We start from the raw sequence: 55,102 nt of genomic DNA, 5'->3' as shown, positions 1-55,102 counted from the left end.
TATACGCAATTGCACCACGCCGGGCACGCGCACAGCGTCGAAACCTGGATCGACGGCGAGTTGGCGGGCGGGCTCTACTGCGTGGCGCTGGGCCGCGCCGTGTTCGGCGAGTCGATGTTCACGCGCCGCCCCGACGCCTCGAAGATCGCGCTGGCCGGACTGGTCGCGCTGTGCCGGCGCGCCGGCATCGCGATGATCGACTGCCAGCAGAACACCGCGCACCTGGCCAGCCTCGGCGCCCGCGAAATGCCGCGCGCGCGCTTCGTCGCGCACGTGGCCCAGGCCCGAAAACAGGAGGGCCCGCAGTGGCAATTCGACCCCGTATACTGGTCCGAACTCCTTTCCGAGCGACCTCTTCTTTCGACGTGACGTGACGTGACGCACCTCAAGGATCTTCCGCTTCACACGCTGCAGTTCTACGCGACGGCGCCCTACCCCTGCAGCTACCTGCCGGATCGCCAGGCCCGCTCGCAGGTGGCCACGCCCAGCCATCTGATCCACAACGACGCGTATTCCGACCTGGTGCTCAGCGGCTTCCGGCGCAGCGGCATGTTCACCTACCGGCCGTATTGCGACGGCTGCCGCGCCTGCATCCCGCTGCGCGTGCTGGCGCACAGCTTCAAGCCGAACCGCAGCCAGCGCCGCACCGCCAAACAGCACGCCGACCTGCAGGCGCGCGTGCTCAAGCTGTGCTTCGTGCCCGAGCACTACCAGCTCTATCTGCGCTACCAGACCGGCCGCCACTCGGGCGGCGGCATGGACCACGACAGCATCGACCAGTACACGCAGTTCCTGCTGCAAAGCCGCGTCAACTCGCGGCTGGTCGAGTTCCGCGAGACCCTGCCCGACGGCAGCCCGGGCGCGCTGAAGATGGTGTCGATCCTCGACGTGCTGAGCGACGGCATCTCGGCCGTCTACACCTTCTACGAGCCCGAGGACGGCGCCGGCTACGGCACCTACAGCGTGCTGTGGCAGATCGAGCAGGCCCGCAAGCTGGGGCTGCCGCACGTCTACCTGGGCTACTGGATCGAGCGCAGCCCCAAGATGCACTACAAGGCGCGCTTTTCCCCGCACGAAGTGTTGGTGGACGGCCACTGGCAGGCACCGAGCGATTTCACAAGGTAAAATGGCGCACGGTCATCACCGCATTGCGCCATGAGAAAAAACCTATCCGACGTTCCCGCCACTCCCGTCATCCAGGTCATCGAGCGCATGTTCTCGCTGATCGATGTCCTGGCCTCGCGCGAAGAAGCGATCTCGCTGAAGGAAATCAGCGAAAAGACGGGGCTGCACCCGTCGACCACGCACCGCATCCTCAATGACCTCGCGGTCGGCCGCTTCGTCGACCGCCCGGAAGCCGGCAGCTACCGCCTCGGCATGCGTCTGCTCGAGCTTGGCAACTTGGTCAAGGGCCGGCTGAACGTGCGCGACGCGGCCCTGGGGCCGATGCGCGAGCTGCACAAGCTCACGCAGCAGCCGGTCAACCTCAGCATGCGCCAGGGCGACGAGATCGTGTACATCGAGCGCGCCTACAGCGAACGCTCGGGCATGCAGGTGGTGCGCGCGATCGGCGGCCGTGCCGCCCTGCACCTGACCTCGACCGGCAAGCTGTTCCTGGCCGCCGACGACCCACAGCGCGTGCGCAGCTACGCCACGCGCACCGGCCTGGCCGGCCACACCCGCAACAGCATCACCCAGCTGCCCGCGCTCGAGCGCGAGCTGTCGAAGGCGCGCCAGTACGGCATCGCCCGCGACAACGAAGAGCTGGAGCTGGGCGTGCGCTGCATGGCCGCCGGCATCTACGACGACCAGGGCAAACTGGTGGCAGGCCTGTCGATCTCGGCCCCGGCCGATCGCCTCGACGAAGGCTGGCTGCCCAAGCTGCAGGCGACCGCCAACGAAATCTCGGGCGCGCTGGGCTTCAAGGACGGCATGGCTGCAACGCCTGCGTCGGGTGCGAACGTGACAACGGGCGCCTGAGCGCCCGTTTGCTTTCGACTCCTTCTTCTCTCTTCCTCCCGGCGAGTCAGCCGGTTGGCCCTGTACAAGGGCAGCAGGCAGGCCGTTGAACGGCCTCCCCGCTCAGGTTAGCCAGCGACCTGGAAGCCGCGCGGACCCGACACGGCATGCGTGGCCTCGACCCAGCGGCGAACCCGCTCGGCGTCGGCGATGCGGCTGAACTTGCCGGCCGAATCCAGGAACACCATGATCAGCTTGCGCCCAGCCACCTTGGCCTGCATCACGAGGCACTGGCCGGCTTCGGAGATGTAACCCGTCTTCTGCAGGCCGATGTCCCATTCCGGGCTCTTCACGAGGCGGTTGGTGGTGTTGAACTGCAGCACGCGGTTGCCGACTTCGACCTGGTACTCCGGCGACGTGGACAGCGAACGCACCGTGGCGTCCGAATAGGCTGCGTTGACCAGCAGCGCCAGGTCTTGCGCGCTCGACTGGTTGCGGCTCGACAGGCCGGTGGGCTCCACGTAGCGCGTGTCCTTCATGCCGAGCATGCGGGCCTTGGCATTCATGATGCTCACGAAGGTCGTGAGACCGCCCGGGTAGGTGCGGCCCAGCGCGTGCGCCGCGCGGTTCTCACTCGACATCAGCGCCAGGTGCAGCAGCTCGCCGCGCGACAGCGTGGTGCCGACGGTCAGGCGCGAACGGCTGCCCTTTTCGGTATCGACGTCGTCCTGCGTGATGGTGATGAGCTCGTCGTTCGGCAGGTGGGCTTCGCTGATCAGCAGGCCGGTCATGAGCTTGGTGAGCGAGGCGATGGGCAGCACGGCGTGGTCGTTCTTGCTGAACAGCACCTCGTGGGTGTCCTGGTCGATCACCAGGGCGACGCTCGACTTCAGGTCGAGTGCGTCGTCGGTGCTGTGCAGGCCGGCCATCTGGCCGAAGGACTGGCGGGCTGGCGTCTCGACGCGCACCACCGAGCGGCGCTGCACGGCGACGACCGTCTTGCCGTTCTTCTTGTGGATGGTGGCCACGACGTTGCGGCCGCCACGCACGACCTTGTCGGCCTGCTCGGCGCGACCGCCGCGCGCCACCTTGGAAGCGGACGCATTGCGTTGCTTGGCCTCGGCAGGTGCCTTCGCCTTCTTGGCGACGGCGGACTTGGCGGCAGCGGGTTTTTCCTTCTTCGCGGCCTGGGCGCCAGGCAGCAAAAACGCCGAGGCGCACAGCGCCACGGCGAGGAACTTGAAGGCGGGTAGGAACCGCTGGATGGAAACTCGACGTAGACGGGTTTCAGGCATCAATAAATCTCCAGCGGCAACAAACGAGGACCGCAGTGTATCGAAATCAAAAAAGACACGCAATATCAGTTACTTGCATCCTCTTCTTCATTCGAATACCAAGGAACGCCTGAAAACCTAACCTTGTGCCGCCACTCTCTCAGCTTGGCTCTGTAACTTGTTGAGCGCACTCAAATAAGCCTTTGCCGAAGCGACCACGATGTCGGGGTCTGCCCCCACACCGTTGACCACCCGCCCTGCGTTTTGTAACCGGACTGTAACTTCTCCCTGGCTTTCCGTCGAGCCACTGATGGCGTTTACAGAGTAAAGAACCATCTCGGCGCCGCTCTTGACGTGGGCCTCGATGGCCTTGAGGGACGCGTCGACCGGCCCGTTGCCGTCGGATTCGCTGGTGACTTCCTTGCCCTGGACCGTGAACACGATCTTGGCTTGAGGCCGTTCGCCGGTTTCGCTGTGCTGGGAGAGAGAGACGAAAGCAAACTGTTCACCAACGTGCGACAGCTCTTCCGCGCTGACCAGCGCGAGGATGTCCTCGTCGAAAATTTCGGACTTGCGGTCGGCCAGCTCCTTGAAACGCGCGAACGCGGCGTTGACCTCGGTTTCGCTTTCCATCGTCACGCCCAAGTCCTGCAGGCGCTGCTTGAAGGCGTTGCGGCCGCTGAGCTTGCCCAGCACGATCTTGTTGGCGGTCCAGCCCACGTCTTCGGCGCGCATGATCTCGTAGGTGTCGCGCGCCTTGAGCACGCCGTCCTGGTGGATGCCCGAGGCATGTGCGAACGCGTTGGCGCCCACCACCGCCTTGTTGGGCTGCACTACGAAGCCCGTGGTCTGGCTGACCATGCGGCTGGCGGCCACGATGTGCTGGGTGTCGATGTTCAGGTCGAGCCCGAAGTAGTCCCTGCGCGTCTTCACGGCCATGACCACTTCTTCGAGCGAGCAGTTGCCCGCGCGCTCGCCCAGACCATTGATCGTGCACTCGACCTGGCGCGCGCCGCCGATCTTCACACCGGCCAGCGAGTTCGCCACGGCCATGCCCAGGTCGTTGTGGCAATGCACCGACCAGATCGCCTTGTCGCTGTTGGGAATGCGCTCGCGCAGCATCTTGATGAAGTTGCCGTACAGCTCGGGGATGGCGTAGCCGACGGTGTCGGGCACGTTGATGGTGGTCGCGCCCTCGTTGATCACGGTTTCGAGCACGCGGCACAGAAAGTCGGGGTCGCTGCGGTAGCCGTCTTCGGGGCTGAACTCGACGTCGGCGATCTGGTTGCGCGCGAAGCGCACGGCCAGCTTGGCCTGCTCATGCACCTCGTCGGGCGACATGCGCAGCTTCTTTTCCATGTGCAGCGGCGAGGTCGCGATGAAGGTGTGGATGCGCCCGCGCGCCGCGCCCTTCAGGGCCTCGGCTGCGCGCGCGATGTCGCGGTCGTTGGCACGCGAGAGGCCGCACACCGTCGAGTCCTTGATCGCATTGGCGATGGCCTTCACGGCCTCGAAGTCGCCGTTCGAACTGGCCGGAAAACCGGCTTCGATGACGTCGACCCTGAGCCGCTCCAGCAGCTTGGCGATGCGCAATTTTTCGTCGCGCGTCATCGAGGCGCCGGGCGACTGTTCGCCGTCGCGCAAGGTGGTGTCGAAAATAATGAGTTGGTCGGTCATCGTGGATCTCCTTGGTTCGTTCCCACCTTGCGTGCGGCTGGTGCCGGTGCGTCAGGCGACTTCAGCCACCGATTGTGCGCTGCGCGCGCCCCGGCCTCTGGCCCGCTGCACGCCCGAGATGATCGCCTTCAGCGAGGCCGAGATCACGTTCGCATCGATGCCGACGCCGAACAGGGTCTGCGACTCGTCGACGCGCAGCTCGAGGTAGGCCACCGACTTGGCGTCGGCGCCCGCGCCGATGGCGTGCTGGTGGTAGTCCATGACGCGCACCGTGTGGCCGGTGGCCTGGCTCAGTGCCTGTGTGAAGGCGTCGATCGGGCCGTTGCCGCGGCCTTCGATGGCGCGGGTCTCACCGTCCCATGGCAGGTCGCCGCGCAGCACGACCGTGGCCTCGGCGCCCTCGCCTTCTTCCTGGATCACGCGGTGCTGCAAGGCCTTGGCGGTCTCGATACCGTATTCGTTCACGAAGATCTGCCAGAGGTCGGCGGCGGTGAGTTCCTTGCCGCCCACGTCCATCACGCGCTGCACGACCTGCATGAATTCCATCTGCAGGCGGCGCGGCATCTCGAGGCCGTACTCGCTCTCGAGCAGATAGGCCATGCCGCCCTTGCCCGACTGGCTGTTCACGCGGATCACGGCTTCGTAGCTGCGGCCCACGTCCTTCGGGTCGATGGGGAGGTACGGAATGTCCCAGATGTCGCCGTCCTTGCGCGCGGCGAAGGCCTTCTTGATCGCGTCCTGGTGCGAGCCCGAGAACGAGGTATAGACGAGGTCGCCTACATACGGATGGCGCGGGTGTACCGGGATCTGGTTGCAGTGCTCGACAGTCGCGCGGATCTCGTCGATGTTCGAGAAGTCGAGCTCGGGCGAAACGCCCTGCGTGTAGAGGTTGAGCGCGACGTTCACGAGGTCGAGGTTGCCGGTGCGCTCGCCGTTGCCGAAAAGGCAGCCTTCGATGCGCTCTGCGCCGGCCATCAAGGCCAGTTCGCCGGCTGCGGTGCCGGTGCCGCGGTCGTTGTGCGGATGCACGCACAGCACGATGGAATCACGGCGCGCGAGGTTGCGGTGCATCCACTCGATCATGTCCGCGAAGATGTTCGGCGTGGAATGCTCCACCGTGGTGGGCAGGTTGACGATGCACTTGCGCTCGGGCGTCGGTGCCCAGACTTCGGTGACCGCGTCGACCACGCGCTTGGAGAAGACCACGTCAGTGCCCGAGAACATCTCGGGCGAATACTGGAAGGTCCACTTCGTGTTCGGCTGCTTTGCGGCGAAGTCGTTGAACATGCGGGCATGGCTGCTCGCGAGTTCGACGATCTGGTCTTCGTCCATGCCGAGCACCACGCGGCGCATCACGGGGGCCACCGCGTTGTAGAGGTGGACGATGGCGCGCGGTGCACCTTGCAAGGCTTCGAAGGTGCGTTCGATGAGGTGGTCGCGCGCTTGCGTGAGCACCTGGATCGTCACGTCGTCGGGAATGCGGTCTTCCTCGATGAGCTTGCGCACGAAGTCGAATTCGACCTGCGACGCCGAGGGAAAGCCGACTTCGATTTCCTTGAAGCCGATGGCCACGAGGGTTTCGAACATGCGCATCTTGCGCGCGATGTCCATGGGTTCGACCAAGGCCTGGTTGCCATCGCGCAGGTCTGTCGACAGCCAGATCGGGGCCTTGGTCAGCACGGCATCGGGCCAGGTGCGGTCCTTGAGGCCGATCGGGGCGAATGCGCGGTATTTGGCTTGAGGTTGCTTGAGCATGTCGATTTCTCTGTGATGGTTGGAACTCAACCAGCAACCCCAAAAGACAAACGGCCCGTTGCTGGTGCGAACGGGCCGTGATGAGGGATTAGCGCGTGCGCTACCGTCTCCGCCCGTGAGGGAGGGCTAGTAGGGCCAGCAGCGAAATCTTGGTCATGAGGGTTGCGAATGTAGCACAGCCTTTGCGGGCCTGTGAAGGCCCGGGGCTTCTTCAGTTGTGCAGCCCCCGCTCGTCGGGCTCTTCGGTCGAGGTACTGATCACGCTCACCGGCTGGCCCTTGGCCTTGCGCCACGCGTACACCACGTAGCCGCTCAACCCATAGGCCACGAAGAGGCTGAACAGCACCGTTGGCGGATGGATGTTGATGACCGCGATGCCCAGCGCGATCAGCACGATCACGACGAAAGGCACGCTCTTCTTCATCTGGACGTCCTTGAAGCTGTAGAACGGCGCATTGGTGACCATCGAGAGTCCGGCATAGAGCGTGAACGCGAAAGTGATCCACGTGATCTGCGTCCACGAGAGGTACAGCACCTCGCCGCCGCGCTTGCCCCACTCGGTCATGAGCCAGATGAAGCCGGCCACGAGCGCAGCAGCCGCTGGCGACGGCAGGCCCTGGAACCAGCGCTTGTCGACCACGCCCGTGTTGACGTTGAAGCGGGCGAGCCGCAGTGCCGCGCAGGCGCAGTACACGAAGGCGGCAATCCAGCCCCAGCGTCCCAGCCCCTTGAGCGACCATTCGTAAGCGATGAGCGCCGGCGCCGCACCGAACGACACCATGTCGGACAGCGAGTCCATCTGCTCGCCGAACGCGCTCTGCGTGTTGGTCATGCGCGCAACGCGGCCGTCGAGGCTGTCGAGGATCATCGCGGCGAACACGCCGAGCGCCGCGAGGTCGAAGCGCGCGTTCATGGCCATCACGACCGAGTAGAAGCCGCCGAACAACGCCGCCAGCGTGAACAGGTTCGGCAGGATGTAGATGCCCTTGCGACGCTTGCGCGGTTGCGCGTCGTCGGGGACGGTGTCGTCATGCATTGAAATGGCCTCCGTCCATCGTGGGAACTGCCCGATCAGCTATCCATTCGATAGCATCTTGGTCTGTGAATCGCATGCTTCGCAGTGTAGTTCAGGGGACCCGTGCACTCCCCTTCAAACAAAAGGGCCACCGCGACGGGTGGCCCTCCGAAACAGGGTGCCGTAGCACCCTGCTGGCTCTTGCCTCTGAAGATCAGTTGCGGGTCTGGTCGACCAGCTTGTTCTTCTTGATCCAGGGCATCATCGCGCGCAGCTTTTCGCCGACGACTTCGATCTGATGCTCGGCGTTCAGGCGACGGCGGCTGATCAGCACCGGCTGGCCGGCAGCGGCTTCGAGCACGAAGCTCTTGGCGTATTCGCCGGTCTGGATGTCCTGCAGGACCTTCTTCATGGCCTTCTTGGTCTCGTCGGTCACGATGCGCGGGCCCGTGACGTACTCGCCGTATTCGGCGTTGTTCGAGATCGAGTAGTTCATGTTGGCGATGCCGCCTTCGTAGATCAGGTCAACGATCAGCTTCAGCTCGTGCAGGCATTCGAAGTACGCCATTTCGGGCGCGTAGCCGGCCTCCACCAGCGTTTCGAAACCAGCCTTGATCAGCTCGACCGTGCCGCCGCACAGAACCGCTTGCTCGCCGAACAGGTCGGTCTCGGTTTCTTCGCGGAAGTTGGTCTCGATGATGCCGGCCTTGCCGCCGCCGTTGGCGGTGGCGTAGCTCAGCGCGAGGTCACGCGCCTTGCCACTCTTGTCCTGGTGCACCGCGATCAGGTGCGGCACGCCGCCACCTTGCGTGTACGTGCCGCGCACGGTGTGACCCGGAGCCTTGGGAGCGACCATCCACACGTCGAGGTCGGCGCGCGGCTGCACGAAACCGTAGTGCACGTTGAAGCCGTGCGCGAAGACGAGCGAAGCGCCTTCCTTGATGTTCGGGGCCACGTCGTTCTTGTAGACGGCGGCGATCTGCTCATCGGGCAGCAGGATCATGACGACGTCGGCCGACTTCACGGCATCAGCGACTTCAGCGACCTGCAGGCCGGCCTTGCCGACCTTGTCCCACGAAGCGCCGCCCTTGCGCAGGCCGACCACGACCTTGACGCCGCTGTCGTTCAGGTTCTGCGCGTGTGCGTGACCTTGCGAGCCGTAGCCGATGATGGCAACCGTCTTGCCCTTGATGAGGCTGAGGTCCGCGTCCTTGTCGTAATAAACCTTCATGATGTTCTCCAGATAGATAAGCGAGTTGCAGTGTGTTGTTGTGCCGTTCGTCCTGAGCCTGTCGAAGGGCTCAATGCAGTCCCCGCTCGCGCGAGGGCTTCGACAAGCTCAGCCCGAACGGGCAGCGACTGAGCTCCGAATCATGGTGTCAGACCCGCAGGATGCGTTCGCCGCGCCCGATGCCGCTGGCGCCGGTGCGCACCGTCTCGAGGATGGCGCCGCGGTCGATCGCTTCCAGGAAAGCGTCGTTCTTGCCGTGATCGCCAGTCAGCTCGATGGTGTAGCTCTTGTCGGTCACGTCGATGATGCGGCCACGGAAGATTTCCGCCATGCGCATCATTTCCTCGCGTTCCTTGCCCACCGCGCGCACCTTCACCATCATGAGCTCGCGCTCGGTGTAGGCGCCTTCGGTCAGGTCGACCACCTTCACGACCTCGATGAGGCGGTTCAGGTGCTTGGTGATCTGCTCAATCACGTCGTCCGAGCCGTTGGTGACGATGGTCATGCGCGAGAGACTTGCGTCCTCGGTCGGCGCCACGGTCAGCGATTCGATGTTGTAGCCACGGGCCGAGAACAGGCCCACCACGCGGGAAAGAGCACCCGGCTCGTTTTCCAGCAGCACTGCAATGATGTGTTTCATGTTGGCGTGACTCCTCTTTTCGCCTACGCGGAAGCTTTCGCTTTCGCCGCCCTCCCCCGTGCACGGTAATGCGCGGGCTTGGCGGGCAATAGATTCGTCAGTAAAGGTTGAACGAACGAATGTTCCGGATCAGAGATCTTCGGAACCCAGCAACATCTCGGTGATGCCCATGCCGGCCTTGACCATCGGGAACACGTTCTCGGTGGGGTCGGTACGGAAATCCATGAACACCGTGCGGTCCTTGAGCTTGCGCGCCTCGCGCAGCGCCGGCTCCACGTCTTGTGGACGCTCGATCAGCATGCCGACGTGGCCATAGGCCTCGGCGAGCTTCACGAAGTTGGGCAGCGCGTCCATGTAGCTGTGGCTGTAGCGGCCGGAGTATTCGATCTCCTGCCACTGGCGCACCATGCCCAGGTAGCGGTTGTTGAGCGAGCAGATCTTGATCGGCGTGTTGTACTGCAGGCAGGTCGAGAGCTCCTGGATGCACATCTGCACCGAGCCTTCGCCGGTGATGGTGAACACTTCCGAGTCGGGCTTGGCGAGCTTGATGCCCATGGCGTAGGGAATGCCCACGCCCATGGTGCCCAGGCCGCCCGAATTGATCCAGCGGCGCGGCTCGTCGAAGCGGTAGTACTGGGCGGCCCACATCTGGTGCTGGCCGACGTCCGACGTGATGTACGTGTCGGCGTCCTTGGTCATGTTCCAGAGGGTCTCGACCACGAACTGCGGCTTGATCACGTCCTTGTTGTCGCGGTCGTACTTGAGGCAGTCGCGCGAGCGCCAGCTTTCGATGGTTTTCCACCAATCGGCCAGCGCGCCGGCGTCAGGCTTGGTGGTGCTCTCGCGGATCATCGAGATGAGTTCGGTGAGCACGTCCTTCACGTCGCCGACGATCGGGATGTCGACCTTCACGCGCTTGGAGATGCTCGACGGGTCGATGTCGACGTGGATGATCTTGCGTTCGTTCTGCGCGAAGTGCTTCGGATTGCCGATCACGCGGTCGTCGAAGCGCGCACCCACGGCCAGCAGCACGTCGCAGTTCTGCATCGCGTTGTTGGCTTCGATGGTGCCGTGCATGCCCAGCATGCCCAGGAACTTGCGGTCGCTCGCCGGATAGGCGCCCAGGCCCATCAGCGTGTTCGTGACGGGGTACCCCAGCATGTCGACCAGCGTGCGCAGCTCGTTCGTGGCATTGCCCAGGAGCACGCCGCCGCCGGTGTAGATGTAGGGGCGCTTGGCCGCCAGCAGCAGTTGCAGCGCCTTGCGGATCTGCCCGCCGTGGCCCTTGCGCACCGGGTTGTACGAGCGCATCTCGACCTTGTCGGGATAGCCGCTGTACGGGATCTTCTTGAAGGAGACGTCCTTCGGCACGTCCACCACCACGGGGCCGGGACGGCCGCTGCGTGCGATGTGGAAGGCCTTCTTCATCGTCATGGCCAGATCCTTCGGATCCTTGACGAGGAAGTTGTGCTTGACGATGGGGCGCGTGATGCCGACCGTGTCGCATTCCTGGAAGGCGTCGAGGCCGATGGCGGCCGTCGGCACCTGACCGGAAATGATCACCATCGGGATCGAGTCCATGTACGCCGTCGCGATGCCGGTGACCGCATTGGTCAGGCCGGGGCCGGAGGTGACCAGTGCCACGCCGACTTCGCCGGTGGCGCGCGCATAGCCGTCGGCAGCGTGCACGGCGGCCTGTTCGTGGCGCACCAGCACGTGCTGGATGGTGTCCTGCTTGTAGAACGCGTCGTAGATGTAGAGAACCGCGCCGCCCGGGTAGCCCCAGATGTACTGGACGCCTTCGGCCTGCAGTGCCTTGACCAGCACTTCAGCGCCCATGAGTTCTTGCGTGGTGTTGCCGGCGCCAGAGGACGCGGCTGCTGCGGAAGCGAGTTCCGCCTTCGAGATTTCCATGATCAACCTTTGTGTTTTTTCGGGAACGAAAAACCTTGGGTGCCCCTTGCCAGCCCTTGTGGGGCCGCGCCAGGACTTGAGGCCAAAGCCATGAGCGGACTGATGTTCCGCCGGACCGTGACCCGTTTGCCTTTTGACTTGCAAGGCGGATTATGACACTACCGGCGCGTTCAGACTCGCTTCAGGTGCCCTGTCTTGGCACAAAGGCATAATCCGCGGCATAAAAACATGAGCGTTCGCCAAACATCCTCCCCACGCGGCGCGTCCCGCCGCCCCCTCTCATTTGGCTACTGAACACGAACTCTCCGACTTCCTGAAAAACGTCGAACGACGGGCCTTCAAGCGCTCGGTCTATCACGTGCGGGACGAAGAAGCGGCCTTGGACATCGTGCAGGACAGCATGATGAAGCTGGCCCAGCACTACGGCGACAAGCCTGCCGAGGAACTGCCGATGCTGTTCCAGCGCATCCTGTCGAACTGCACGCTCGACTGGTTCCGCCGCCAGAAGACCCGCCGCGCCCTTTTTTCCAACCTGAGCGACTTCGAACCGGCCGACAACGGCGAAGATTTCGACCTGCTGGAGAACTTCGTCTCGCCAACCGACTCCAGAGAATCGGAGAGCGCCGAAGACACCACGCGACGAAGCCAGGTCTTTCACGAAATCGAAGAACAGATCGCGGCTTTGCCCGGCCGTCAACGCGAGGCTTTCCTGATGCGTTACTGGGAGGAAATGGACGTCGCAGAGACGGCCGCCGCAATGGGCTGCTCCGAGGGCAGCGTCAAAACCCATTGTTCGCGAGCTGTCCACGCTCTGAGCAAGGCGCTCAAGGCCAAGGGAATATCGCTATGAACACTAAGGTTCCAACCTCTCAATCCAGCGCAGCAGAAGACCGCTTCGGCCAACGGCTGGCGGCCCGGCTGTCGGACGGCAATCAAGCGTTGCCGCACGACATCAGCGAGCGTCTGCGCGTTGCCCGTTCGCAGGCCGTGGCCGCGCGCAAGCAGGCGCCGCAGCTGCGCACGGCGCCCGTCGCAGTCCAGTCGGGCCACACGGTCACACTGGGCGGCAGCTGGTGGACGCGCATCGGTTCCGTGGTGCCCCTGATCGCCCTGGTGGCCGGGCTGATCACCATCAGCGTGTTGCAGGACGACGACCGCGCCAGCGAACTCGCCGAGGTCGACTCGGCCCTGTTGACGGGCGACCTGCCGCCCGCCGCCTACACCGATCCCGGCTTCGCCCAATTCCTGAAGTCCGACAGCGCCTCCGACTGAACACCTTGCCCGACCGAATGCGACGCCGCTCCGTTTCCCGTGCGAAAGCCCTGCTTCCGTTGCGCCCGCTCCCGGCGGGCGCCGTCGTTTGGGCGGGTGCGCTGGCAGCCGCTGCCTTCGGCCTGACGCTGGCCGATGCACAGACACTGCCCGAAACCGCCAAGCCCGCCACGCACGCCGCAGCCACCAATGGCGCGGCAAGCCCCAAGGCCGTTGCCACGACCAAGCCCCTGTGGAACGAACTGAGCAATGAGCAGCAGCACGCCCTGAAGCCGCTGGCTTCGCACTGGAACACGCTGAACGCCGGCCAGAAGCGCAAGTGGCTGGCCTTGTCGCGCAACTACGCGAACATGCCCGCCGACGACCAGGTCACGCTGCACAGCCGCATGATCGAATGGGCGGCGCTGAGCAACCAGCAGCGCGCCCAGGCCCGCCTGAATTTCGCCGAGGTCAAGCGCGTGCCTGCCGACGAGCGCAAGCTCAAGTGGGAGCAGTACCAGGCGCTGAGCGAAGAAGAAAAACGCAAGCTCGCCGAGAGTGCCCCGCCCAAGCCCCGCGGCGCCGCCCTGCCGGTGCGCCCGGTCTCGTCGCAGAAGCTCGTGCCCGTGCCGGCCGTCACGCCGCCCGGGCAGCACACGCCCCGGATCGTGCCGGCCACGCCGCCCACGCCCGTGCTGCCGCCGGCGGCCATCGTGGTGAGTTCGCCGGCGACGCCCCCTGCCGCCGCGGAACGCCCCGCAGTGCCGGCCAGCACCGTGGTCGCCCCGGCGGCGTCGGCGCCGAGCAGCCTCACGCCGCCGCCGGTGCCCGCCGAGGCCCAGGTGCCAGCGCCGTCCGCGGCCACGGCGCCTGCGGCCTCGTCCTCCGCCCCCTGACCGAAGGTTTCGATGGTTTCCAGTTCGCCCGAGGCCTCGGTACCCGGCCAGTCCGCCTCGCCCTCTGCCTCCGCTCCCCATGCACCCGCTCCCGCGGTGCCCGGCCTGTGGCGACGCATGGCCTGCTGGCTCTATGAGGGCATGCTGCTGTTTGCGGTCGTGTTCGTGTCCGGCTGGCTGTTCAGCACGCTGGGCCAGATGCGCGACGCCATGGACGAGCGGCGTCACCTGCTGCAGGCCTTCCTCTTCGTGGTGTTCGGCGTCTACTTCGTCTGGTTCTGGGCCAAGGGTCAGACACTGGCCATGAAGACGTGGAACATCCGCATCGTCGATCGCCAGGGCCAGCCCGTCAGCCAGGGCCGTGCGCTGGCGCGCTACCTGCTGAGCTGGGTCTGGTTCCTGCCGCCGCTGGCCGCCATCGCCCCGTTCAAGCTGTCGGGCGGCGAGTCGACCGTGCTGATTTTCGGCTGGGTCGCCATCTGGGCGCTGCTGGCCCGTTTTCACCCCGAGCGCCAGTTCTGGCACGACGCCTGGGCCGGTACGCGGCTCATCACCTCCAAGCCGATGAGCCGCCAATGAGTGCCCTGCCCGACCCCGCCGTGAATCCGCAGAAGGCCCGCAAGGGCTTCGAGCGCGTCTGGCATGCCACCCTGATCTCGCTGCACGGCCTGCGCGCCGGCTGGAGCGAGCCGGCGTTCCGCCAGGAAGCCATCCTGTCGATGCTGATGATCCCGGCCGCCTTCTGGCTCGGACGCAGCTGGGTCGAGGTGGCGCTGCTCGCCGGCAGCGCCATCCTGGTGATGATCGTGGAGCTGCTCAACACGGCGGTGGAAGCCGCCATCGACCGCATCGGCCCCGAATGGCACGACCTCTCCAAGCGCGCGAAGGACATGGGCAGCGCCGCCGTCCTGCTGTCGCTCACGCTGTGCGGTGGCATCTGGGCCGCGGCCCTGTGGCAACGCTTCGTGTCATGAGCGGGTCCGCCGCCTGCGGCATGATCGCAGGATGACCCCTGAATTTTCGATTTGCGTGTATTGCGGCTCGCGCCCCGGCGAGCGCCCCGAGTTTTCCCAGGCCGCCCAGGCCGTGGGCCAGTGGATCGGCAGCCACCGCGGCCAGCTCGTCTACGGCGGCGGCCGCACCGGCCTGATGGGCACGGTGGCCGAGGCCACCCGCCAGGCCGGCGGCCGCGTCGTCGGCATCATTCCCAAGGCCCTGGTCGACAAGGAACTGGCCAACCCCCTGTGCGACGAGCTGCACGTGGTCGACACCATGCACGAGCGCAAGGCCATGATGGGCGAGCGCGCCGACGCCTTCCTCGCGATGGCGGGCGGCATCGGCACCTTCGAAGAACTGTTCGAGATCTGGACCTGGCGCCAGCTCGGCTACCACGACAAGCCGACCGGCATCCTCAACACCGCCGGCTACTACGACGGCCTGCTGAGCTTCCTGGCGCACAGCGTGCGCGAGGGCTTCATGGGTGAATGGCAGATGGACCTGGTGCGCACCGGCACTGACGTGCGCGAACTGCTGACCGCGCTGCGCGCCGAAGTCCCCTTGCACCCCCGCGACGACAAGCTTTCAGAAAACCTCTGACCCGAAAACCCCAAGAGCCTCGGGGTCCCATTCCAGCGAACACCGCGGAACCGGCTTTGCCGGGCCGCAGGTGTTGCCCCCGGTAGGGGGTTGGCGAAGCGACACGAAGTGCGCGCAGCCTGGGGGCGAGCCTAAACTGCGTTTTCGTTTTCTTCGCCGGTGCGGATGCGCACAATGCGCTCCACCTCGGTCACGAAGATCTTGCCGTCGCCGATCTTGCCGGTGCGCGCCGAGCTCACGATGGCCTCGATGCAGCGCTCCACGTCGCTCTCGTTGACGACCACTTCGACCTTCATCTTGGGCAGGAAGTCGACCACGTACTCCGCGCCGCGGTACAGCTCGGTGTGGCCCTTCTGGCGGCCGAAGCCCTTGACCTCGGTCACCGTGAGGCCGGTGACACCCACCTCGGCGAGGGCTTCGCGCACGTCCTCGAGCTTGAAGGGTTTGACGATGGCGGTGATCTGCTTCATGGTTTTTGTGCTCCGGCGGTTTCGTTGAACTTGCTGGTGATAGGGTAACGCCAATCCTTGCCGAAGCTTCGGTGGGTGACCCGGATGCCTACGGGCGCCTGGCGCCGCTTGTATTCGTTGATCCTGATGAGCCGCGCAACCCGCTCGACCACCGCGCGGTCGTAGCCCGCGGCAATGATCTCGTCGATGCCTTCATCGTCCTGCATGTAGCGTGCCAGGATGCCGTCCAGCACGTCGTAGGGCGGCAGGCTGTCCTGGTCGGTCTGGTCGGGGCGCAGTTCGGCGCTCGGGGGCCGCGTGATGATGCGCTCGGGAATCGGCGCCGCGCCGGTGCCGTACGGGTCGTGGGCATTGCGCCAGCGCGCCAGCGCGAACACCGTGGTCTTGAGCAGGTCCTTGATGACCGCGAAACCGCCCGCCATGTCGCCGTAGAGCGTGCAGTAGCCGGTGGCCATCTCGCTCTTGTTGCCGGTGGTCAGCACGATGGCGCCGAACTTGTTCGACAGTCCCATGAGCAGCGTGCCGCGGATGCGGGCCTGGATGTTCTCCTCGGCCGTGTCTTCCGGCCGGCCCGCGAACTCCCCGACCAGCGCGGCCTTGAAGGACTCGAAGGTGTGCCTGATCGAAATTTCGTCATAGCGCACGCCCAGCCGGCCGGCCATGTCGCGCGCGTCGATCCAGCTGATGTCGGCCGTGTAGGGCGACGGCATCATCACCGCACGGACCTTGTCCTTGCCCAGCGCGTCCACCGCGATCGCGAGCACCAGCGCCGAGTCGATGCCGCCCGACAGCCCCAGGATCGCGCCCGGAAAGCCGTTCTTGCCCACGTAGTCGCGCACGCCGAGCACCAGCGCGTCCCACAGCTGCGCCTCGGCGTCGCGCGGCGCGGCGATGGCCGACGGGTCGGCCACGACGGCGACGCCGCCCTGCGCCCCGCGCGCGAGCTCCATGAAGACCAGCCGCTCGCGAAAGCTCTCGGCCTGCGCGGCCAGCGTGCCATCGGCCTGCAGTGCGAACGAGGCGCCGTCGAACACCACCTCGTCCTGCCCGCCCACCAGGTGTGCGTAGACCAGCGGCAGGCCCACGGCACGCGCGCGGTCGGCCATGCGCGCCACGCGCTCGCCTTCCTTGCCGACGTGGTACGGCGAGGCGTTGATCACCGCCAGCACCTCGGCACCGCCGGCGCGCGCCAGCTCGGCCGGCGCGTCGAACCAGGCGTCCTCGCAGATCAGCAGGCCCACCGACACGCCGCCCGCCTCGAACACGCAGGTGCCCTGCCCCGGCGTGAAGTAGCGGCGCTCGTCGAACACCTGGTAGTTCGGCAGTTCGCGCTTGGCGTAGGTCTCGAGGATGCGGCCTTCCTTGAGCACGCTGGCCGCGTTGTGGCGCAGCTGCACGGCCACAGACCGGCTGCGCAGGCTGCCGCCGCTGGGATGCCCCACCACCACGACCATGTCTTTGAGGTCGGCCAGCGCGGCGGCGATGCCTTTCACGGCATCATCACAGGCTTCGGTGAAGGCGGGACGGAGGAACAGGTCCTCCGCTGCATAGCCGGCAATCGAGAGTTCGGGTGTCAGCAGAAGACGTGCGCCTTGCGCGTAGGCCTCGCGTGCGGCGCCGACGATCTTCTGCGCATTGCCGACGAGGTCGCCCACCACAAAATTGAGTTGCGCGATGGCGAGCTTGAGCGTCATACAGAAGGAAGAAAAAGGCTTGAACGATTATGTCATTCGGGTTCTGGCGTCGCCGTCGGACATCGACCCGCAAGCCTGGAACGCCCTGCTCGCCGCGCAGCCCGAACCCTCGCCCTTCATGCGCCACGAATACCTCGCGGCGATGCACGACAGCGGCAGCGCCTCGCCCGAGCGCGGATGGACGCCGCAGTTCGTCACGCTGTGGCGCGGCGAGGTGCTCGAAGCCGCCTGCGCGCTCTACCTCAAGGACCATTCCTACGGCGAGTATGTGTTCGACTGGGCCTGGGCCAACGCCTACGAGCAGCACGGGCTCGCCTACTACCCGAAGGCCGTGGTGGCGGCGCCCTTCACACCCGTGCCGGGCGCCCGGCTGCTGGCACGCGACGCACAAAGCCGCACGCTGCTGGTGCAGGCGCTGGTGGCGGTCTGCAAGGAACAGGAACTTTCGTCTTTGCATCTGCTGTTCGGCGCCGACGCCGACATCGCCGCGTGCACCGAAGCCGGGCTCATGCGGCGCCACACGGTGCAGTTTCACTGGACGAACACGCAACCCGGCTACACCAGCTTCGACGCATTCCTGGCAAGCCTCTCGCACGACAAGCGCAAGAAGATCCGCCAGGAGCGCCGCAAAGTCGCCGAGGCCGGCGTCAGCTTCCGCTGGTCGCGCGGCACCGACATCTCCAAGGCCGACTGGGATTTCTTCTACCGCTGCTACGAGCGCACCTACCGCGAGCACGGCAACCCGCCCTACCTCACGCGCGATTTCTTCCAGCGCATGGCCGACACGTTGCCCGAGGCGTGGCTGCTGTTCGTGGCGGAGCGCGACGGGCGCCCCATCGCGACCAGCCTGATCGCGCTCTCCACCGACGAAGCGCAACCGCTGGTGGCCTACGGCCGCTACTGGGGCGCGTTGGAGCGCGTCGACTGCCTGCACTTCGAGGCCTGCTACTACCAGCCCATCGCCTGGTGCATCGCGCACGGCGCGGTGCGCTTCGAAGGTGGCGCGCAGGGCGAGCACAAGATGGCCCGTGCGCTGATGCCGGTGCGCACCACCAGCGCCCACTGGCTCGCGCACCCGTCGTTCGCCGATGCCGTCGAGCGCTTCCTCGAGCGCGAAGGCGCCGGCATCGAGAACTACATGAACCACCTCGGCGAGCGCAGCCCGTTCAAGGCCGCCTGAACGGCTCTGCGGTGCCGGGGGCTGCTATAAAGCCGCCCGGCACTCAAACAACCACACACAACAGACAGGGAGCACCGATGCCATTCGTCGGACTGGGACTGCACATCCTCATCGCGCTGTACTTCGCCGTGCATGCCATGCGCCACGGCAAGCAGATGTACTGGCTCATCATCCTCTTCAGCTTTCCGCTGCTCGGCAGCATCGTGTACTTCGTGGTCGAGTACCTGCCGGCCTCGCGCATGCAGCGCACGGCGGGCAAGGTGGCGAACGCGGCCATCGGCTTCATCGACCCCGAGCGCGAATACCGCGCCGCCGCCGAGGCCTACGACCTCGCGCCCACGGCGCAGAACAAGCTGCGCCTGGCCAAGGCGGCGCTGGACCGCGGCCAGGCAGCCGATGCCGTCGGGCACTACCGCGACGCGCTGAAAGGCCCCTTCGCCTCCGACCCCGAGCTGCAGTTCGGCCTGGCCAGCGCGCTGATCGCCGAAGGCAGCCCGGCCTCGGCCCGCGAAGCCTCGCAGGCCCTGCAAAACCTGCGTGCCACGCGCGACGACTACCGCAAGGACGAGGTCGCCGTGCTGAACGCCCGCGCGCTCGCCGCCGAGGGCCGCACGCCGGAAGCGCGCGAGGCCTTCGAGGCTGCGCTGAGCAGCTACAACACGGTGGAAACGCGCGCCCGCTACATCGCATGGCTGGCGCAGCAAGGCGACACCGCCGGTGCGCAGCGCCATTGGAACGAGCTGCAGCAGGCGGCGCGCCACTGGAACGCGCATGCGCGAGGCGTCAACCGCGAATGGATGCGGCTGGCCGGGGATGCGGTCCGGGGCTGACGGCCCGGAGCATCCAGGCCGTCTTTCAAGCGAAAGAAAAAATTACTTCTTGTACGCGGCGATGCCGTCGAGAACTTCCTTCTTGGCGGCGTCGATGCCTTCCCAGCCCAGCACCTTGACCCACTTGCCGGCTTCCAGGTCCTTGTAGTGCTCGAAGAAGTGGCTGATGGCCTTCAGGCGCATCGGGTTCACGTCGTCGACCGACTTCCAGTGGCTGTAGATCGGCAGCACCTTGTCGGTGGGCACGGCCAGCACCTTGCCGTCGACGCCGGCTTCGTCTTCCATCATCAGGATGCCCAGGGGGCGGCAGGGCACGACCACGCCCGGCAGCAGCGGGTACGGGGCGATCACCAGCACGTCGACCGGGTCGCCGTCGCCCGACAGGGTCTGCGGCACGTAGCCGTAGTTGGCGGGGTAGTACATGGCCGTCGTCATGAAGCGGTCCACGAAGATCGCGCCCGATTCCTTGTCGACTTCGTACTTGATCGGGTCGGCGTTCATCGGGATTTCGATCACGACATTGAAGGCGTCGGGGACGTTCTTGCCGGGGGAGACTTTGTCGAAGGACATGACGTTTTTCGAGTAGTTGAAAAGTATGAGACGGATGGGGACAAACCCGGAGTTTACTTTCCGTGTCACGGGCCGGTCGCACGCGTGTGTGTTTTTGCCTGTAAATTGCAAGCGTTGGCCAATCGGCTCCGCACCTTCGGTGCAGCGAGCTTCGAGGAAGCAACGCGGCGGAGAACATGGTCCCGTACGCGTTGCGCGCAGGGCCCAGGCTGTCCGTCTCCACAAGTCACAACGAACGAATGGAGAAGCAAAGCATGAGCGGCAACACCCCCCTGATTCTTGCCATCGTCTGCGGCCTGGTGGCCGTAGGCTACGGTTTCTGGGCCCGAAGTTGGATTCTCGCCAAGGACCCGGGCAACGCCCGGATGCAGGAAATCGCCGCGGCCATCCAGGCCGGCGCGTCGGCCTACCTCGCCAAGCAGTACACCACCATCGCGGTGGTGGGCGTGGTGCTCGCGGTGCTCATCGCCCTCTTCCTCGACCTGACCACGGCCGTCGGCTTCGTGGTCGGCGCGGTGCTCTCGGGCGCCTGCGGCTTCATCGGCATGAACGTGTCGGTGCGCGCCAATGTGCGCACCGCGCAGGCCGCCACCCAGGGCATCGGCCCGGCGCTCGACGTGGCGTTCCGCGGCGGCGCCATCACCGGCATGCTGGTGGTGGGCCTGGGCCTCTTGGGCGTGACGGGCTTCTACTGGTTCCTGGCCGGCAGTGCGCCGAAGGCGGACCACAGCCTTGCGGCCATCCTCAATCCGCTGATCGGCTTTGCCTTCGGCTCCTCGCTGATCTCGATCTTCGCGCGCCTGGGCGGCGGCATCTTCACCAAGGGCGCTGACGTCGGTGCTGACCTGGTGGGCAAGGTCGAGGCCGGCATTCCGGAAGACGACCCGCGCAACCCCGCGGTGATCGCCGACAACGTGGGCGACAACGTCGGCGACTGCGCCGGCATGGCGGCCGACCTGTTCGAGACCTACGCGGTGACGCTGATCGCCACCATGGTGCTGGGCGCGCTGATGGTCACGGCGGCCCCGCTGGATGCGGTGCTGTACCCGCTGGCGCTGGGCGGCGTGTCGATCATCGCGTCGATCATCGGCTGCTTCTTCGTGAAGGCCTCGCCGGGCATGGTCAACGTGATGCCGGCGCTCTACAAGGGGCTGGCGGTGGCGGGCATCCTGTCGCTGATCGCGTTCTGGTTCGTCACGAGCTGGATCATTCCGGACAACGCCATTGCCACCAGCGGCAGCCAACTGAAGCTGTTCGGCGCCTGCTTCGTGGGCCTGGCGCTCACGGCGGCGTTGGTGTGGGTCACCGAGTACTACACCGGCACGCAGTACAAGCCCGTGCAGCACATCGCACAGGCCTCGACCACTGGCCACGGCACCAACATCATCGCGGGCCTGGGCGTGTCGATGCGCTCGACGGCCTGGCCGGTGATCTTCGTGTGCATCGCGATCCTGGCCTCCTACGCCCTCGCGGGCCTGTACGGCATCGCGGTGGCCGCGACGTCGATGCTGAGCATGGCCGGCATCGTGGTGGCGCTGGACGCCTACGGCCCCATCACCGACAACGCCGGCGGCATCGCCGAGATGAGCGAGCTGCCCGCCAGCGTGCGTGACATCACCGACCCGCTGGACGCTGTGGGCAACACCACCAAGGCCGTGACCAAGGGCTACGCGATCGGCTCGGCCGGCCTCGCCTCGCTGGTGCTGTTCGCGGACTACACCCACAAGCTGGAGAGCTTCGGGCTGAACATCAGCTTCAACCTGAGCGACCCGATGGTGATCGTGGGCCTGTTCATCGGCGGCCTGATCCCCTACCTCTTCGGTGCGATGGCCATGGAGGCGGTGGGCCGCGCGGCCGGTGCGGTGGTGGAAGAAGTGCGCCGCCAGTTCCGCGAGATTCCCGGGATCATGGAAGGCACCGGCAAGCCCGAGTACGGCAAGGCCGTGGGCATGCTGACCGGCGCGGCCATCAAGGAAATGATGATCCCCTCGCTGCTGCCGGTGGTGGTGCCGATCCTGGTCGGCCTGCTGCTCGGACCGAAGGCGCTGGGCGGCCTGCTGATGGGCACCATCGTCACCGGCCTGTTCGTCGCCATCAGCATGTGCACGGGCGGCGGCGCCTGGGACAACGCCAAGAAGTACATCGAGGACGGCCACCACGGTGGCAAGGGCTCCGAGGCGCACAAGGCGGCCGTCACCGGCGACACCGTGGGCGACCCCTACAAGGACACGGCCGGCCCGGCGGTGAATCCGCTGATCAAGATCATCAACATCGTGGCGCTGCTGATCGTGCCGCTGGTGGTCAAGTTCCACGCCGGCGATGCAGCGGCCGCCGTGCCGACCAAGGTCGAGACGCCGCCGGCAGCCACGGCCCCCGCCGCGACGGCACCGGCAGCCACGCCGGCCGCCACCCTCGCCTCGGCGGCCGTCGGAGCCACCGAAGCTGCCGCGGTGAAGGTCGAGAACGGCATCGTGAAGTTCTACTTCGCGAGCGCCAGCGCCGAGGTCGCGCCCAACGCGAAGGAAGCTCTGTCCGATGTCATCAAGGCCGTGCAGAGCGGCAGCACCGTGCTGGTGAGCGGCTACCACGACGCCAGCGGCGACGCGGCCAAGAACGCCGAGCTGGCCAAGCAGCGCGCCATGGCCGTGCGCGACGCCATCAAGGCGGCGGGCGCGCCCGAGGACAAGATCGAACTCGCCAAGCCCGAGCAGTCGCAGGCCGACGGCCCGGCCTCGGAAGCGCGCCGCGTCGAAGTGAAAGTGAAGTCCTGACATGCCCACGCCCGCCCGGCTCGAAGCCTTCATTGCCGCCGTCGAAGGCGGCGCGCATGCCCAGGTCATCGAAGATTTCTACACCGAAGACGCCACCATGCGCGAGAACCAGGCCGAGCCGCGGCGCGGGCGCAGCACGCTGGTCGCGCAGGAAAGCGCCGTGCTCGCACGCACCGAGTCGGTGGCGTCGACCTGCGTGCGGCCGGTGCTGGTGAACGGCGACCACGTCGGCATTCACTGGATCTTCGAGTTCACGTTCAAGGGCGGCGGGCGCATGCGCATGGAAGAGATCGCCTGGCAGCGCTGGGACGGCGAGCGCATCGCCGAAGAACAGTTCTTCTACGACCCGGCGCAGCGCAAGCCGGGCTGAGGATGCCCCGCCCGGACCGCGCGATCCGGGCTGGTTTTATGCAACATTTTCGATGTAACATTGAAATTGTTACATGAACGCATCCACCGCCACGCCCGATTCCACCGCCCCGCAGGACCTCTCCATCGAGGCCCTGGCGGCGCGCACGGGGGTCACGGTGCGCAACATCCGCGCCTACACCACGGGCGGCCTCCTACCGCCGCCGCGGCTGCAGGGCCGGCTCGGCCTGTACGGCGCCGACCACGTCCAACGCCTGGCGCTGATCCGCGAACTGCGCGAACAGGGCTTCGGCATCGAGGCGATCCGCCGCATCTTCACGCGCGCGCCGGCCTCCACCTGGCCCGACCTGCTGGCCGTGGCCCGCTCGGTGTCGGGCAGCCTGTTCGCAGAAGAAACGCCCGTGGTGGTGTCGGCCCAGGCGCTGGCCACCAAATGGCAAGGACAGATGACGCCCGCCCTGCTCGGCCGCGCCACCCGCGCCGGCCTCATGCGCGAATTGCCCGACGGCCAGGTGCAGGTGCTGAGCCCGGCGCTCGGCCAGGTCGCCGAGCAGCTGGCCGCGCTGGGCCTGCCGCTCGAAGCGGTCATCGGCATGCAGGAAACCATGGTCCGCACGCTGCGCACCGTGGCGCGGCGCTGGCTGCGCACGCTGGCCGACAGCCTGCTTTCCGGCGACACCCTCGATGCCGGCCGCGCCGCGCAGCTGCTCGAGAAAGCACGGCCGCTGGCCACCGGGGCGGTGCAGGCCGCCTTTCCCGTGATCCTGCAGCAGGAGCTCGACGCCCTGCTGCACAAGACCGCCTGATGCCGATGACACGACCTCGCCTCGCCCTTCTTCCGTCCCTGCTGCTGTTGCCGGCCTTCCTCGGCGGCGCGGCTTTCGCGCAGCAGCAGGCCCGCGGCGACACCACCTCCACGCTGGCGCTGAGCTTCGACGCCGCGCGCCAGCGCATGGTCGAGCGCTCCGACAAGCTGGCCGCCGCGCGCATGGCCGTCGAGGCCAAGGAACTGCAGAGCGAAGGCGTCAAGCGCCTGGGCGGGCCGGTGGTCAGCATCTCGGGGCTGGCCTATGCGTACAACGCGAACCTGAACCTCGACCTCGACCCCCTCAACCAGAAGCTCGGCCAGATCGGCTCGTCGCTGCCGCCGTCGATCCAGAGCTTCGTCTCGCGCGTGCCGATTCCGCAGCTGCCCAACAGCTACACGCTGAACCGCCACGACACCGGCGCCAACGCCTCGGTGTCGGCCGTGTGGCCGCTCTACCTCGGCGGCGCGACCGACGCGGTGCGCGGCTTCGTCTCAGCGCAGGCGCGCGAGGCCCAGGCCGATGCCGAACAGGCCGGCCACGAGGTCGACACGCTGCTGGTGCAGCGCTACTTCGGCGCCCAGCTCGCGCAGCGCGCCGCCACGCTGCGCCTGCAGGCCGAGCGCACCATCGCGCAGCACGACGCGGCGGCGCAGAAGATGCTCGCGGCCGGCGTCATTTCCCGCGTCGAGCGGCTGCAAGCCAGCGCCGCGTATGAAGAAGCGCGCCGCAACGCCCGCAAGGCCGAGAACGACGCCGCGCTAGCGGGCGTGGCCCTGGCGCGCACCGTGCGCGCCGAAGGCAGCGTCACGCCGCAGACGCCACTGTTTCTTATCAGCGCGCCGATCGAACCGCTCGGCCACTTCATCGATGCGGCGCTCATGCGGCATCCGGGCCTGGGCAAGGTCGCGGCCAAGAAGGCGCAGGCCGAGCAGCTGCACGAAGGCGAAGAAGCCTTGCGCCGGCCGCAGGTGATCGCCTTCGGCACGCGCGAGATCAAGAGCGGCAACGCCGACTGGGTCGCCGGCCTCGGCGTGCGCTGGACGCTGTACGACTCGGTCGACCGCAACGCGCTGTCGGCCGCCTCGCACAAGCAGGTCGAGCAGGCCGAGCGCACCGACCTGCAGGCGCGCAGCGACATCTCGCTGCTGGTCGAACGCAACTGGCGCGCGCTGGACAACGCGCGCCGCCAGTACCTCGAGATGAAGGTCTCGGTCGAGCTCGCACAAGAGGTGGTCAAGCTGCGCACCGCCGGGCTGCGCGAAGGCACCAGCACCACGCTCGACCTGATCGACGCCGAGACCAACCAGGCCAAGGTGCTGACCGAACGCGCGCAGGCCGCCAACGACTACGTGCAGGCGCTCGCGCAGCTGCTCGAGAGCGCGGGCCTGTCCGAGACTTTTTCCGACTACATCGCGCGCGCCGACGTGAAGGTGAACTGACCATGATGAGTGCCAAGACCCGCCGACTGATCGCCATCGCCGCCGCACTGCTCGTGCTGGTGCTGCTCGCCTGGGGCTTCTGGCGCGCCGCGCAGCCGGCGCCCGAGGTGTTCCAGGGCCAGATGGAAGCGCGCGAAACCGACGTGGCCGGCAAGGTCACCGCGCGCATCGCCGAAGTGGCGGTGAAGGAAGGCGACCGCATCCAGGCCGGCGCCCTGCTGGTGCGCATGGACAGTCCCGAGGTGCGCGCCAAGCTGGCGCAGGCCACCGCCGCCGAACAGGCCGCGCAGGCCGTGGCCGACAAGGCGCAGAACGGTGCCCGCCCGCAGGAGATCGAAATGGCGCGCATGCAGTGGCAGCGCGCCGAAACCGCTGCCCAACTCGCGCAGACGTCGTTCCGCCGTGTCGACGGCCTGGCACGCGACGGCCTCGTGGCCGACCAGAAGCGCGACGAGGCCGAAGCCAACTGGAAGGCCTCGCGCGACGCCGCCGTGGCGGCCAAGGCGCAGTACGACATGGCGCGCACCGGCGCCCGCCCCGAGGACAAGGCCGCCGCCAACGCGCAGGCGCGGCAGGTGGCCGGCGTGGTCGCCGAGGTGGAAGCCGCCAAGGCCGAGACCGAGCTGCGCAGCCCGGTCGGCGGCGAAGTGGCCAAGGTGCTCGCCAAGGTCGGCGAACTCTCGCCGCAGGGCGTGGCCGTGGTCACGGTGGTCGACCTGAACGACCAGTGGGTGGTGCTCAACGTGCGCGAAGACCGGCTGGCCCGCTTCGCACTCGACAAGGAATTCGACGCCCGCCTGCCCGCCCTGCCCGAGGACCGGCGCACCGCCCGCTTCAAGGTCTACTACAGCGGCGTGCTGCCCGACTTCGCCACCTGGCGCGCCACGCGCGGCGGCGCCGGCTTCGACGTGCGCACCTTCGAGGTCCGCGCCCGGCCGCTCAAGCCGATCGAAGGCGCGCGCCCCGGCATGAGCGTTCTGGTCGACTGACGCCGCCCCCGCCATGAGCCTGCGCGGCTTTTCCACCGCCAGCGCCCGGCGCGAATTCGCGCTGCTGCGCACGCGTCCGTGGGACCTGGCCATGATCTCGTGGGTGCCGCTGCTCGCGGTGTTCCTGATCTGGTGGATCTTCTCGGCCGGCCTGCCCGAGCGCCTGCCGATCGGCGTGCTCGACCAGGACCACTCCACCCTCTCGCGTCAGCTGGTGCGCTTCCTGGACGCCACGCCGGGCCTGCGCGTGGCGCAGCAGTACGCCGACGAAGGCGAGATGCAGCGCGCGCTCACCAGCGGCGCCGTCGATGCGGCGGTGCAGCTGCCGCGCGAGCTGAGCCGTGACGTCAAGCAAGGCCGCGTCGGGCAGGTCATGCTGCTGCACAACGCGCAGCTGGGCACGCATTCGAGCCTGATCCAGCGCGACGTGCGCACCGCCGTCGCCACGGTGTCGGCCGGCGTCGAACTCGCGGTGCGCAACAAGCGCGGCGAGTCGATGAAGGCCGCGCGCGTGAGCATGGACCCGGTCAAGGCCAGCATGGTGGCGCTGTTCAACACCTCGACCGACTACGAGCAGTTTCTCGGTGCCGCGCTCATTCCGGCGCTGCTGCACATCCTTGCGATGACGGCCGGCGCCTGGGCCGTGGGCCGCGAGCTGCGCGACCGCAGCCTGGGCGGCTGGCTCGGCGCCGCGCCACGCTGGCCCGAAGCACTGGCCGCGCTCACGGGCAAGCTGGCGCTGCCGTTCGCGAGCCTGTCGGCGGTGGGCCTGGCCGCCATGCTGTGGATCACGGCGGGCCGCGGCTGGCACCCGGTCGGCTCGGTGGGATGGACGCTGTTCGCGCTGATGGTGTTCCTGGCGCTGTCGATCGCGCTCGGCGCCTTCGTGGCCAGCCTCACGCGCTCGCTGCGCACCGCGCTGTCGGCCACCGGCTTCATCACCGCGCCAGCCTTCGCGTTCGGCGGCGTGGGCTTTCCGCTGGTCGCCATGCCGGTGCTCGCGCAGCTGTGGGCCGGCTTGCTGCCGTACACGCACTACATCCGCGTGCAGATGGAGCAGCTGCAGATGGGCGCGCCCCTGGCCTACTCGGCCGCCACGCCGCTGTGGATGGTGGTGGGCACCGCGGTGCTGCTGGCCGTGTCGGCCACGCTGCTGGTGCGCGCGGCCGCGGCGCCCGAGACGTGGGGAGGCCGCTGATGAGCACGCGCATCCAGGGCTTCGCCGATGCCTGGCGCGACACCGCGCTCGGCGTGCTGCGCGACAAGGGCGTGCTGCTGATCATGCTGCTCGCGCCCATCATCTACGGCTTCTTCTACCCCTGGCCCTACGGCACGCAGGCCGTCACGCGGGTGCCGGTGGCGGTGGTCGACCAGGACCACAGCGGGCTGTCGCGGCAGATCGCGCGCTTCGCCATGGCCAGCCCGCGGCTGGACGTGCGCATGGTCACGTCCGACGTGCACGAGGCGCAGCAGGCGCTGTGGCGCGGCGAGATCGAGGGCTATGCGCTGCTGCCGAAGGACCTCAAGCGCAACGTGCTGCGCGGCACGCCGGCGGTGGTGAGCATCGAGGGCAACGGCGCCTACGCGCTGCTGAACAAGGCGGTGCTGTACGGCTTCTCGGAGGCGGTGGGCACGGTGTCGGCCGGTGTGGAGATCCGCAAGCTGCAGGCCGGCGGCCAAAGCGCGGTGCAAGCCGCGCGTAGCCGCAGCCCGCTCAACACGCAGCTGGTGGCGCTGTTCAATCCGACCGAGGGCTACGGCAGCTACGTGGTGCCGGCGGTGGCGCTGCTGATCCTGCAGCAGACGCTGCTGATGGGCGCCGCGATGCTGGCCGGCACCTGGGCCGAGGCCGGCCGGCTGCGCGCGGGCATGGGCGCGTGGCTGGGGCGGCTCGGTGCGCTGTCGGGCTTCGGCGTGCTGAGCGGCCTGTTCTATTTCGGCTGGGTGTTCTTCCTGCAGGACTATCCGCGCGGCGGCAATCCGTTCGGTGCGCTGGTGCTGCTGCTGTTCTACGTGCCCGCGATCTGCGTGCTCGGCCTGCTGCTGGGCTGCTGGTTCCGCGACCGCGAGCGCGCACTACAGGTGCTGCTCTTCACTGCGCTGCCGATGGCTTTTCTCTCGGGCTTTTCGTGGCCCGTCGAGGCCCTGCCCGCGCCGCTGCAGGCGCTGCGCTGGCTGTTCCCGAGCACAGCGGGCATCCAGGCCTCGCTGCGGCTCAACCAGATGGGGGCGCCGCTGCACGACGTGCTGCCGTACCTCGGGGCGCTGGCGGCGATGGTGGTCGCGGGGCTGCTCGTGCTGTGGGCTGCGGCCACGCCGCGCCAGAACGAGCGCGACTAGCGTCGGCTGTCCGCCGCCACGGCGCGCACCAGCCGCGTGGCCGGCGCCACCAGCTCGCGCAGGTCGCCCACCCGGTCCTGCTCGATGGCCTGCAGCACCAGTTCGTTGATGCCGCCCACCACCGTCATCGCCATCTGGCTGCTCATGTGCGCTGCGGGCACCTCGCCTGAATCGCTGCTGTTGATCGCCACCTGGATGAAGTTGGCGATCTCGCCGTTCACGCGCCGCCGCGCCGCCAGGCCCGGCAGGCCCAGCCCGAGGATCTCGACGAACAGCGTGCGCAGCAGCACCGGGTCTTGGGCGAGGTAGTCCATGTAGGCGGTCATCGCCTGCTCCACCTGCGTGTGCCAGGGCTGGGCCGGGTCGAAGGCCTCGCTCACGGCCTGCAGGCCGAGCCGGCTGGCCGTTTCGTACAGCGCGATCAGGCACTCGGTCTTGGTGCTGAAGTGCTCGTAGAACGTGCGCCGCGACACGGCGGCCTCGCGCACGATGTCGGCGATGGTGGTGTCGGCGTAGCCCTTGGCCGCCACGGCATGCGCCATGCCCTGGAGCAGCCGCGCGTAGTGCTCGCTGGGCGCGCCTTCGGCGGCATCGGGCGTGGCGGTTTTGTCGATGGTGGCAGTCATGTGCGATTCATTTTCCTACGCCTTGGTACTTGACAGTACCAGTTCACAATTGCACCATGGCGGCACGCGGTACGGAGTTGTACCAACTTTTACCCACGAACTCAGGAATTGCCCCCCATGACCGAACTCGTAGTCCGCCGCCTGCTGATCGACCTGCAACCGCCCTTCTCGCACGACTGGTGCGGCGGCGATGCCTTCTCGACCGCCTTCTTCAACGCCTTGTCGATGAGCTTCCCCTTCGGCGAGCAGTTCTTCATCGACGCCGTACGTGACGCCATGGCCACGCTGCCGCCCGAAGTGCAGGAGCGCCATCGCGCCGACGTGCGCGGCTTCATCGGCCAGGAGGCGACGCACCGGCGCATCCATTCGCTGTTCAACGCGCACCTCGAGCAGCAGGGCCTGGTCGACCGCTGGACCGCGCGCGCCAGCCAGCGCATGGAACTGATGGACGGCGCCGATCCGCGTCACGCGCTGGCCGTGACGGCGGCCACCGAGCACTTCACGGCCATGTTCGCCGAGTGGCTGCTGGCCCGCCCCGAGATCCTCGACGGCGCCGAGCCCCGGCTGCGCACGATGTGGCTCTGGCACAGCGCCGAAGAGCTGGAGCACAAGAGCGTCGCCTTCGACATCTACAAGGCCGCGGGCGGCTCCGACGAATGGCGCACGCGCTGGTTCCGCCGCGTGACGGTGATGTTCCTCGGCGACCTGATGCGCCAGACGGTCGACAACCTGCGGCATGAAAAGCAATTGTGGAAGTGGGCCACCTGGAAGAGCGCCGCGCGCATCCTGCTGGGCCGCGGCGGCCTGCTGCGGGGCAATCTCGCGGGCTGGCGCCAGTACCTGCGCAGCGACTTCCACCCCGACCAGCAGGACAGCAGCCTCTCGGCACGCTGGCTGGCCGACAACGGCGCGCAGTTCACGCCCGTGGGCGCGCCTGCGGCAACGTCGGCCTGAGTTCGTCAGTAGATGCTGGCGCGGTGCGGGCTCAGCGCGCCCGCCTGCGTCGGCTGCCCGTCGGCGCGCAGCGTGAGGTCGTGCAGCGTGTCGAAATCGGACGGCGCATCAGGCACGCGCATCACCACTTCGAGTTCGTGCATGGAAGCCACCCAGCGGCCGGCCGGCGATTCGGCCGGTTCGTCGTTGGCGAACACGCCGTCGCGGATGTAGAGCGTTTCGCCTTCGGGGCGCTCGCTGTGCAGCTCGATCAGGCGTGCGATCGAGAAGTTGTAGGTCACGAGCTTTTCGCGCGTGCGGCGGTCCTTGCCGCCACAGTTGAACGAGCCCTCGGCCGCGATCACGATGCAGGAGCCGTCCACCCCGCCGTCGATGGCGATCTCGTTGCCCGAGCGCCAGATGGCGTTGGGCAGGCGCACGCGCACCTTGTCGATCACGAGGTCGCGTTGCTTGTTGAGGGCACCCAGCGGCGGCACCAGCGAGCGCAATTGGCGCAGGCGCTCGGCGAAGTTGTCGTCCATGAGGAATTCGACATGGTGCGTGGCGCTGCCGGACGAGCGCTTGACGACCTGCATGACGACGTGACGTGGCTTGTTCACAGCTCAGGCCCTCCACGCAGAGAAAAATCCACGCCCGCCGCGGGGCACCGATCGCCTTCTTGCTGGATTTGAGTGGTCATCGGCTACAAATTAGAACTTTAGATTAAATGCAATTACTTGCATCATTTGTGTCCAACTGTATATCGATTGCGACCGGGATGGAAGGCAATCGACGACATGCCGATGAGGCCATGTCGCCAACGCGACGCGGCGCCGTGCTAGGCGCTCAGCTCGACGATGCTTCGGCCTCGAGGGCCTCGTCGAGCGCCTTGCACGAAGGCGCGCAGACGGTCTGCGACTTGCCCAGCACCTGACGCGTGCGCAGCTGCGAACGCACGCGGTGCTTGCCGCACATGAAGCAGGACATCGTGGCCCCGCTGAACGACGCCGAGGCGCGGAACGGAGAGCCCGGCGCCTTCGATTTGTAGCGCAGCCCGTCCGCCACCACTGCCGTTTTCACTTCACCCTTGGCCATGCATCTTGTCCTTGTTCGATTCGTCACCGCGCATGGCGCGGGCAATGGCTTCCCTGGCTGTGCCTTCGGCGGCCAGGGAAACGTCCAGCGCCGAGCGGCAAAGGCCGGCGTGCTGGTAATTCATATTTTCGTAGACCTCGGAGGCGGCCGGATAGGCATCGAGCAACTGGCCCAATTCCGCACCGGGCTCGACGTCTTCGAATTCATGCACCAGGTGCTCGACCACCGAGCGGTACTGCTCGGCACCAACCGGCACGGCGCTGTGCTCAAGCCTCTCCAGCAGTTGAGCCAGCACGTGGGTCACCGCCAGATCGGTCTTGGGGGACGGATTTCGGGTCGTGTTCATGGTTTGCATGTGGGGACAGCATACCCCTATGCAAGGGGCGGGTCGCGCGGAAGTGTCTCTGCCGACATGGCTTCCTGCGCCGCGCGCATGCGTTGGAGCAGGCTGTGGAGCATTTCGGTCGACAGGCCGTGGATCACCAGCCGATGCCCGGCCCGCAAGGTCGACAGCGGCACCAGCGGATGCTTGTTGTTGACCAGGATCAGGTGCTCCGGCGCGTTCAGGATCGTCGCCGCGTAGATGCCGATGGTTTCGTCCAGTTGCAAGGAGTTGGCGGCGCGCCAGAAATCGTTGTCGGTCAGCATCAGCTGGTACAGCGGCGTGAACAGCTCGATGGCGCTTTGCAGGTCGAGAAAATTGAGCTTGCCCTGGGGCATGTCTTCCAGCCGCAACGCCGGCGGCTGGATCATCGAGAAATCGACCTGCTCGGCCTTGCACAGCGCCAGCCCCTTGTCGCGCAGCGCCGTGTTCAGCCGGATCACGAAGTTGAACAGGTTCAGGTCGTGCTTCAGGAACATCTCGTCCTTCAGCGCGTCGATGTCGGCCGGCTCCAGCGGCGACGTGCCCACGGGCGCGGGCGAGTTGCGACCGATGAAGGCCAGCACCTGCGAGCCCAGGTGAAAGTGCCGCAGGATCAGCCAGTTGGCCTCGGGCGAGACGAAGCGCTTGAGCCCCCACGCCAGGAAGCGGTGCAGCAGCATCGAGTGCGACCAGTTGCGCGGCACGAACACCTTCACGATCTGGATCAGGATGATCGTCAGCCGCGCGATCGGCCGCAGGAACGGCAGCAGGTACTGGCGCGAGGCCGAGCTCGAATCGGCCAGCCACGCGGCCTTGACGTCGTCGGGCAGCGGCGTGCTCTGGTCGAGGTACAGCGCCAGCCAGGGGCTGGGGTCGCGCTCGTCGTGCGCCTGCTTCAGGAATTCAGGGGTTCGATCCATGGGGCATTCGTTCGGTGATGTGCTGGAACTGCATCAGGTACAGCGCCGCCGTGTGGCGCGCGGTGTCGGCAATCTGGCGAGCAGCGCGGGCCTGCCCTTCCACGGCCATCACCATCTCGACCGCGGCGAGCCAGCGGTTCAGGTGGTGCTCGTCGTTGTGGCCGTGGTACTCGAGGAAACGGAAGGCGTCGGGCGGCAGCTTCAGGCTGGCCTTGAGCAGCGGCAGCAGCGCCGGCACGATGCGCTGGCCCGTGCCTTCGATGATGTAGATCGCGCCCAAAAGGCCGATCGGGTCGCGCGTGGCGGCCAGGCCGTGCAGGTAGGCGTTGAGCGCCTCGCCGCCGGGGTTGCGGCGCAGTTCGTCGATCGATTCGACCGTGCCGCCGGCCTTGCGGTAGTCGCTGAAGAGGATGTTGAAGTCGTTCTGCTCCTCGCCCGCGTGCACGTCGATCAGCGACGACAGCATGCGGTACGGCTCGCTCAACGAGGCGGCGCCTTCGCGCATCCACAGGCTGCCTTCGCGCACCTGCGGCACCCACTGCTCCATCCAGTTCAGGTAGTCGGGCACGGCGAAGCGGCGCTCGCGGATCTGGCGGATCAGCGGCGTGCGCCACACGCGCGAGCGGTAGTCGTGCCAGATGGCGGCCAGCTCGGTCAGCAAGGCGCCCAGGCCCTCGGGCGCTGCGGCCGGGTCGTGCGGGGGCGCAATGACGAGGTCGTCGTCCGGCGCCACCGCCGCCGCGCGGGGCGCGATCACGACGGGCGCCGCATCGACGGCCTCGACCTCGAGCAGCATGTACGCCGCCATGAAGCGCCCCGACTCCGGCACGTAGCAGAAGATCTGCTCGCCCGGCTTCAGCGCCTTGGTGTGCAGGAACTCGGCGAGCATCACGAGGATCGACGCTGCGCCGGTGTTGCCGCGCCACGCGAGGTTGCTCCACCAGCGTTCGCGCGGAATCGCCAGGTCGGCCTTGGCCATCAGGTCTTCGACCACCGGGATGAATTTTTCCGACGAGTAGTGGCACAGGAAGTGGTCGACCCGCTTCGGATCGACCCAGCCGTCGCGCACCAGCCCCGCGTACTCGTGGATGCCGATGTCGAACAGGTGCGGCAAGAGGCGAATGTCCTGGCGCAGCGACAGCGCGCCGGCCGCTTCGGCCTCGGCCCACGAGCCGAAATCGAGGTGACCACGCGCGCGGTCTTCGGTGAGGCCGAGCTGCATACACACCGGGTAGTCGCCCGAGAAAGCGCGCTGGTGCACCCACTTCAGCTTCAGGCGCAGCCCCGGCTTGCCGGCCAGCGCGGGCGTGCCGTCGGACAGCAGCAGCGCGCCCGCGCCATCGGACAGCATCCAGCGCAGGAAGTGCGAGTCGAAGTCGGTCTCGTAGCCGCGCGCGGCAAAGCGCGAGCGCTTGAACAGGCGCGACGGCATTTCGCTGGCCACCGCCAGCGCCGAACGGTGCGCGCCCAGCTCGATGCCCTGCGCCGCCGTCTGGATCGCCGACACGCCGGCCGCGCAGATGCCGTGCACCGAATGCGTTTCCATCGGCTGCGCCGCCAGCTCGCCCTGGATCATGTTGGCGAAGCCGGGCATCAACGTGTCGCCGCCCGAGGAGCCGCTGGCCAGCAGCGACACGCGCGACAGCTCGGCCCCGCCGCGCTGCAGGCAGTCGCGGATCGCGCCGGCCGCCAGCTGCGCGTTGGTGTGGCGTGTCACGCCTTCTTCGTCGATCGCGTAGTGCCGCGTGAGGATGCCGTTCTCGGCCAGGATGCGGCGCTTGATGCGCTCCGACATGCGGTTGAGCGGCGCGATGTACGCGTCCATGCGGTCGTTGGGAACAGGCTCGCCGGGCATGAAATAGCCGGCGCTTTCGAGGTACACGCGTTGGAATGAAACGGGCATGGGTTCAGGAGATGGGTGAATCGGGAGGCATCAGCGAGCGGCTGCGAAAACGCGGCCACACGGTCCCCAGCACGAAGACGCGCACCATGTACGGCACCAGCCCGCCCTCGTTGAGCGCGGGTGCCACCTGCGCGCGGTAGCGCGTGTGATGCAGGTGCGTGAGCTCGGACCAATGGGCATGCGGGTTCTCGTGGTGTGCGGTGTGCAGGCCGATGTTGAACAGCAAGGGGTTCACCAGCCCCTCGAAATTGCGCGCGTAGTTCAGCTGGCTACCGCGGGTATCGCCGGATGCATCCTTGCGCGGCGTCTTGCGGCCGTCGGCGTGCGCGTGCTGCAGGTAGTTGGTGGCCAGCAGCCAGTGCAGGCCGTGCAGCTGCGGCACGATCACGAAGAGCAACGCCTTGCGCCAGTCGATCGCCAGCAGGACGGTCCAGCTGACCAGCCACAGCGCGTACTGCGCCATGCAGTAGCGCCAGGCACCGCGGTGATGCTGGTGCAGCCGCGCGAGCCAGCCGAAAAACAGCGGCATCAGCACCCACACCGCCTGGAACGGGTGCAGCAGGTAGCCCCACAGGTGGTTGGTGTCGCCGCCGAAGCGGTAGGTGCGCGCCACGTCCTTCGGTCCATGACGATGGCGATGGTGGTTGGCCACATGCGCGGGCCAGAAGACGAAGGTCGGGTGGCCCTGCAGCAGCGTGATCCAGAAGTCGGTCAACCGGTTCATGCGCCGCCCGCGCCACATGCGCAGGTGCACGTGGTTGTGGTGGATCACGCCGATGCCGAGCGTGAGGAACAGCATCAGCGCATACGGCACCACCTGGAAACCGTGCACCCACTGCCACGCCGCCAGCGCGGGCAAGGCGACGAGGTACGCGAGGCTTTGCCAGTCGCGCCAATGGCGCAGCCGCGGCAGCCGATGGCGCGCGTCAGGCCGTCGTGGCGCCATGCTTCTTTCGAAACGCCTGGAACAGCGGCTCGGCCGCGTCGGCCGCGATGCGCGTGCGGAACAACCGATCCATGAAGGTGAACTGGAAGCCGTAGTTGCCGTTGTGCACGGCATGGTGCAGGTGGTGCCGGCGGCTCGCGGCGAACCAGTGGCTGTACGACACGCCGGGCACGAAGTCGTAGTTCGAATGCCCCACGCAGTTGAAGAACAGGCTGAACACCGGCACCGACGCCAGCGACCAGAAGCTGAAGTCGTGCAGCACCATCGGCAGCAGGATCACGTTGCCGAGCATCAGCGCCTCGATCGGGTGAAAGCTGTAGGTGGCCCACGGCGTGGTCACGAACGAGCGGTGGTGCGGCCCGTGGAAGCGGCGCAGCCAGCGCGTGTGCAGCAGCCGGTGGTTGAGCCAGAAATGCACGTCGTTCCACACCGCGAGCACGAGGATCTCGATGCCGATGCGGCGCCAGCCCGCGTCGGGCACCAGCCGCGCCCAGCCCAGCTGCAGCAGCCCCCATGGAAACACCATGCCCAGCCCGAAGATCAGCACCGAGATGCCCGACTGCGTGAGCTCGCGCCGCAGCTGGCCGGGCTGCAACGGCCGCGGGTCGAGCGCGCGCCCGATGCCCAGCGCCGGCAGCACGCGCTTCGTGAGCAGCCAGGTGAGCGCGCCGAAACCCAGGTAGATGCCGCCGAAGAACAGCAGGCCCCACAGCATGACCTGCGGGGCCGAAAGAGAAGTGAAGGTCTGCGCCATCCCCCGAGGCTACAACAGCATCTCGGGCACCAGCGGGGAGATCAGGGTGTTGTACAGGCGCTGGAAGAAACCCGACTCGGGTTCCGAGGTGAGGATCACCTCTTTCTCGCCGTCGTTCGTGAGCCATTCGAGCGTGCCGCCCTCCTTCGACAGCCGCAGCCGGTACGAGTTCTGCAGCTTGCTCACATGGATGATGCGCAGCATCTCGCGCGCCAGTTGCGGGTTGTCGACCACCACGCCCATCTCGGTGTTCTGGCTGGCCGAGCGCGGGTCGAGGTTCATCGAGCCGATGAAGATGCGCGTCTTGTCGATGGCAGCGGTCTTGGCGTGCAGCCGGCCCAGCGAGTTGCCGAAGCTGCCGAAACGCATGCTCGCGGTGGTGCGCTGCGGGCTCAGCTCGTACAGGTCGGCGCCACCTTTCAGCAGGCGCTCGCGGTAGCGCGCGTAGCCGGTGTGCACCAGCGGCTCGTCGTTGGCGGCCAGCGAATTGGTCAGCAGCGTGAGCTTGACCTTGCGCTTGGCCAGGTCCTCGAAGGCGGCCATGCCGCGCTCGCCCGGCACGAGGTAGGGCGAGGTCAGGTCGACCTCGGTCTTGGCGTCGAGCAACAGCGCCCAGACCTTCATCGTCACGCTGGTGGCGATGGCATCTTCGGCCGTCAGCGTCGTGGGCTTGGACGGCGGGTCGGCGATGGCGCGGGCCTCGCCCCACAGCAGGCCCATGCGGCCGCCGTCGAGTTCTTCGGCGATGGGGCCGTAGCCGAGGATGTCCGAGGGCGGCAGCACGACCTTCGGCGGCGGGCCCGACATGCCGATCTCGGCATCGAAGGTGGCGGCGCCGGCCTCTTTGCGCACGATCTCGGCAATGGGCCAGATCTGGTCGCTGTTCCAGTAGGCGTCGAAGATGCTCTCGAGCTGCGGCACCACCTTGCCGACCACCAGCGCATCCATGTCGATGAAGTTCTGCGCTTCGCTCAGCACGAAGTACTCGTCGGCGATGTTGCGCCCGCCCACCACCGCCATCGCGCCGTCGGCAATGAAGAGCTTGTTGTGCATGCGGTGGTTGAGCCGGTGGATGTCGAAGATCGACACCACGAAGCGCGACAGGAACCCGTCGCGCGCGCAGCAGAACGGGTTGAACAGGCGCACCGACACATTGGGCGTCTCGGACAGCGCCAGCAGCAGCTGCTGGCTCTTCACCGTGTACAGGTCGTCCACCAGCACCCGCACCTTCACGCCGCGCGCCGCCGCCTCGCGCAGCGTGCGCAGCAGCAGCCGGCCGGTGGCGTCGTTCTCGAGCTGGTAGTACTGCACCACCAGCGAGTGCTCGGCGCGCTGCGCGAGCTGCAGGCGCGCGTCGAGCGAGTACACGCCCAACGGCATCAGCCGGAAGCCCGAATGCTCGCCGGGCGGCGTGGAGGCCGCGACGATCTTCGCGAGCGCGGTGCCCGGGTCGGCCGCGGCGGCGTGTTCGGCCGGGCGTTCGCGCGCCGGCGGCAGCGAGCCGCACGCGCCGAGCAATGCCAGCAGCACGCCGGCCAGCGCCGTGCGCAGAAGAGATCGGGCCCAGGCGTTCATGGTCGGGTTCCTCTTGTCGTTGTGGATGCCACTGCCCTGATGTACGCCGGTCCTCCCGCGGCGGTTTCAACGGGGCCCTTTTTGCGAAGCGTCGTCCTAGAATTCGATTCACTTCGCTTCGGAGTTACATCATGGCCCGATCGCTCCTTTTGCGCACCGCTTTATGGGCCGCGGCCCTCGCCGCCGGGGTACCCACTGCCCACGCCGCACTCGACATCGGCGACCCGGTGCCCAAGTTCACGGCCACGGCCGCGCTGGGCGGCAAGACCTTCCGCTACTCGCTGGCCGAGGCGCTGGCCAAGGGACCGGTGGTGCTGTACTTCTTTCCGGCGGCCGACTCCAACGACTGCTCCATCGAGGCCCACGCCTTCGCCGAGGCGGTCGACCAGTTCGCCGCGCTGGGCGCCTCGGTGATCGGCGTGTCGGCCGACGACATCGACACGCTCTCCAAGTTCTCGGTCAAGTCCTGCCAGAGCCGCTTTCCGGTGGCCTCCGACCAGGGCAAGACCGTGATCCAGGGCTTCGACGCGCTGATGCAGACCCGGCCCGACTTCGCCAACCGCCTGTCGTACGTGATCGCGACCGACGGCAAGGTCGCCTACTACTACCAGAACCTCAACCCCGACAAGCACGTCGAGCGCATGCTGAACGCCGTGCGCGCGCTGCCCAAAGCCACCGCGGCGAAGTAAGGCGGGCCGGCCGGGGCGCCACGCGCGGCGCGGGCTTCGCGCAAAATCTCGCCCCATGCAGCTCAACTACATCGCCAACGCGGACGTTCCCTCCGCCTCCGGCCGCACCCTCCCCGTCATCGACCCCTCGGACGGCCAGCCCTTCGACGAGATCCAGCGCAGCAACGCCGCCGACATCGATGCCGCCGTGCGCGCCGCGCGCGACTGCTTCGAGGGCGTGTGGCACAAGGTCAGCGCCGCCGACCGCGGCCGCCTGCTCTTCAAGCTCTCGCAGAAAATCGCCGAGCACGTCGACGAGCTCGCGCTCATCGAGCAGCGCGACTGCGGCAAGCCCGTGAAGCAGGCCCGCGCCGACGCGGTGGCGCTGGTGCGCTACTTCGAGTTCTACGCCGGCGCCTGCGACAAGCTGCACGGCGAGACCATTCCCTACCAGGACGGCTACAGCGTCTTCACCTGGCGCGAGCCGCACGGCGTCACGGGCCACATCATTCCGTGGAACTACCCGATGCAGATCTTCGGGCGCAGCGTGGGCGGCGCCCTGGCGGCCGGCAACGTGTGCGTGGTGAAGCCCGCCGAAGACGCCTGCCTGTCGCTGATCCGCGTGGCGCAGCTGGCGGCCGAGGTCGGCTTTCCGGCCGGCGCGCTCAACATCGTGACGGGCTACGGCCATGAAGTGGGCGACGCGCTCGCGCGGCACGAAGGCATCGACCACATCAGCTTCACGGGCAGCCCGAAGATCGGCACGCTGATCCAGCAGGTGGCGGCCGAACGGCACTGCCCGGTCACGCTCGAACTGGGCGGCAAGAGCCCGCAGATCGTGTTCGCCGACGCCGATCTGGACGCGGTGATTCCCGTGGTGATCAACGCCATCGTGCAGAACGCCGGCCAGACCTGCTCGGCGGGTTCGCGCGTGCTGATCCAGCGCGACATCTACGAGCCCCTGCTCGAGCGCCTGGGCCATGCCTTCGAAGCCCTGCGCGTGGGCCCCGCGGCGATGGACCTCGACGTCGGCCCGCTGATCCGCCAGACGCAGCAGCAGCGCGTGTGGGACTTTTTGAGCGACGCGCAGCACGCCGGCATCCCGATGGTGGCGCAGGGCGTGGTGGTCGAGGAAGCGCCCGAGACCGGCTTCTACCAGGCGCCCACCCTGCTGCGCGACGTGCCCGTGAGCCACCGCCTGGCGCAGGAAGAAGTGTTCGGCCCCGTGCTCGCCGCGATGCAGTTCGCCGACGAAGACGAAGCCGTGGCGCTCGCCAACGCCACCCAGTTCGGCCTCGTGGCCGGCGTCTGGACGGCCGACGGCGCGCGTCAGTTCCGCATGGCCCGGCGTGTGAAGAGCGGCCAGGTGTTCATCAACAACTACGGCGCGGGCGGCGGCGTGGAACTGCCGTTCGGTGGCGTGAAGTCGTCGGGCTACGGGCGCGAGAAGGGCTTCGAGGCCCTGTACGGTTTCACGACCCTGAAGACCATCGCCGTCAAGCACGGCTGAGGCTGACGACGCCGCGCCCGGGCGTCAGCCCAGCGCGGTGTCCAGCAGCATCATGAGCACGAAGCCGATCATCAGCCCGCTGGTCGCATAGGCTTCGTGCCCCTTGCGGTGCGACTCGGGAATGATCTCGTGGCTGATCACGAACAGCATCGCACCCGCCGCGAAGCCCAGCCCCCAGGGCAGCAGCATCGCCGAATGCCCCACCACCGCCGCGCCGAGCACGGCGCCCAGCGGCTCGACCAAGCCTGACGCCATGCCGATCAGCACCGCGAACAAGCGGCTGTAGCCGGCAGCCAGCAGCGCCACGGCCACCACCAGCCCCTCGGGCACATCCTGGATCGCGATGCCGGTGGCGAGCGCATCGGCGCGCACGCCGTTGTTGGCCGCGTAGCCGACGCCGATGGCCAGACCCTCGGGCACGTTGTGCAGCGCGATCGCGAACACGAAGAGCCACGTGCGGCGCAGCTGCCGCCCGCTCTGCCCTTCGCGGCCCTTGATGAAGTGCTCGTGCGGCAGCACGCGGTCCATGGTCATCAGCACCAGGCCGCCCAGCAGGATGGCCGTGCCGATCACGCCGCCGGCCGCCCAGTCGCCGCCGCCGAAGACGCCGATCGACTTGGCGGCGTCCAGCCCGGGAATGATCAGCGAGAAGGCGCAGGCCGCGAGCATCACGCCCGCGCCGAAGCCGAACAGCGTGTCCTGCAGCTTGTCGGGCAGCTTCTGCGAGAACAGCACCGGCAGCGTGCCCAGCGCGGTCGCCAGCGCCGCCACCGAACCGCCGCGCAGCGCGTTCCACACCAGCGGGTCGGCGCGCACGAAGGACCAGAACTGCGACGCCAGCGCCAGCGCACCGGCCGCGACGATGGCAAAGCCGATCCATTCGCGCAACGGGCGCGGCGACCTGGGCGGCGGCGCTGTGGCCACCGCGCCCTGCGGCGTGTCGTTCATGGGCAGGCTCCTCTTCGGCTCATCGGCCGCCGGTCGCGGCGGCATGGCGGCGGGCCACCTCGGCCCAGTTCACCACGTTGTAGAAGGCCGCGATGTATTCGGGGCGGCGGTTCTGGTACTTCAGGTAGTAGGCGTGCTCCCACACGTCCAGGCCCAGGATCGGGGTCTTGCCCGAGCCGATGCCGCGCATCAGCGGGCTGTCCTGGTTGCCGCTGCTTTCCACGGCGAGCTTGCCGTCGGCACCGACGACCAGCCAGGCCCAGCCGCTGCCGAAGCGCGTGAGCGCGGCCTTGGTGAAAGCGTCCTTGAAGGCGTCGAAGCCGCCCAGGTCGGTGTCGATGGCCTGCGCGAGTGCGCCCGACGGCGCCCCGCCGCCACCCTCGCCCACCGGGGCCATGACGGTCCAGAACAGGCTGTGGTTGGCGTGGCCGCCGCCGTTGTTGCGCACGGGGGCGCGCAGCGCCTCGGGCAATTCCTCGACACCGGCGATGAGGGCTTCGACCGGCGTGTCCGCAAGCGGCGTGTCTTTCAACGCCGCATTCAGGTTGTTCACATAGGTCTGGTGGTGCTTGCCGTGGTGAATCTCCATCGTCTGCGCGTCGATGTGGGGTTCGAGCGCGTCGAAGGCATAGGGCAAGGCTGGCAGGGTGTACGGCACGGTTCGGAAGCTCCTTGTTGGAAGAGAGCCCTTTGCGTGGTGCTTGTGCTGCGTACTCAGGCGTTCAAATGATAGTAATTCTCATTGTCTGCGTCAAGATATCGGCACCATAGATGCCGCCAATCAGCCAGCTCGTCGCGTGCCGCTCTAGGGCCCATCCACCGATACACTGCCCCGCGACCGGTTCGCACGGACGGCGTCAAGACCGTCCTGCCGGTTCCATCCATCCACCACCGACGGAGACAACACGCATGACTTTCCTGAAGCGCCGCGCCCTGGTGCGCACGGCCTTGCTCGGCCTGAGCCTCGCCCTGCCGCTGCTCGCCACCGCCCAGTCGCTGCCCACCGCCCGGCCCGAGTCGGTGGGCCTGTCCACCGAACGCCTGCAGAAGCTCACCGACGTGCTCAAGGCCGACGTGGCCGCCGGCAAGATTCCCGGCGCGGTGCTGCTGGTCGCGCGCCAGGGCAAGGTCGCGTGGTTCGAACCCGTCGGCAAGCTCGACGCCACCGCCGGCACGCCGATGCCGCGCGACGGCATCTTCCGCATCTACTCGATGAGCAAGCCCATCACCACGGTCGCCGCGATGATGCTGGTGGAAGACGGCCGCATGAAGCTGGACGACCCGGTCGCGATGTACCTGCCCGAGTACGCCCGCATGACGGTCGGCATCGAGAAACCCGGCGCCGACGGCAAGCCGGTGCTCGAGACCGTGCCCGCGCGCCGCCCGATCACCGTGCAGGACCTCATGCGCCACACCTCGGGCCTGACCTACGGCTTCTTCGGCCCAGGGCTGGTGAAACAGGCCTACAACACCGCCAACCTCGCGGACGGCGATCCGACCAGCGCCGAGTTCTCGCAGCGCCTGGCCAAGCTGCCGCTGGCCTACCAGCCCGGCACGACCTGGGACTACAGCTACTCGACCGACATCCTGGGCCGCGTGGTCGAGGTGGTGTCGGGCCAGTCGCTGTACCAGTTCGAAAAGGCGCGCCTGTTCGACCCGCTGGGCATGAAGGACACCACCTACTACGTGCCCGAACCAGCGCGCCAGCCGCGCATCGCCGAGCCGCTGCCGAGCGACCGCAGCTTCGGCGTTGGCGCCGACCTGAATGACCCGCGCATCGTGCGCAAGTTCGAATCGGGCGGTGGCGGGCTGGTGTCGACCGCATCCGACTACGCGCGCTTCCTGCAGATGCTGCTCAATGGCGGCACGCTCGACGGCACGCGCTACCTCGGCCCGCGCACGCTGGCGCTGATGACGACCGACCATTCGAACGCCGGCGCCGGCATCGTGCCCGGCCCGCTGTACCTGCCGGGCCCCGGCTACGGCTTCGGCCTGGGCTTCGCGGTGCGCCGCAACGACGGCGAAGCGCCCTACCCGTCCGGCGGCGGCGAGTACAACTGGGGCGGCGCGGGCGGCACCTACATGTGGGTCGATCCGAAGAACGAGCTGTTCGTGGTGCTGATGCTGCAATCGCCCAAGTACCGCACCCACTACCGAAGCCTCGCGCGCAACATGGTCTATGCGGCGGTGCTGAAGTAGCCCGCATGGCGCGCGGTCGCGGGCCATGGCGCAAAATCGGCATCGCCCCATGAAGAAAAGCAGCAGCACCGTCATTCCGATCGCTCAGGCCGGCCACGCCGTCGTGGCCGCGCCGGACATTGCCGTGCCCGCCACCGGCCTGCTGGCCGATCGGCTGGGCCGCCCGCTGACCGACCTGCGCATCAGCGTGACCGACCGCTGCAACTTCCGCTGCAGCTACTGCATGCCCAAGGACGTGTTCGACAAGGACTACCAGTACCTGCCGCACAGCGCCCTGCTGAGCTTCGAGGAAATCACGCGCCTGGCGCGCCTGTTCGCCTCGCACGGCGTGCACAAGATCCGCCTGACCGGCGGCGAGCCGCTGCTGCGCAAGCACATCGAGGGGCTCATCGCCCAACTGGCCGAGCTGCGCACGCCCGACGGCGACCCGCTCGAACTCACGCTCACCACCAACGGCTCGCTGCTGAAACGCAAAGCCGCCGCGCTGAAGGCCGCCGGCCTGCAGCGCGTGACGGTGAGCCTGGACAGCCTGGACGACGCCGTGTTCCGCCACATGAACGACGTCGACTTTCCGGTGGCCGACGTGCTGGCCGGCATCGACGCCGCCCTGGCCACGGGCCTGGGCCCGATCAAGGTCAACATGGTGGTCAAGCGCGGCACCAACGAGCAGGAAATTTTGCCGATGGCGCGCTACTTCCGCGAGCACCACGGCGGCAAGGTCGTACTGCGCTTCATCGAGTACATGGACGTGGGCGCCACCAACGGATGGCGCATGGACGAGGTGCTGCCTTCGGCCGAGGTCATCGCCCGCATCGCGGCCGAGTTTCCGCTCGTGCCGCTCGAAGCCACCACGCCCGGCGAAACCGCCCAGCGCTGGGCCTATGCCGACGGCGGCGGCGAGATCGGCGTGATCAGCAGCGTGACCCAGGCCTTCTGCCACGACTGCAGCCGCGCGCGCCTGTCAACCGAGGGCAAGCTGTACCTGTGCCTGTTCGCCAGCCAGGGCCACGACCTGCGACCGATGCTGCGCGACGGTGCGAGCGACAGCGACATCGCCTCCGCCATCGGCCACATCTGGCAGGGCCGCGCCGACCGCTATTCCGAGCTGCGCGCCCTGCGCGGCCCCGACGACAGCGCCCCCGACGCGGCGGCGCCCCGCCGCGTCGAGATGAGCTACATCGGCGGATGAGGCCGCCAGCCATGGGTACCGCACCGGCCATCGCAGCGGCCGACATCACGGGCCTCGTGCTCGCCGGCGGGCGCGGCACCCGCATGGGCGGGGTCGACAAGGGCCTGCAGTTGCTCCAGGGCGAAGTGCTCGCCGCGCACGCCGTGCGGCGGCTGCGCCCGCAGGTCAGCCGCGTACTGATCAATGCCAACCGGAACTTCGCCGCCTACGAAGCGCTGGGCGTGCCCGTGTTCGCGGACAGCGTGCCCGACCACCCCGGCCCGCTGGCCGGCATGCTGAGCGGGCTCGAACACTGCCCCACGCCCTGGCTGCTCACCGTGCCCTGCGACACGCCGCGCTTTCCGCCCGACCTGGCGGCGCGACTGGCCGAAGCCCTGGCCGCCGAGGGCGCCCACGCGCGCATCGCCATGGCCGCCGCGCCTGAAACCGAGGCCGACGGCCGCACGGTGCTGCGTCGCCAGCCGGTGTTCTGCCTGCTGCACATCGCGCTGCGCGACAGCCTGCGCCGCTTTGTCGAGGAAGGCGGCCGCAAGGTCGGCGCCTGGACCGCGCAGCACAACGCCCTGACCGTTCCCTTCGACCGCCCCGGCGACGCGCCCGACGCCTTCTTCAACGCGAACACGCTGGCCGACCTGCAGACGCTCGAACAGCCATGAGCCGCATCGCCGCCATCGCCGCCGACCTCGCGGACTACGACGCGGGCGACCTCGACGTCGACACCGTCGCCGCCTTTCTCGCGCGCCTCGTCGCACCGCTGGCCGTGGCAGACACCGAAGAGGTCGCGCTGCGCGACGCGCTCGGCCGCGTGCTGGCGGACGACCTCGTTTCGCCCGTGAGCGTGCCGCCGCACGACAACTCCGCCATGGACGGCTACGCCTTCGATGGCGCGCTGCTGCCGGCCGATGCGCCCATCGACCATTCGCTCACGCTGCGCGTGGCGGGCACGGCGCTGGCCGGCTCGGCCTGGCGCGGCGCGCTCGGGCCGCACGACGCGGTGCGCATCATGACCGGCGCGATGATGCCGGCCGGCCTGGACACCGTGATCCCGCAGGAGTTCTGCAAGGTCGACGGCGACCAGGTTTGCTTTCCGGCCCGCGTGCTGGGCCGTGGCGACAACCGCCGCCTGGCCGGCGAAGACCTGATGCAGGGCCAGCCGGCGCTGCGGCGCGGCGAGCGCCTGTCGCCGGCCGCGCTCGGCATGGTCGCCAGCCTCGGCCTGGCGCGCGTGACCGTGCGGCGCCGGCTGCGCGTGGCGTACTTTTCGACCGGCGACGAAATCCTCTGCCTGGGCGACACGCCGCGCGAAGGCGCCGTGTACGACAGCAACCGCTACACGCTGTTCGGCCTGCTCACGCGGCTGGGCTGCGAGGTGGTCGACCTCGGCCTGGTGCACGACGACCCCGCCACGCTCACCACCACGTTGCAGCGCGCGGCGCGCGAAGCCGACGCCATCGTCACCAGCGGTGGCGTGAGCGCGGGCGCGGCCGACCACACGCGCGACGTGATGCAGCAACTGGGCGACATGGCCTTCTGGCGGGTCGCGATGCGGCCCGGGCGGCCGCTGGCGGTGGGGCTGATTCCGCGTCCGCGCGAGGCCGCGGCCACGTCGGCCGTGCTGTTCGGCCTGCCGGGCAATCCGGTGGCGGCGATGGTCGCCTTCCTGGCCTTCGTGCGGCCGGCGCTGCTGCGGCTGATGGGCTGCCACGACGCGGCCTGTGCCCCGCCGCCGCTGCTGCGCGCGCGCAGCGCCGGGCCCATCCGCAAGAAACCGGGGCGCACCGAGTACCAGCGCGGCGTTGTCCGCCAAGTGCCGGGGTCGTTGCCCGAGGTGCGGGTGGCGGCGCACCAGGGATCGGGCGTGCTGAGCTCGATGCTCGAGGCCAACGGGCTCGTGGTGCTGCCCCACGAGCAGGGCCATGTCGACGCCGGGCAGGAAGTCGACGTGATGGTCTTCGAAGGGCTGATCTAGCCCCTGGCCCTACCGCTGGCGGTCAGATCCGGCCCAGGGCCTTGTCCACGCCCTTGTTGGCCAGCATGTCGGCCCGCTCGTTGCCCGGATCGCCTGAGTGCCCCTTGACCCAGCGCCACTCGATCTGGTGGCCGCCCTCGGACACCAGCTTGTCGAGCTTCTGCCAGAGCTCGACGTTCTTCACGGGCTGCTTGGTCGAGGTGAGCCAGCCCTTGGCCTTCCAGCCGCGAATCCACTCGGTGATGCCCATGCGCACATACTGGCTGTCCAGGTACAGCAGCACCTTGCAGGGCCGCTTGAGCGCGGCGAGCCCTTCGATCACGGCCGTGAGTTCCATGCGGTTGTTGGTGGTGTTGAGTTCACCGCCGAACAGTTCCTTCTCGGTGGGGCCCGACTTGAGCCACGCGCCCCAACCGCCCGGTCCCGGGTTGCCCTTGCACGCGCCATCGGTGTAGATCACGACTTCGTTCAAACTGACTGTTCCTTTTTTCTCTAGCGTCATGCGGGCGATGCCGCCCGCGTCCATGGATTCGTTCGTTCACTGCTTGCTGCGGTGCACCTTGCCCGCGATGGGCACCGGCGCCGTCGCCCGCGCGCCGCTGCGGCGCCAGTCGGCGCTCAGCAGGCGCATGCCGCGCACGCGCTTCACCGCCACCAGGAAGTAGGCGGCGCCGAAGATCGGCCACCAGCGCTCGCCGGCGGCGTCCATCCAGCGCGAGCGCTCCAGCCAGGCGTCGCTGCGCACCGCCGGCCGGTAGATGCCGAAACGGCCCGACTCCACCTCGAAGCTCAGCAGGCGCAGCCAGTCGCGCATGCGCCAGTAGCCGATGAACTCGCCGGCCTCGGGCAGGAAGGTCTCGCCCAGCCCCAGCCGGCGGTACAGGTGCCCGCGGCGCTGCCGCAGGCCCCACAGGCTGGTCGGGTTCAGGCCGCAGATCACCACCCGCCCCTCGGGCACCAGCACCCGCTCGACCTCGCGCAGCGTGGCGTGCGGATCGGGACTGAGTTCCAAGGCGTGCGGCAGCACCACGAGATCGAGGCTGTTGGCCGCGAACGGCAAGGCGGCGAAATCGGTCACCAGCGTCGCCTTGCCGGCCCGCACCGGGTCGGTCAGGGCCAGCCAGCGGTGCGGCATGCGGTTGGCGCGCAGCCCGTCGACCTCGGCGGCCCCGAGCTGCAAGGCGTGGTAACCGAAAACATCGGCCACCGCCTCGTCGAACTGGGCCTGCTCCCAGGCCAGGAGGTAGCGGCCGGGGGGGGTCGCGAACCAATCCTGCAAACCTATAATTTGACCGCTCATGACCCTTGTTCCGCTGCCCGCTTTTGCTGACAACTACATCTGGATGCTGCACGACGGGCACCACGCCATCGTGGTGGACCCGGGCGATGCCCAACCGGTGTTCGATGCGTTGGCGCACCACAAGCTGCAGCTGGCCGCGATTCTAGTCACGCACCACCACCCCGATCACACGGGCGGCGTGGCCGCGCTGCATGCGGCCACGGGCGCGACGGTGTGGGGCCCGGCGCGCGAGCGCATCCCCGAGCCTTTCACGCCGCTGGTGCAGGGCGACATCGCCCAGGCCCAGGCCCTGGGCCTGCGCTTCGAGGTCATCGACGTGCCGGGCCACACGGCCGGGCACATCGCCTACTTCCTGCCGGCCTCGGCCGCGCAGGCCCCCGTGCTGTTCTGCGGCGACACCCTTTTCTCCGGCGGCTGCGGCCGCCTGTTCGAAGGCACGCCCGCGCAGATGCTCGCCTCGCTCGACGCCCTGGCCGCGCTGCCCGGCGACACGCGCGTGTGCTGTGCGCACGAATACACACTTGCTAACCTGAAGTTCGCCCGCGCCGTGGAACCCGGCAACGACGAACTCACTCACTACAACGCGCGTTGCGAAAGCCTGCGCGCACAAGGGCAGCCCACGCTGCCGTCGCAACTGGCGATCGAACGCCGGATCAACCCCTTTCTTCGCAGCCGCGAAGCCACCGTCCTTCGAGCAGTACGGGCCCATGCCGAGCTTTCCGCGGATGCCGCCGAAGCCGAGGTGTTCGCCGCCCTGCGCCAATGGAAAAACGACTTCCGATGAAATTTATCGTTGCCACCTGCCTTGCAGGCTCCCTGGTACTCGCGGGCTGCGCGGGCACGGACAACAGCGCTTCTTCCTCCACCACCGCCAAGGCCGGCGCCTCCGCCGGCGGCACGGGCGCCCGCCCGTCGGGCAGCGCCACCCCGGTCTATCCGCGCGACAGCAACCTCAGCCCGCTCACCAGCGGCCAGGCGCGTTCGCAGAGCGTGGTCACGCTGGCGCCGCCCGCCGACATGTGGGACCGCATCCGCCGCGGCTTCAAGATGCCCAACCTCGAGAGCGACCTGGTGCGCGACCGCGAGCAGTGGTACGCCAGCCGGCCCGACTACATCCAGCGCATGACCGAGCGCTCGAACAAGTACATCTTCCACATCGTCGAGGAGCTCGAGCGCCGCAACATGCCGACCGAGCTGGCGCTGCTGCCGTACATCGAGAGCGCCTTCAACCCGCAGGCCGTGTCCAGCGCGCGCGCCGCCGGCATGTGGCAGTTCATGCCCGCCACCGGCACCGACTTCGACCTGAAGCAGAACATCTTCCGCGACGACCGCCGCGACGTGGTGGCCTCCACCCGCGCCGCGCTCGACTACCTGCAAAAGCTCTACGGCATGTTCGGCGACTGGCAGCTCGCGCTCGCCGCCTACAACTGGGGCGAAGGCAGCGTGGGACGCGCCATCGCCAAGAACCAGCGCCTGGGCCTGCCCACCACCTACAGCGACCTGTCGATGCCAGCCGAGACCCGGCTGTACGTGCCCAAGCTGCAGGCCGTGAAGAACATCGTGGCCAATCCGCAGGCCTTCAACGCCGAACTGCCACTGATCGCCAACCACCCCTACTTCCAGACCGTGCCGCTCACGCGCGATCTCGACGTGGAACTGGCGGCCAAGCTGGCCGACGTGCGCATCGAGGACTTCCGCGCGCTCAACCCCGCCGCCCACAAGCCCGTGCTGATCGCGGCCGGCACCTCCGAGATCCTGCTGCCCTGGGACAACGCGGCGGTCTTCAAGCGCAACTTCGACGCCTACACGCAGGGCCAGTACGCCAGCTGGACCGCCTGGGTCGTGCCCACCACCATGACGGTGGCCGACGCCGCCCAGCGCTCGGGCATGAGCGAGTCGGACCTGCGCGCGCTCAACAACGTGCCGCCGCGCATGCTCATCAAGGCCGGCTCCACGCTCATCGTGCCGCGCGGCGCGCGCGTGAAGGAAGACGTGGCGGCGGTCGTGGCCGACGGCGGCCACCTGAGCTTCCAGCCCGAGATCATCACGCGCCGCACCACCGTCAAGGCCGGCCGCTCGGACAACGTGGCGAGCATCGCGCGCCGCTACAACCTCAAGCCGGCGGCCGTGGCCGACTGGAACGACGTCAACCCCAACCACGCCTTCAAGCGCGGCTACAGCGTGGTCGTGTACCTGCCGGTGCGCGCCACGCCCGCGGCGCGTGTCGGCTCGGGTGCAGCGCCCGCGCGCGGCCGGGGTGCGGCGGTGGTCACGTCCAAGCGCGGCGGCGCGCCGGTGAAGGCCGCCGCACGCGGCAGCAGCAGCGCCAAGCAGGCGGTGGTGCGCCAGCCGCGCGGCGGCACGCCGTCCAAGCGCAAGCGCTGATCCCTGCCCTGCCGGCGGGCGGTGCCGGGCCCGGACCAAAAAAGCGACATCAGGAGGACAGGCCATGGCAGTCGAAGGAAGCGCGGGCGATCTCATCAAGGTCGTCACGCTGTTGGGGGCCGCCGTCGTGGCCGTGCCGCTGTTCAAGCGGCTCGGGCTGGGCTCCGTGCTCGGCTACCTGGCGGCGGGCCTGGCCATCGGGCCCTTCGGCTTCGGCCTTTTCTCCGACCCGCAGACCATCCTTCACACGGCCGAACTCGGTGTCGTGATGTTCCTCTTCGTGATCGGGCTCGAGATGCGCCCGTCGCACCTGTGGAGCATGCGGCGCGACATCTTCGGCCTGGGCAGCCTGCAGGTGGTGGTGTGCGGCATCCTGCTGACCGGCGTGGGCATGGCCTTCGGCTTCCCGCTCGCCGTCTCGTTCGTGTGCGCGATGGGCTTCGTGCTCACCTCCACGGCCATCGTGATGCAACTGCTCGGCGAGCGTGGCGACATCGCCGCGCCGCGCGGCCAGAAGATCGTCGCCGTGCTGCTCTTCGAAGACCTGCTGATCGTGCCGCTGCTGGCCATCGTCGCCTTCATCGCACCGGTGGATGCAGCGCAGCAGGCCATTGCACCTTCGCGCTGGATCGGCATCGGCATTGCCGTGGGTGCGCTCGCGGCGCTGGTGGCGGCCGGCATCTGGCTGCTCAATCCGCTGTTCCGCGTGCTCGCCAACTCCAAGGCGCGCGAGGTGATGACGGCCGCGGCACTGCTCGTGGTGCTGGGCGCGGCGCTGCTGATGCAGGTCGGCGGCCTGTCGATGGCCATGGGCGCCTTCCTGGCCGGCGTGCTGCTGTCCGAATCGACCTTCCGCCACCAGCTCGAAGCCGACATCGAACCCTTCCGCGGGCTGCTGCTCGGGCTGTTCTTCATCGGCGTGGGCATGTCGCTCGACCTCGCGGTGGTTGCGCAGAACTGGCAGCTCATCGTCGCGGGCGTGATCTCGATGATGGTGGTCAAGGCGCTGTGCATCTACGGCGTGGCGCGGCTTGCCAAGAGCTCGCCTGCCGACGCGCTCGACCGTGCGGTGCTGATGGCGCAGGGCGGCGAGTTCGCCTTCGTGCTGTTCTCGTCGGCGCTCGCCGCCAAGGTCATCAGCCCGACGGTCAACGCCAACATGACGGCAGTGGTGGTGCTGTCGATGGCGCTCACGCCGCTGGTGGTGCTGGTGCATCGCCGCTTCGCGCCCACCGCGCAGGCCTCGATGGAGGGCGTGGAGAAAGCCGAGGAACTGGCCGGCAACGTGCTCGTCATCGGCTTCGGCCGCTTCGGGCAGATCGCGATCCAGGGCGCGCTGGCGCGCGGTGCGTCCATCTCGATCATCGACAACGACACGCAGGTGATCCGCGACGCCGCCGACTTCGGCTTCAAGGTGTACTACGGCGACGGCGCACGCGCCGACGTGCTGCACGCGGCGGGCGCGCACAACGCCCGCGCGATCATGGTGTGCATCGACAACCGCGCCGTGGCCACGCGCATCGCGGAGCACGTGAAGGCCGAGTTCCCGCATGCGCACCTGATGGTGCGCGCCTTCGACCGGGAACATGCGGTGGAGCTCGTGAAGCTCGACGTCGACTACCAGATCCGCGAGACCTTCGAATCGGCGATGGCCTTCGGCCGGCAAGGCGTGGTCGCGCTGGGCGCCACGCCCGAGGAAGCCGACGAAGTGATCGACGACCTGCGCCGGCGCGACAAGGAACGGCTGGTGCTCGAGATGTCCGGCGGCCTCTTCGCGGGACGCGCGCTGGTGCAGGTCAACACCGAGACGCGCCAGACCCACTGAAGGCACTGAACGCGCTGAACGCGCGGCTCAGAGCTTTTCAGTCTCGCCGCTGCGCGGCTGCCACTTCATGAGCCGCTTCTCGATCAGGCCCACGAGCCCGTCGAGCGCCAGCGCGAAGGCCGTGAGCACCACGATGCCCGCAAAGACCGTGTTCACGTCGAAGGTGCCCTCGGCCTGCAGGATCAGGTAGCCCACGCCGCGCGCCGACCCCAGGTACTCCCCCACCACCGCGCCGACGAAGGCCAGGCCCACGGAGGTGTGCAGGCTGGAGAACACCCAGCTCGTGGCGCTGGGCAGGTACACCGTGCGCAGCAGCTGCCGCTGGTTGGCGCCCAGCATCTTCGCGTTGGCCAGCACCACCGGGCTCACTTCGCGCACGCCCTGGTAGACGTTGAAGAACACGATGAAGAACACCAGCGTGACGGCCAACGCCACCTTGCTCCAGATGCCCAGGCCGAACCACAGCGCGAAGATCGGCGCGAGGATCACGCGCGGCATCGAGTTGGCGGCCTTGATGTAGGGGTCGAGGATCAGGCTCGCCGTGGGCGCCAGCGCCAGCCACAGGCCGCAGCCCAGCCCGAGCGCCGTGCCGATGCCGAAGGCCAGCACCGTCTCGAGCAGCGTCGTGCCCAGGTGGCGGTAGATGTCGGCGTTGCCCTTCAGGCCTTCGGGAAACAGCAGGTTCGGCGGCACCTCGAAGGGCAGGAACCAGCTCCAGATGCGCCCCGCCACCACGATCGGCTGGCCGAGGAAGAACGCGATCTGGTCGTTGCGCGAGGCCACGTGCCACAGCACCAGAATCACGGCCAGCAGCGCGAGCTGCCAGAAGCGCGCATGGCGTGCATCGAGGCGCGGCATCATGCGGCCTTCCTCAGTTGCTGCGCGTAGCCCTTGAGCACCTCGTCGCGCAGCACCTCCCATATCTGGCGATGCAACTCCACGAAGCGCGGCTGCGTGCGCACCTCGGCGACGTCGCGCGGGCGCGGCAGGTCGATCACGAACTCGCCGATCGGCCGCGTCGCGGGGCCGGCCGACAGCACCACCACGCGGTCGCTCATCGCAATCGCCTCGTCGAGGTCGTGCGTGATGAAGAGCACGGCCTTCTTCTTCGCGCTCCAGAGTTCGAGCACTTCGTTTTCCATCAGCTGCCGCGTCTGCACGTCGAGCGCGCTGAAGGGCTCGTCCATCAGGATGATGTCGGGGTCGAGCACCAGCGTCTGCGCCAGCGCCACGCGCTTGCGCATGCCGCCCGAGAGCTGGTGCGGGTAGCGGTCGCCGAAGCCCGTGAGGCCCACGCGCGAGAGCCACGCCTCGGCCTGCGCGTGCGCCTCGGCGTCGGGCACGCCGCGGTACTGCAGCCCCACCTTCACGTTGTCGATGGCGCTGCGCCACGGCATCAGCGCCTCGGTCTGGAACATGTAGCCCGCACGCTTGTTCACGCCCGTGAGCGGCTGGCCGAACACCTTCACCCCGCCGGACGACGGCTCGAGCAAGCCCGCGCCCACGTTCAGCAGCGTCGACTTGCCGCAGCCCGTGGGCCCGACCACCGAGACGAACTCGCCCGCGCCGATGCGCAGCGTGGTGTCGTCCACCGCCGTGTAGCGCTGGCCCGGGTCGTCCTTCGAATGGAAGGTGCAGCGGATGGAAAGGAGTTCGAGGGCGTAGTCGGACATGGCGCTCCGGAAGAAAAAACCCGGCCGAAGCCGGGTTGCTGAACGTTCGCAATCAGGCTTTGAACCTGTCTTTCGCACGCTTTGCAAAATCGTTGGTGTAGGTCCTGGCGAGGTCGATCTTGTCGGCCTTGACCGAGGTGTCGAAGCTCGCGATGGCGTTGAGCGCCGTCTTCGGTCCCTCGGCCGGCACGAGGCCGTCGGTGGCGATGGACTCGCGCACCTTGTCGAACGACGCGAGGTACAACGCGCGGTCGCCGAGCAGATACGTCTCGGGCACGGTCTTGATGATGTCGCCCGGCCCTGCGGTCTGCAGCCACTTGAGGCCACGCACGATCGCGTTGGCCAGCGCCTGGCAGGTGTTGGGGTGCTTCTGGATGAAATCGATCGGCGCGTAGAGGCAGGCCGCGGGCATCGGCCCGCCGAACACCTGCTCGGTGCCCTTGAGCGTGCGCGTGTCGCTGATGATCTTCACGTCGCCCTTCTGCTCCAGCATCGTCATCACCGGGTCGGTGTTGCTGATGGCGTCGATCTGGCCCGAACGCAGCGCGGTGAGCGCGCCCGCCGCCACGCCCACGCCGATGAAGCTCACGTCGCTGGCCTTGAGGCCGCCGCGCGAGAGCACGAGGTTGGCCACCATGTTGGTCGACGAGCCCGGTGCCGAGACACCGATCTTCTTGCCCTTGAGGTCCTGGATGCCGGTGTAGCCCGCCATGTTCTTCGTCGACACGCCCACCGCGATCTGCGGTGCGCGGCCCTGCAGCACGAAGGCCTGGAAGAACTGGTTCTTGGCCTGCAGGTTGATCGTGTGTTCGTAGGCGCCCGAGCAGACATCGGCCGAGCCACCCACCACCGCTTGCAGTGCGCGTGCGCCGCCGGCGAAGTCGGAAATTTCGACTTCGAGCCCTTCGGCCTTGAAGTAGCCCAGCTGCTCGGAGATGGTGAGCGGCAGGTAGTAGAACGCCGCCTTGCCGCCCACCGCGATCGAGACCTTGGTTTTCTCCAGCTTGGCCTGCTGCGCAAAGACCCGCGGCAATGCAATCGCTGCGGCAGCGACTGCGGAGGCGGAGATGAGGGTTCTGCGATGAAGCATGGCGCGGTCCTGCGGGCTCTGTGACTCTGGTGAACTGAATCGAGCTTAGGCGTGCGCCCTGTGGGCCTGCATCGGGGTCATCCCGTGCGGGTTTTCACGTAAGCACGAAGGCCTCCTGGAGAAGCCTTCGCCAAGGCGCTATCGCGCCAGAAAAAGTATCGCGATATTGACCAGGAACGCGAGTGCCCAGACCGCGCTGCGCGCGCTCGGCGCGCCGCGGATGTAGAGCGCGAGATAGATCACGCGCAGCACCACGTAGGCCACCGCGAGCATGTCGAGCCGCGCCTGCGCCACGCCGAGCTGGTGCGCGATGAGCACCGCGCCGATGAAGAACGGCAGGCCTTCGAAGCTGTTGGCTTGCGCGCTGTTGGCGCGTGCGCGCCAGCCGCTTTGCTTGGCGGCCCAGTCGCGCGGATGCATGTTGTCGCGCACGCCGAAGCTGCCCGCCTTCGCGATCCATGCCGCGAGGTACGGCAGGCCGCAGGCGACGAACACGCACCAGTAGGCGACGGTGAGCAGTGAGAAGGTCATGGTGACGACAACAAGAGGGAAGAACGAACG

General features: G+C 67.8%; 55 protein-coding genes (1 of these 55 cut by a window edge). 28 read left to right on the top strand and 27 right to left on the bottom strand.

Annotated features, from left to right (window positions below; all coding sequences use genetic code 11):
* The 3 genes in view from aat to AC1RGU_RS17180 are tightly spaced (at most 30 nt apart) and all read left to right on the top strand, a layout consistent with a single transcriptional unit that may run on beyond the window.
* A protein-coding gene (gene aat, locus AC1RGU_RS17190) for a leucyl/phenylalanyl-tRNA--protein transferase (RefSeq protein WP_492696961.1) crosses the window boundary here: on the top strand, positions 1–369 show its end. It extends 387 nt beyond the left edge of the window; the window shows 369 of its 756 coding nt (coding positions 388–756); its start codon lies off the left edge, out of view; it ends in the stop codon at positions 367–369.
* 6 nt (positions 370–375) lie between these two features.
* Complete coding sequence (locus tag AC1RGU_RS17185) at positions 376–1,125, top strand: arginyltransferase (protein ID WP_062478083.1); 750 nt, start codon at positions 376–378, stop codon at positions 1,123–1,125.
* A 30-nt stretch (positions 1,126–1,155) separates the two neighbouring features.
* Positions 1,156–1,980: an IclR family transcriptional regulator gene (locus AC1RGU_RS17180; protein WP_070060913.1), complete on the top strand. Its 825-nt coding sequence runs from the start codon at positions 1,156–1,158 to the stop codon at positions 1,978–1,980.
* 107 nt (positions 1,981–2,087) lie between these two features.
* On the opposite strand, the gene AC1RGU_RS17175 is transcribed toward AC1RGU_RS17180, so the two are convergent.
* The 7 genes from AC1RGU_RS17175 to AC1RGU_RS17145 form a co-directional block, all read right to left on the bottom strand.
* Positions 2,088–3,254: a serine hydrolase gene (locus AC1RGU_RS17175; protein WP_095950197.1), complete on the bottom strand. Its 1,167-nt coding sequence runs from the start codon at positions 3,252–3,254 to the stop codon at positions 2,088–2,090.
* Between the two features lie 117 nt (positions 3,255–3,371).
* Complete coding sequence (locus AC1RGU_RS17170) at positions 3,372–4,910, bottom strand: 2-isopropylmalate synthase (protein ID WP_070060915.1); 1,539 nt, start codon at positions 4,908–4,910, stop codon at positions 3,372–3,374.
* A 51-nt stretch (positions 4,911–4,961) separates the two neighbouring features.
* Positions 4,962–6,665, bottom strand: coding sequence for a 2-isopropylmalate synthase (leuA, locus tag AC1RGU_RS17165; protein WP_492696960.1), 1,704 nt, complete (start codon positions 6,663–6,665; stop codon positions 4,962–4,964).
* A 211-nt stretch (positions 6,666–6,876) separates the two neighbouring features.
* A complete protein-coding gene (gene pssA / locus AC1RGU_RS17160) occupies positions 6,877–7,701 on the bottom strand; it encodes a CDP-diacylglycerol--serine O-phosphatidyltransferase (protein ID WP_159276663.1) in 825 nt (274 codons plus the stop codon).
* A 193-nt stretch (positions 7,702–7,894) separates the two neighbouring features.
* Complete coding sequence (gene ilvC / locus AC1RGU_RS17155; RefSeq protein ID WP_062478069.1) at positions 7,895–8,911, bottom strand: ketol-acid reductoisomerase; 1,017 nt, start codon at positions 8,909–8,911, stop codon at positions 7,895–7,897.
* 148 nt (positions 8,912–9,059) lie between these two features.
* Positions 9,060–9,551 carry an acetolactate synthase small subunit gene (gene ilvN / locus AC1RGU_RS17150; RefSeq protein ID WP_062478068.1) on the bottom strand — a complete coding sequence of 164 codons (492 nt, stop codon included), beginning with the start codon at positions 9,549–9,551 and terminating at the stop codon, positions 9,060–9,062.
* Between the two features lie 129 nt (positions 9,552–9,680).
* Entirely contained in the window at positions 9,681–11,465 is a 1,785-nt protein-coding gene (locus tag AC1RGU_RS17145; RefSeq protein ID WP_062478065.1) for an acetolactate synthase 3 catalytic subunit, read from the bottom strand.
* A 283-nt stretch (positions 11,466–11,748) separates the two neighbouring features.
* On the opposite strand from AC1RGU_RS17145, the gene AC1RGU_RS17140 reads away from it, so the two are divergent.
* From AC1RGU_RS17140 to AC1RGU_RS17115, 6 genes are read left to right on the top strand one after another with little or no spacing between them, the layout of a single operon-like run.
* On the top strand, positions 11,749–12,315 hold the full coding sequence (locus tag AC1RGU_RS17140) for an RNA polymerase sigma factor (protein WP_062478063.1): 567 nt from the start codon (positions 11,749–11,751) through the stop codon (positions 12,313–12,315).
* Positions 12,312–12,737, top strand: a complete 426-nt coding sequence (locus AC1RGU_RS17135) for a DUF3619 family protein (RefSeq protein WP_062478060.1) — start codon at positions 12,312–12,314, stop codon at positions 12,735–12,737. The genes AC1RGU_RS17140 and AC1RGU_RS17135 overlap by 4 nt, the downstream gene beginning before the upstream one ends.
* A gap of 59 nt (positions 12,738–12,796) precedes the next feature.
* Positions 12,797–13,612, top strand: coding sequence for a DUF3106 domain-containing protein (locus AC1RGU_RS17130; RefSeq protein WP_491513552.1), 816 nt, complete (start codon positions 12,797–12,799; stop codon positions 13,610–13,612).
* A 12-nt stretch (positions 13,613–13,624) separates the two neighbouring features.
* Positions 13,625–14,191, top strand: a complete 567-nt coding sequence (locus AC1RGU_RS17125; protein ID WP_492696959.1) for an RDD family protein — start codon at positions 13,625–13,627, stop codon at positions 14,189–14,191.
* Positions 14,188–14,586, top strand: a complete 399-nt coding sequence (locus AC1RGU_RS17120; protein WP_062481435.1) for a diacylglycerol kinase — start codon at positions 14,188–14,190, stop codon at positions 14,584–14,586. The genes AC1RGU_RS17125 and AC1RGU_RS17120 overlap by 4 nt, the downstream gene beginning before the upstream one ends.
* A 31-nt stretch (positions 14,587–14,617) precedes the next feature.
* Positions 14,618–15,208, top strand: a complete 591-nt coding sequence (locus tag AC1RGU_RS17115; RefSeq protein ID WP_492696958.1) for an LOG family protein — start codon at positions 14,618–14,620, stop codon at positions 15,206–15,208.
* A 131-nt stretch (positions 15,209–15,339) separates the two neighbouring features.
* On the opposite strand, the gene AC1RGU_RS17110 is transcribed toward AC1RGU_RS17115, so the two are convergent.
* Positions 15,340–15,678 (bottom strand): P-II family nitrogen regulator, encoded by a 339-nt coding sequence (locus AC1RGU_RS17110; RefSeq protein WP_056580191.1) that lies wholly within the window; start codon positions 15,676–15,678, stop codon positions 15,340–15,342.
* Entirely contained in the window at positions 15,675–17,372 is a 1,698-nt protein-coding gene (locus AC1RGU_RS17105; protein ID WP_492696957.1) for an NAD+ synthase, read from the bottom strand. The genes AC1RGU_RS17110 and AC1RGU_RS17105 overlap by 4 nt, the downstream gene beginning before the upstream one ends.
* A gap of 19 nt (positions 17,373–17,391) precedes the next feature.
* On the opposite strand from AC1RGU_RS17105, the gene AC1RGU_RS17100 reads away from it, so the two are divergent.
* The gene (locus tag AC1RGU_RS17100) at positions 17,392–18,552 is read left to right on the top strand and encodes a GNAT family N-acetyltransferase (RefSeq protein WP_492696956.1); all 1,161 of its coding nucleotides are present in this window, start codon (positions 17,392–17,394) and stop codon (positions 18,550–18,552) included.
* Between the two features lie 77 nt (positions 18,553–18,629).
* On the top strand, positions 18,630–19,382 hold the full coding sequence (locus AC1RGU_RS17095) for a hypothetical protein (protein WP_095745530.1): 753 nt from the start codon (positions 18,630–18,632) through the stop codon (positions 19,380–19,382).
* Positions 19,383–19,424: 42 nt separating this feature from the next.
* Here the strand turns inward: AC1RGU_RS17095 and ppa are convergent, their stop codons facing one another.
* A complete protein-coding gene (gene ppa, locus AC1RGU_RS17090; protein WP_007834256.1) occupies positions 19,425–19,952 on the bottom strand; it encodes an inorganic diphosphatase in 528 nt (175 codons plus the stop codon).
* Positions 19,953–20,206: 254 nt separating this feature from the next.
* Between ppa and AC1RGU_RS17085 the strand changes: the two genes are divergently transcribed.
* From AC1RGU_RS17085 to AC1RGU_RS17055, 7 genes are all read left to right on the top strand, one after another.
* Entirely contained in the window at positions 20,207–22,723 is a 2,517-nt protein-coding gene (locus AC1RGU_RS17085) for a sodium-translocating pyrophosphatase (protein ID WP_492696955.1), read from the top strand.
* A 1-nt stretch (position 22,724) separates the two neighbouring features.
* Positions 22,725–23,093 carry a nuclear transport factor 2 family protein gene (locus AC1RGU_RS17080; protein WP_062481424.1) on the top strand — a complete coding sequence of 123 codons (369 nt, stop codon included), beginning with the start codon at positions 22,725–22,727 and terminating at the stop codon, positions 23,091–23,093.
* A gap of 73 nt (positions 23,094–23,166) precedes the next feature.
* Complete coding sequence (locus AC1RGU_RS17075; RefSeq protein ID WP_159271604.1) at positions 23,167–23,898, top strand: MerR family transcriptional regulator; 732 nt, start codon at positions 23,167–23,169, stop codon at positions 23,896–23,898.
* Between the two features lie 5 nt (positions 23,899–23,903).
* Positions 23,904–25,340, top strand: a complete 1,437-nt coding sequence (locus AC1RGU_RS17070) for a TolC family protein (RefSeq protein WP_492696954.1) — start codon at positions 23,904–23,906, stop codon at positions 25,338–25,340.
* Between the two features lie 2 nt (positions 25,341–25,342).
* Positions 25,343–26,329: an HlyD family secretion protein gene (locus AC1RGU_RS17065; protein WP_492696953.1), complete on the top strand. Its 987-nt coding sequence runs from the start codon at positions 25,343–25,345 to the stop codon at positions 26,327–26,329.
* A gap of 13 nt (positions 26,330–26,342) precedes the next feature.
* Positions 26,343–27,527: an ABC transporter permease gene (locus AC1RGU_RS17060; RefSeq protein WP_492696952.1), complete on the top strand. Its 1,185-nt coding sequence runs from the start codon at positions 26,343–26,345 to the stop codon at positions 27,525–27,527.
* Complete coding sequence (locus tag AC1RGU_RS17055; RefSeq protein ID WP_492696951.1) at positions 27,527–28,669, top strand: ABC transporter permease; 1,143 nt, start codon at positions 27,527–27,529, stop codon at positions 28,667–28,669. Before AC1RGU_RS17060 ends, AC1RGU_RS17055 begins: the two co-directional genes overlap by 1 nt.
* Here AC1RGU_RS17055 and AC1RGU_RS17050 read toward each other — a convergent pair.
* Complete coding sequence (locus AC1RGU_RS17050) at positions 28,666–29,295, bottom strand: TetR/AcrR family transcriptional regulator (RefSeq protein ID WP_062473073.1); 630 nt, start codon at positions 29,293–29,295, stop codon at positions 28,666–28,668. The two genes, AC1RGU_RS17055 and AC1RGU_RS17050, sit on opposite strands and share 4 nt — an antisense overlap.
* A gap of 117 nt (positions 29,296–29,412) precedes the next feature.
* Between AC1RGU_RS17050 and AC1RGU_RS17045 the strand changes: the two genes are divergently transcribed.
* Complete coding sequence (locus AC1RGU_RS17045; RefSeq protein WP_062473075.1) at positions 29,413–30,249, top strand: metal-dependent hydrolase; 837 nt, start codon at positions 29,413–29,415, stop codon at positions 30,247–30,249.
* Between the two features lie 5 nt (positions 30,250–30,254).
* Here the strand turns inward: AC1RGU_RS17045 and AC1RGU_RS17040 are convergent, their stop codons facing one another.
* From AC1RGU_RS17040 to AC1RGU_RS17005, 8 genes are all read right to left on the bottom strand, one after another.
* A complete protein-coding gene (locus AC1RGU_RS17040) occupies positions 30,255–30,848 on the bottom strand; it encodes a hypothetical protein (RefSeq protein ID WP_095950214.1) in 594 nt (197 codons plus the stop codon).
* Between the two features lie 226 nt (positions 30,849–31,074).
* Entirely contained in the window at positions 31,075–31,323 is a 249-nt protein-coding gene (locus AC1RGU_RS17035; RefSeq protein ID WP_056580179.1) for a hypothetical protein, read from the bottom strand.
* Positions 31,310–31,669, bottom strand: coding sequence for a hypothetical protein (locus tag AC1RGU_RS17030; RefSeq protein ID WP_492696950.1), 360 nt, complete (start codon positions 31,667–31,669; stop codon positions 31,310–31,312). The genes AC1RGU_RS17035 and AC1RGU_RS17030 overlap by 14 nt, the downstream gene beginning before the upstream one ends.
* 26 nt (positions 31,670–31,695) lie before the next feature.
* On the bottom strand, positions 31,696–32,607 hold the full coding sequence (locus tag AC1RGU_RS17025; RefSeq protein WP_095745535.1) for a DUF6999 family protein: 912 nt from the start codon (positions 32,605–32,607) through the stop codon (positions 31,696–31,698).
* Positions 32,591–34,510, bottom strand: coding sequence for a StlD/DarB family beta-ketosynthase (locus tag AC1RGU_RS17020; RefSeq protein WP_095745536.1), 1,920 nt, complete (start codon positions 34,508–34,510; stop codon positions 32,591–32,593). Before AC1RGU_RS17020 ends, AC1RGU_RS17025 begins: the two co-directional genes overlap by 17 nt.
* A gap of 4 nt (positions 34,511–34,514) precedes the next feature.
* Positions 34,515–35,456, bottom strand: coding sequence for a fatty acid desaturase family protein (locus AC1RGU_RS17015; RefSeq protein ID WP_492696949.1), 942 nt, complete (start codon positions 35,454–35,456; stop codon positions 34,515–34,517).
* Entirely contained in the window at positions 35,437–36,210 is a 774-nt protein-coding gene (locus AC1RGU_RS17010) for a sterol desaturase family protein (protein ID WP_492696948.1), read from the bottom strand. The genes AC1RGU_RS17015 and AC1RGU_RS17010 overlap by 20 nt, the downstream gene beginning before the upstream one ends.
* 9 nt (positions 36,211–36,219) lie before the next feature.
* The gene (locus AC1RGU_RS17005; protein WP_492696947.1) at positions 36,220–37,785 is read right to left on the bottom strand and encodes a phospholipase D family protein; all 1,566 of its coding nucleotides are present in this window, start codon (positions 37,783–37,785) and stop codon (positions 36,220–36,222) included.
* Positions 37,786–37,916: 131 nt separating this feature from the next.
* Between AC1RGU_RS17005 and AC1RGU_RS17000 the strand changes: the two genes are divergently transcribed.
* Both AC1RGU_RS17000 and AC1RGU_RS16995 read left to right on the top strand, forming a co-directional pair.
* The gene (locus AC1RGU_RS17000; protein WP_095745539.1) at positions 37,917–38,474 is read left to right on the top strand and encodes a peroxiredoxin; all 558 of its coding nucleotides are present in this window, start codon (positions 37,917–37,919) and stop codon (positions 38,472–38,474) included.
* A 55-nt stretch (positions 38,475–38,529) separates the two neighbouring features.
* Positions 38,530–39,963, top strand: a complete 1,434-nt coding sequence (locus AC1RGU_RS16995) for an aldehyde dehydrogenase family protein (RefSeq protein ID WP_390343523.1) — start codon at positions 38,530–38,532, stop codon at positions 39,961–39,963.
* A gap of 24 nt (positions 39,964–39,987) precedes the next feature.
* On the opposite strand, the gene AC1RGU_RS16990 is transcribed toward AC1RGU_RS16995, so the two are convergent.
* Together AC1RGU_RS16990 and AC1RGU_RS16985 are read right to left on the bottom strand one after the other, a co-directional pair.
* On the bottom strand, positions 39,988–40,911 hold the full coding sequence (locus AC1RGU_RS16990) for a ZIP family metal transporter (RefSeq protein ID WP_492696946.1): 924 nt from the start codon (positions 40,909–40,911) through the stop codon (positions 39,988–39,990).
* Between the two features lie 19 nt (positions 40,912–40,930).
* Entirely contained in the window at positions 40,931–41,569 is a 639-nt protein-coding gene (locus tag AC1RGU_RS16985; RefSeq protein WP_492696945.1) for a superoxide dismutase, read from the bottom strand.
* Between the two features lie 251 nt (positions 41,570–41,820).
* On the opposite strand from AC1RGU_RS16985, the gene AC1RGU_RS16980 reads away from it, so the two are divergent.
* Genes AC1RGU_RS16980 through moeA form a run of 4 tightly spaced genes read left to right on the top strand, consistent with a single transcriptional unit; the run spans position 41,821 to position 46,268 of the window.
* Complete coding sequence (locus AC1RGU_RS16980) at positions 41,821–43,110, top strand: serine hydrolase domain-containing protein (RefSeq protein WP_492696944.1); 1,290 nt, start codon at positions 41,821–41,823, stop codon at positions 43,108–43,110.
* 49 nt (positions 43,111–43,159) lie between these two features.
* A complete protein-coding gene (moaA, locus tag AC1RGU_RS16975; protein ID WP_492696943.1) occupies positions 43,160–44,299 on the top strand; it encodes a GTP 3',8-cyclase MoaA in 1,140 nt (379 codons plus the stop codon).
* Between the two features lie 11 nt (positions 44,300–44,310).
* Complete coding sequence (gene mobA / locus AC1RGU_RS16970) at positions 44,311–44,955, top strand: molybdenum cofactor guanylyltransferase MobA (protein WP_492696942.1); 645 nt, start codon at positions 44,311–44,313, stop codon at positions 44,953–44,955.
* On the top strand, positions 44,952–46,268 hold the full coding sequence (gene moeA, locus AC1RGU_RS16965; protein WP_492696941.1) for a molybdopterin molybdotransferase MoeA: 1,317 nt from the start codon (positions 44,952–44,954) through the stop codon (positions 46,266–46,268). The genes mobA and moeA overlap by 4 nt, the downstream gene beginning before the upstream one ends.
* Before the next feature lie 22 nt (positions 46,269–46,290).
* Here the strand turns inward: moeA and rnhA are convergent, their stop codons facing one another.
* Together rnhA and AC1RGU_RS16955 are read right to left on the bottom strand one after the other, a co-directional pair.
* The gene (gene rnhA, locus AC1RGU_RS16960) at positions 46,291–46,740 is read right to left on the bottom strand and encodes a ribonuclease HI (protein WP_095745544.1); all 450 of its coding nucleotides are present in this window, start codon (positions 46,738–46,740) and stop codon (positions 46,291–46,293) included.
* 66 nt (positions 46,741–46,806) lie between these two features.
* Positions 46,807–47,568: a class I SAM-dependent methyltransferase gene (locus tag AC1RGU_RS16955; protein WP_223301333.1), complete on the bottom strand. Its 762-nt coding sequence runs from the start codon at positions 47,566–47,568 to the stop codon at positions 46,807–46,809.
* On the opposite strand from AC1RGU_RS16955, the gene gloB reads away from it, so the two are divergent.
* From gloB to AC1RGU_RS16940, 3 genes are all read left to right on the top strand, one after another.
* Positions 47,567–48,352, top strand: coding sequence for a hydroxyacylglutathione hydrolase (gene gloB, locus AC1RGU_RS16950; protein ID WP_492696940.1), 786 nt, complete (start codon positions 47,567–47,569; stop codon positions 48,350–48,352). The two genes, AC1RGU_RS16955 and gloB, sit on opposite strands and share 2 nt — an antisense overlap.
* The gene (locus tag AC1RGU_RS16945; RefSeq protein ID WP_159276620.1) at positions 48,349–49,953 is read left to right on the top strand and encodes a transglycosylase SLT domain-containing protein; all 1,605 of its coding nucleotides are present in this window, start codon (positions 48,349–48,351) and stop codon (positions 49,951–49,953) included. The genes gloB and AC1RGU_RS16945 overlap by 4 nt, the downstream gene beginning before the upstream one ends.
* A gap of 64 nt (positions 49,954–50,017) precedes the next feature.
* Complete coding sequence (locus tag AC1RGU_RS16940; RefSeq protein WP_492696939.1) at positions 50,018–51,778, top strand: monovalent cation:proton antiporter-2 (CPA2) family protein; 1,761 nt, start codon at positions 50,018–50,020, stop codon at positions 51,776–51,778.
* Between the two features lie 27 nt (positions 51,779–51,805).
* On the opposite strand, the gene AC1RGU_RS16935 is transcribed toward AC1RGU_RS16940, so the two are convergent.
* The 4 genes from AC1RGU_RS16935 to AC1RGU_RS16920 form a co-directional block, all read right to left on the bottom strand.
* Positions 51,806–52,639, bottom strand: a complete 834-nt coding sequence (locus AC1RGU_RS16935) for an ABC transporter permease (protein WP_062473112.1) — start codon at positions 52,637–52,639, stop codon at positions 51,806–51,808.
* Complete coding sequence (locus tag AC1RGU_RS16930; protein ID WP_070060947.1) at positions 52,636–53,451, bottom strand: ABC transporter ATP-binding protein; 816 nt, start codon at positions 53,449–53,451, stop codon at positions 52,636–52,638. Before AC1RGU_RS16930 ends, AC1RGU_RS16935 begins: the two co-directional genes overlap by 4 nt.
* Before the next feature lie 52 nt (positions 53,452–53,503).
* Entirely contained in the window at positions 53,504–54,541 is a 1,038-nt protein-coding gene (locus AC1RGU_RS16925; protein WP_062473116.1) for an ABC transporter substrate-binding protein, read from the bottom strand.
* Positions 54,542–54,679: 138 nt separating this feature from the next.
* Entirely contained in the window at positions 54,680–55,072 is a 393-nt protein-coding gene (locus tag AC1RGU_RS16920; protein ID WP_492696938.1) for an MAPEG family protein, read from the bottom strand.
* Between the last annotated feature and the right edge of the window lie 30 nt (positions 55,073–55,102).

The organism is Variovorax sp. GW823-FHT02B07 (genome assembly GCF_058797695.1).
Note: the sequence above shows the minus strand (reverse complement) of the source record. Positions and strands in the feature narration are given on the sequence as shown.

Bases quoted from the DNA above. Each gene is read 5' to 3' on its own strand.
- AC1RGU_RS17180 (WP_070060913.1), top strand. From the start codon at position 1,156: ATGAGAAAAAACCTATCCGACGTTCCCGCCACTCCCGTCATCCAGGTC.
- AC1RGU_RS17175 (WP_095950197.1), bottom strand. From the start codon at position 3,254: ATGCCTGAAACCCGTCTACGTCGAGTTTCCATCCAGCGGTTCCTACCC.
- AC1RGU_RS17170 (WP_070060915.1), bottom strand. From the start codon at position 4,910: ATGACCGACCAACTCATTATTTTCGACACCACCTTGCGCGACGGCGAA.
- leuA (WP_492696960.1), bottom strand. From the start codon at position 6,665: ATGCTCAAGCAACCTCAAGCCAAATACCGCGCATTCGCCCCGATCGGC.
- pssA (WP_159276663.1), bottom strand. From the start codon at position 7,701: ATGCATGACGACACCGTCCCCGACGACGCGCAACCGCGCAAGCGTCGC.
- ilvC (WP_062478069.1), bottom strand. From the start codon at position 8,911: ATGAAGGTTTATTACGACAAGGACGCGGACCTCAGCCTCATCAAGGGC.
- ilvN (WP_062478068.1), bottom strand. From the start codon at position 9,551: ATGAAACACATCATTGCAGTGCTGCTGGAAAACGAGCCGGGTGCTCTT.
- AC1RGU_RS17145 (WP_062478065.1), bottom strand. From the start codon at position 11,465: ATGGAAATCTCGAAGGCGGAACTCGCTTCCGCAGCAGCCGCGTCCTCT.
- AC1RGU_RS17135 (WP_062478060.1), top strand. From the start codon at position 12,312: ATGAACACTAAGGTTCCAACCTCTCAATCCAGCGCAGCAGAAGACCGC.
- AC1RGU_RS17125 (WP_492696959.1), top strand. From the start codon at position 13,625: ATGGTTTCCAGTTCGCCCGAGGCCTCGGTACCCGGCCAGTCCGCCTCG.
- AC1RGU_RS17120 (WP_062481435.1), top strand. From the start codon at position 14,188: ATGAGTGCCCTGCCCGACCCCGCCGTGAATCCGCAGAAGGCCCGCAAG.
- AC1RGU_RS17115 (WP_492696958.1), top strand. From the start codon at position 14,618: ATGACCCCTGAATTTTCGATTTGCGTGTATTGCGGCTCGCGCCCCGGC.
- AC1RGU_RS17110 (WP_056580191.1), bottom strand. From the start codon at position 15,678: ATGAAGCAGATCACCGCCATCGTCAAACCCTTCAAGCTCGAGGACGTG.
- AC1RGU_RS17105 (WP_492696957.1), bottom strand. From the start codon at position 17,372: ATGACGCTCAAGCTCGCCATCGCGCAACTCAATTTTGTGGTGGGCGAC.
- AC1RGU_RS17095 (WP_095745530.1), top strand. From the start codon at position 18,630: ATGCCATTCGTCGGACTGGGACTGCACATCCTCATCGCGCTGTACTTC.
- ppa (WP_007834256.1), bottom strand. From the start codon at position 19,952: ATGTCCTTCGACAAAGTCTCCCCCGGCAAGAACGTCCCCGACGCCTTC.
- AC1RGU_RS17085 (WP_492696955.1), top strand. From the start codon at position 20,207: ATGAGCGGCAACACCCCCCTGATTCTTGCCATCGTCTGCGGCCTGGTG.
- AC1RGU_RS17080 (WP_062481424.1), top strand. From the start codon at position 22,725: ATGCCCACGCCCGCCCGGCTCGAAGCCTTCATTGCCGCCGTCGAAGGC.
- AC1RGU_RS17075 (WP_159271604.1), top strand. From the start codon at position 23,167: ATGAACGCATCCACCGCCACGCCCGATTCCACCGCCCCGCAGGACCTC.
- AC1RGU_RS17070 (WP_492696954.1), top strand. From the start codon at position 23,904: ATGACACGACCTCGCCTCGCCCTTCTTCCGTCCCTGCTGCTGTTGCCG.
- AC1RGU_RS17065 (WP_492696953.1), top strand. From the start codon at position 25,343: ATGATGAGTGCCAAGACCCGCCGACTGATCGCCATCGCCGCCGCACTG.
- AC1RGU_RS17060 (WP_492696952.1), top strand. From the start codon at position 26,343: ATGAGCCTGCGCGGCTTTTCCACCGCCAGCGCCCGGCGCGAATTCGCG.
- AC1RGU_RS17055 (WP_492696951.1), top strand. From the start codon at position 27,527: ATGAGCACGCGCATCCAGGGCTTCGCCGATGCCTGGCGCGACACCGCG.
- AC1RGU_RS17050 (WP_062473073.1), bottom strand. From the start codon at position 29,295: ATGACTGCCACCATCGACAAAACCGCCACGCCCGATGCCGCCGAAGGC.
- AC1RGU_RS17045 (WP_062473075.1), top strand. From the start codon at position 29,413: ATGACCGAACTCGTAGTCCGCCGCCTGCTGATCGACCTGCAACCGCCC.
- AC1RGU_RS17035 (WP_056580179.1), bottom strand. From the start codon at position 31,323: ATGGCCAAGGGTGAAGTGAAAACGGCAGTGGTGGCGGACGGGCTGCGC.
- AC1RGU_RS17030 (WP_492696950.1), bottom strand. From the start codon at position 31,669: ATGAACACGACCCGAAATCCGTCCCCCAAGACCGATCTGGCGGTGACC.
- AC1RGU_RS17025 (WP_095745535.1), bottom strand. From the start codon at position 32,607: ATGGATCGAACCCCTGAATTCCTGAAGCAGGCGCACGACGAGCGCGAC.
- AC1RGU_RS17020 (WP_095745536.1), bottom strand. From the start codon at position 34,510: ATGCCCGTTTCATTCCAACGCGTGTACCTCGAAAGCGCCGGCTATTTC.
- AC1RGU_RS17015 (WP_492696949.1), bottom strand. From the start codon at position 35,456: ATGGCGCCACGACGGCCTGACGCGCGCCATCGGCTGCCGCGGCTGCGC.
- AC1RGU_RS17010 (WP_492696948.1), bottom strand. From the start codon at position 36,210: ATGGCGCAGACCTTCACTTCTCTTTCGGCCCCGCAGGTCATGCTGTGG.
- AC1RGU_RS17005 (WP_492696947.1), bottom strand. From the start codon at position 37,785: ATGAACGCCTGGGCCCGATCTCTTCTGCGCACGGCGCTGGCCGGCGTG.
- AC1RGU_RS17000 (WP_095745539.1), top strand. From the start codon at position 37,917: ATGGCCCGATCGCTCCTTTTGCGCACCGCTTTATGGGCCGCGGCCCTC.
- AC1RGU_RS16995 (WP_390343523.1), top strand. From the start codon at position 38,530: ATGCAGCTCAACTACATCGCCAACGCGGACGTTCCCTCCGCCTCCGGC.
- AC1RGU_RS16990 (WP_492696946.1), bottom strand. From the start codon at position 40,911: ATGAACGACACGCCGCAGGGCGCGGTGGCCACAGCGCCGCCGCCCAGG.
- AC1RGU_RS16980 (WP_492696944.1), top strand. From the start codon at position 41,821: ATGACTTTCCTGAAGCGCCGCGCCCTGGTGCGCACGGCCTTGCTCGGC.
- moaA (WP_492696943.1), top strand. From the start codon at position 43,160: ATGAAGAAAAGCAGCAGCACCGTCATTCCGATCGCTCAGGCCGGCCAC.
- mobA (WP_492696942.1), top strand. From the start codon at position 44,311: ATGGGTACCGCACCGGCCATCGCAGCGGCCGACATCACGGGCCTCGTG.
- moeA (WP_492696941.1), top strand. From the start codon at position 44,952: ATGAGCCGCATCGCCGCCATCGCCGCCGACCTCGCGGACTACGACGCG.
- gloB (WP_492696940.1), top strand. From the start codon at position 47,567: ATGACCCTTGTTCCGCTGCCCGCTTTTGCTGACAACTACATCTGGATG.
- AC1RGU_RS16955 (WP_223301333.1), bottom strand. From the start codon at position 47,568: ATGAGCGGTCAAATTATAGGTTTGCAGGATTGGTTCGCGACCCCCCCC.
- AC1RGU_RS16945 (WP_159276620.1), top strand. From the start codon at position 48,349: ATGAAATTTATCGTTGCCACCTGCCTTGCAGGCTCCCTGGTACTCGCG.
- AC1RGU_RS16940 (WP_492696939.1), top strand. From the start codon at position 50,018: ATGGCAGTCGAAGGAAGCGCGGGCGATCTCATCAAGGTCGTCACGCTG.
- AC1RGU_RS16935 (WP_062473112.1), bottom strand. From the start codon at position 52,639: ATGATGCCGCGCCTCGATGCACGCCATGCGCGCTTCTGGCAGCTCGCG.
- AC1RGU_RS16930 (WP_070060947.1), bottom strand. From the start codon at position 53,451: ATGTCCGACTACGCCCTCGAACTCCTTTCCATCCGCTGCACCTTCCAT.
- AC1RGU_RS16925 (WP_062473116.1), bottom strand. From the start codon at position 54,541: ATGCTTCATCGCAGAACCCTCATCTCCGCCTCCGCAGTCGCTGCCGCA.
- AC1RGU_RS16920 (WP_492696938.1), bottom strand. From the start codon at position 55,072: ATGACCTTCTCACTGCTCACCGTCGCCTACTGGTGCGTGTTCGTCGCC.